Source organism: Maribellus sp. CM-23, assembly GCF_021354595.1.
In the GTDB taxonomy this organism is placed as follows: domain Bacteria; phylum Bacteroidota; class Bacteroidia; order Bacteroidales; family Prolixibacteraceae; genus Draconibacterium.
In genome coordinates, this window is sequence record NZ_JADWYJ010000008.1 from 1 (window position 1) to 57,671 (window position 57,671).

Below are 57,671 nucleotides of genomic sequence, written 5' to 3' on the forward strand. Positions count from 1 at the left end.
CTTCTTTGCTTATTTGCCCGGTTAAAACTTCAGCAACTACCCGTCGCTTGAAGCTTTCATCATAAACTATAAATCCTGACATAAATTTACTTTTTGTGTAAACCTATTTTAGGACAAGACACTTTGGCCCCTTATAGGGGCCTTTTTGTAAGTCCCCCTTCTTTGAGGGTGGATTCTTTAATTTTTAATTTTCACATACTTCTCGTAATTGATATATCATAGCCACAGTTTATAAAGTGACATTATATTCATGTAATACACAGGCTTAGATTTTTAATAACAACAATTCCTGAGAACTAACCCGGATTAAACATCAATAAAAGAAACATCACAGTTTGTAGATATCAAAATATTACTGAACTATTTCCTGCTCACATTGCAGTTATTCTCAATCTTAAATACTTAAGCTATACAAAACTAAACGATGACCTGTAACAATACGATTTAAATAAACCAATGATATAATTCCACTAATAGGATAAGGCTCGAATCCTGACATACAACTATGATTCAAATTTCATATGTTTGTTTGAGAAAATTATTTTGTTGAATAAAAAGAGAGCCTTTATCGAGAGCCCCCCACAAGTACATGATTTTAAGCGCCAACGAAAATACAAAATCATCCTTTACTCGCTACATCCCAACTACCAGATTAACTTTTCTTCTAATACCTTTAAATTAAATCCTTTTTTTAATTAAACGCAATCCTACAAATCACACTATTAGTGGCTAATTTATAAGAGACTAAATCGAGAACACGTTGATTTTTTTTCAAAATTTGCTATCTTTAATACAAACAAGTAAAGTTCTTAAAATGTGAACTAAACGGTGAACCAGAAATACAAAACCTCAGTAATAAACTGATACAAAGGCACTAATAAAGCCGGGTTACAATCCTGTCATCCCGACCAAATTGAAAGAACAAAAGCCTGTATATCTGATGATTTACAGGCTTTTTGTTTTCAAAAGGCTGAATATATGAGCTTCCTTTACATCAAGTCAGCTTATTCTCAATAAACGCCTCAAATTTTTTATACTTCTCATAATCACCGTAGAAGTGACAGAGGCAAACGGAATAGTGCAGCCAAACGCTGATAACCGAAAGGCTTTTCATGGCCGCAATGGTGAGCTGGAAATGGGCTCCGCTATATCAAGGACAAGCATTGCCGCTTTTATTGCAACATTGGTTGAAACCCTGGAACTTCGCATAAAGGAGAATCTGGGATTTTCGAAACCATAAATTAAATGCGATGATGCCAAATAAAAAAGCCTTTCACAAAGTGAAAGGCTTTTCCTGTTATAATGAATTATTAATTCCAGTACTCTTCAAATATCCTCACCATTTCGGGATACTGTTTGTCGGTGTCTCCAATATCTTCGCGCAGTTTCATCAGTTCATTCTTCATGTCAGAAATAACACTTAGGTAATTGGGATCATTGTAAGCATTATGCAGTTCATTCGGGTCTTTTTCAAGATCGTAAAATTCCCAGGCCGGTTGTGTAGTCTTAGTCTGTGCGCCTTTCATATCCAGCGGCTGACCGTAAAAGAAGGCCAGTTTGTATCTTTTGTTTCGGATGCCAAAATGTCCCGGACGGTTGGCTTCGTGCTGCCAGTATCGATAATACATTTGATAACGCCATCCTTCGGGTGTTTCGCCTTTCAGGTTATTCCGGAAACTTACTCCGTCCACAAAGTCAGTTTTATCGATACCTGCATAATCGGCAAGTAAGGCGGCAAAGTCAATATTCAGAATGATATCGTCGATTCTGGAGCCTCCCTTGATCTCTTTTGGATAGCGTATTACAAATGGCATGCGCAATGATTCTTCGAAAATCATGCGTTTGTCAAAAAAGCCGTGCTCGCCCAAAAAATATCCCTGGTCGGCGGTATAAATGACGATGGTATTATCGGCAATTCCTTCTTCTTCCAGGAAATTCAAAAGCTTACCGATATTGTCATCGATGGCTGCCCCGCTTCTGATCATGTCTTTTACCAGTTTCTGGTAAACTTTTTTACGTACTGCCGCACTATCCAAGCCATCCACAATAAAAGGCAGATCGGGATACTGCGCCCAGTAATTCGGGTTTTGGGTATTTTCCAGGAAACGTTTTCCCAGCCTATCAATCGACTGCCCAACAAAAGAGCGCCCGGTGGTTTCGGGGCCACAATCAAACAAGGTGGCCGGCTCGGGAACTTCCACGCTATCGAGCAAATCTTTAAAGCGGTCGGGGTAATCATACGGTTCGTGTGTTGCTTTAAAATGACACATCATCATGAACGGTTGTGATTTATCCCGGTTTTTGATCCAATCCATGGTGAGCCCGGCGATCACATCGGTCGAAAAGCCCTCGTATTCTGCTCCTCCGTCGTAGTTGTCCTGCCAGTTTTCTTTGTTCTTCAGGATGGGGTTCCAGTACCTTCCCTGGCCGGGTAAAACGTTGAAGTAATCGAACCCGGCAGGTTGTTTTTTCAGGTGCCACTTCCCTACAATAGCCGTTTGATAACCGTTATTTTTAAACACCTTGGCAATGTTCATACTGTCCGGTTCCAAAGCATCTTCCAACGTAAATATTCTATTGTGATGGCTGTATTGCCCTGTCAGAATTGCTCCGCGGCTGGGCGTGCATATAGAATTGGTACAAAAGCAGTTATCGAGCACACATCCTTCTTCGGCCAGGCGGCTGATGTTGGGAGTATGTACATAATCCTTTAAAATTCCACCATAAATGCCCCACGCCTGGGAGGTATGATCATCACTTAAAATAAACAGAATGTTGGGTTTTGGCTCCGGCTTTTGTTTGCACTGATGAAAGAACAAAGGGGCCATAAACAGTAAAACAAACAAACCTTTTGATACTCCTTTTCCTGATAAGCTCATCTTAAAAAACATTTTAGTTTCATTCATTAAATTCAAATCGTGCTTTTACGGAGTTGTGCAAAGATACACGTGCTTATTTTTTAAAACAAGCCTTCTTTGTGGTGCACTTACAAGATCGTTTGGGAAACGGTTCGTTAAACGTAAAATCTTCAGCCTAATTGGTGGCGGAAATATTTTTCAAAATTATTTCCATTTGTTCCTGACTTTCAAAATCTGATTTATTCACCCAACCTGCATTTACTTCTTCTCCCCGCATAAAACGGTTGTAGAAATCAACATCTGCTTTATAAGAATAGAGATAGCGGTCAAAAATGTCTCCCTTGCCCAGCATGCGGGGATCCTGCTGCTTTGTAAGTTCGGTTACTAGTTGGTTTTCTAGCTCCAGAATAAGCGGTTGAAGCGATGGCTCATTGATCAGGTTCACAATACAGTCCGGATCATTCTTTACGTTGTATATCTCACGTTCGGGCCTTTTCCCAAAACAGTAGTTCCAGAATTGATTGCTGCCGGCCTCTCTTCTGTCGGCCAGTATTTGGCTTTTTGTTGCACCTCCGTCGCAGTTGAGGTAACCGGTTTCCGGGTTTCCGGAGGGCCAGCGATCTGTTTTGTAATTGTGCAGAAACAAATAATCGCCTTTTCTGATTCCGCGAATGGGATATCCAACATCGTCGGGCCGGCCCACATCGTGCCGTTCTTTGCCAATTAGTACATAGTCGCGCTTTTGAGAATTACGTTTGTTATACAATAAATCGGTAAGACTTTCCCCCTGAATGGCTTGCATTTGAGAAGCCTCTTGCTCAATTCCTGCCACCTCCAGGAATGTTGGTGCAAAATCAATAAAACTTACAAAATCTTCGACTACCCGCCCCGGCTTTTTAATACCCTCTTTCCACATTACCGCCATAGGCAGATGGTTGGAATACTCATACGCCTGACCTTTTACCCGCGGAAAAGGCATTCCGTTATCTGAAGTTACCACAATCAGTGTATTGTCCAGCAGCCCTTGTTCTTCCAGAACGGCTAACATTTTACCTAGGTGTGTGTCAAAGTATTCGATCTCAAAAGCATAATCCAGCATATCGGTCCGGGTAGATTCTTTGTCGGGCCAAAAGGGAAAAACTTCATCTACGTCTTCCGGATTTTTGTTTCCCTTGGCAATTCCGCTTCCGTATTCGTAGCGCCGGTGTGGTTCCATGCCTCCGTACCAAAAACAGAAAGGCTGGTCACCGGGCTTCTCCTTCAGAAATTTTTCAAAATTGGCAGCATAATCGATGTTGGAAATTTGCGAGGTAGGCGGTGTACAACGTTCCGAGTTGTAAGCTTTACCAAGCAGTAAGCGGTTTTCTCCGGTTTCGGTTTTTGCGACCACCGGTGCCACTCCTTTGGCAGTATAGCCCACAAAGTAGCCGTTTTCTTCCAGTGTTTCGGCATAGGTTTTAAACTTTACCGGAAAGTAACTCCAGTGGTTACCGGCTTCTTCCAACTGCCACGAGTTGCGGCCTGTAACAATACACGACCGCGAAGGTGCGCACTTTGCATTGGGAGTATATGCGTTCGCGAACAATATGCCTTGCTGCGCTATCTTGTCAAAAGCCGGAGTGTTTACCCAGTCGCATCCGTAGGCGCCCATGTGTTTATAAGTTGCATCGTCGGCAATACAAAAAAGAATATTGGGACGTGTTTTTTCGGTTGTTTGTTTTTCAGTACAGGCAAACAGAAGCAAACTCATTGTTAACAGGAGCCACAGGCGATTTAGATTCATCGGTACGATTTGATTTAGTTTTTCCGGACTGCAAGTTAAAATTTATGTTGGTAAAAGCATCATCGCTTTCACATCGTTTGGTCCGCGATTATACTTTCCCGAATCGCTTAATGCTCTTTATGAAGTATGTGAATTGGGTACCGTTTAATACAGGTGGTTCAGAAATTTGACCAGCCCGAGTACATCTTCGCGTGTTGAAAACGGGTAAACTCCGTTCATTTTCACGGTATAAATATTATGGTATAAGATGCTTTCTTTTAGCGGACTTGTATTTTCAATCAGGGCAAGGGCCTCTTCGTATAGTTGTTCTCTTTTCTTCATTAAATACTTGGTTGGTTGCACTAATTCTCCATCCACTCTTTAAATTCGGCGGCTTTTAAACGACTGATCATTATGGGCTCGTCGAAAGGATGGATCAAACGCAAAATTAGTTTGCCTCCGAAGTGGTTCTCAAATTTCCGGATGGCATTAATGTGTACAATGGTACTTCGGTTGGTTCTGAAAAACTGAGCCGGGTCAAGTTCTTCTTCCAGCTTTTCGATGGTTAAATTAATGGCGTATTCTTTTCCTTTAAAAGTAACGGCATTTGTTATCCTGTTTTCAGTATAAAACCAGGCTATTTCTTCCACATCCAGCTTAAAATAAGAAGTAGCTCCGCTAATGAGGAAGCGCTTCCTGTATTTCCGTTCGCCCCTTATTATGGCTTCCAGCAGTTCTTTATAATCAGGTCTGCTTTCGGAGCTTTTGCGCTGAACGTTTAGAAGAGTTTCAAATTTGTCGATCGCCTGTTCCAGTTTTTCGAGTTTAATTGGTTTTAGCAAATAGTCGATGCTGTTAACCTGAAATGCCCTGAGTGCATATTCGTCGTAAGCAGTTGTAAATATAACCATACTATCCACCTGCACACTATCGAATACCGAAAAACTTATTCCATCCGTCAGCTGAATATCCATAAAAATCAGGTCGGGAGCAGGGTTGCTTTTTAGCCAGTCTACCGTTTCTTTAACACTGTCTAATCCTGCAAGAATGTTCCAGTCGGGCCGCAATGTTTCTACCATTCCTTTTAACAAACGGTAGTTATGTAATTCATCTTCCACTATAATCACTCTCATAATCACTGCCTTTTTATGTGTCCTTACAGTAAAGGAACCTTTACCTCGAATTTTTTCTCATCGCGGTGAACCTCTATTTGTTTTTCGGTCAACATCTTATACCTTCCGATCAGATTTCCCAAGCCTGTTTTAGTTGAATACGAAGTAGTTCGAAGATTCAAATTATTCGAAACTGACAAATACCCATCTTTGGCAAAAACAGTTATTTCCAGGGGTGTTTCCTTGCTTGTTATGTTGTGTTTTATGGCATTTTCGATCAGCAGTTGACCGGTCAAAGGAGCAATTTCGCGGTCCAGTTCTTCAACTGAAATGTTGTTGTGTTCGAGCATTAAGCCTTCGCCCAGCCGTTCTTTGTGCAAGGCAAAATAAGCCTTCATAAACTCAAGCTCATCTTTCAACTTTACCAGTTTCTTGTTTTTACTTTGAAGTACATACCTGTAAACATCGGTAAAATTCTCGGTAAAGTACACTGCAACTTCCGGGTCGTATATGATCAACGATTTTAAAACACTCAGGTTATTAAACAGAAAATGCGGGTTTAACTGGTCTTGCAACGAATTGTAATCCATCTCCAGTTTCTCTCTTTTCATTTTGGCAATGATTTCCTGCGAGTTGAGCCATTTTATACTTATCCGTGCCAGGGTAAGCGAGTTAGCCACCATTTGTATAAAGATCAAACCGGCAGCCATTCCAAGAATCACACCCGGGCGTGAATTTTCGCCTCCCAACTCGGGTTCGATAAAATACATGATAACCCGGTGTGCCAGAATCAAAAAAAGAAACCCGACACTGATCTGTAAAATAAAACGCAGTTTCATTTTTGTCGGAACCGGAAGAAAGCGTTCCAGGATATTGTCCAGAATAATTTGCAGCTCCACGGCCAGGTTAAAAGGAATAATTACAGCCACATAAATAACCGCCGGAATGCGCAGGTTTACGCCAGAAGGCCCATCAACAACATAAACAATAAAATGAAGTATCACAGTGGCGATCAAACTGATAACCGTGAACCTGATAATAACACTCGGAGCCGCATAGCTGGGCAAACGCAGCGCCAGATCTGGTTTTTCCTTCTTATTTTGGTGTGTATACTTCATTTAAATCGATCTATTTTTCCCCTTCTGCTTTGTAAAGATTGCCGGTAACATTTTGCCAGCGGGTTTTTAGTACTTCAAAATTGGCCACAGCCTGTGTCAAACGCGCTTTCGCTTCCGCCCATTTGGCCTGTGAACCCAGCAAATCGGTGGTGGTATTTAAACCAACGTCGAAACTGGCACGGGTTTCATCCAAACTTTCTTCGGCTTCTGTCACACTTTTCTCCGCAATCAGAATGGATTCGTAGGCCTCTTCAACCTGCACCTTAACTTGCATGACCTCAAGATTAATCAAATCATTTGTATGTTGCAAATCTGTTTCGGCCTGTTGCACTTTCAATTGGGCGGCTCTCATTTTCTTTTTCCCCTGCCCCCACTGGAAAATGGGGATAGATACCTGTGCCGCAAGCATGGGCTGAAAATCGACGTCTTCGTACAAATCCCGAAGCCAGTAGCTTGTGTATTGTGCACTCACTCCTACCGTTGGGAGATAATCGGCCCGTGTAATTTTAGCATCTAATTCACTCAGTTCCTTTTGCCTCTCCAGAATTTTTAGTTCGTTTCTGTTGTTCGCAGCCTGGTTTAATCCGTCGTTAAAGTTGATTAACTGAACGTTTCTCAGCTCCTCATAACTGATTTGAATATCCGCATCCAATGGCTGTCCCATCAACTGGTTCAGGTACATTTTGGCCACTTTCAACCCGTTTTTGGCCTTTAGCAAATTCAAGGCAGCCTCGTTTTTCTGAACGGTTACCTTAAGTTTTTCGCTGGCAGGCTGAAGTCCGACCTCGTACATAGCTTTCATCTGATCTTCCAGCTCGGTCAGCATTTTGATATATTCATCCGCAATTTTAATGTTCTCCTGAACGGTTGCCACTTGCCAAAAAGCATTGTCGGTTTCTTCCACAATTTCTGAATACTTCAGATTCAGTGCCAGTCCGGCTATTTCTACACCGGCATCAGCTTGTTGATTGGAATACCTGATTTTTCCTCCAGCATAAACCGGCTGGTTCAATGTAAAACTGCCGTTGATCATCGTAAGGCTTTTCATATCAATGCTAGTCCCGGGTTTCCATACATTGCTCGTTCCTGAAAAGTTGCCGTTTAACGCATCTTCCTCGCTGGCGGCAGTGGGTAGAAAGTAACCAGGCAAACTAATTGGATCCATATTCGGGCGATGCATCAGCGAAGAAGAAAACCCCAGCGATGGAAGATAGGCCGTTCTCGCCACTTCCTGGTTAACTTTGGCTTCCTTGTTCTGCAAAGCTGCCTTTTTTAGTTCTTTGTTGAATTCCACTGCCTGTTTCCGGCAATCTTCAAGCGTCATCACTTTTTGCCCCAAAGCATTGCCGAATACAAGCGTTGTTACCAATAATACAAATGTTCTTATAATGATTTTGACTGATCTCTTCATTTTCGTTTTCCTGTTAAATTGAATTTTTCACTACTCCCGGGCAGCCCGATTTTAGTCTAAACGTTGGCTGTAGCCGGCACTGTGTTTTTTCCGTCGACGTTGTACAATACGGTATATAAAACCGGTACCACAACAAGCGTAATAACTGAACCAACAGCCAGACCAAACATTATAACGATGGCCGTTGAACTAAACATTGAATCGGTGATTAGCGGCGCCATTCCCAAAATGGTTGTCAGAGAAGCCATCATTACCGGACGCAAGCGTGACAAGGCAGCATCAATGGTGGCAGTCAAACGATCCTTGCCTTCCTTGATGTTGCGGTTGATCTCATCCAGCAATACCACGGCATTTTTGATCATCATACCAATCAGACCAAGCGCCCCGATGATACCGGCAAATGTCAGGAAGGTACCTGTACTTACCAGCCCCAGAACAATTCCCACAAAAGCGAATGGTACGATCAGGAAAATAATGATGGGTTGTTTCAGGTTGTTGAACAAGCCAATTATAATGATCGCCATTAAGCCGATAGCCAGCGGCAGAAACATAAACAGCGCTTCGTTGGCTTCGCTTGAACTAGCAGTGGCTCCCTCCCATTTCATTTCGTATCCGTCAGGTAATTCAATGGCTTCCACTTTTTCCTGGAATTTAGCCTGCACTTCAGCCGCTGTGTGACCGTTAACAGCATCGCATTGTGCTTTTATCGAACGTTGGTTATCCAGGCGGTTTATAAGCTCGTAATCCCAGGTAACTTTTAAGGTGTCGGCAATTTGCGACAGCGGCACACTTGCCACACTGCGCTGCCCCCACACAGGAATATTCATCAACTGCTCTACATTGTCGCCCAGTTTGGTGTCGGTGCGCAGAACAATCGGAAGCATTCTTTCCCCTTCGTAAACAGCACCAATTGGCATTCCGTTGGTAGCAACCAGAATGGAATTTCCCATATCGGAACGTGTCAAGCCCAATGGCTGAGCTTTAACTACCGAATATTCAGGTACAATCTTTTTTGTTTGATTTTTCCAGTTATCGGTAACGTTGGTAGCAAAGGGGTCATCTAAGAATATCTTTTTTGCCTGGTTGGCCAGATCTTTCAGAACAGCAGGATCGGGTCCGGTAAACTGTGCTTCGATATCTGCATCGGCAAAAGCAGCTCCGTACTCCTGAACTTTGAAAAAGGCATCTGGGTAATTTTCAGCCAGGTATTTTTGAATCTCAGGAATAATCTCCGGTACCCGTTCCGTATCGTCAGTTTGAATGATGATGTCGCCGTAATTAGCCCCACCGGTTTCCATATGTCGCATCAGCAGGTAACGGGCCGGTGGCCGGCCTACCGAAGCGGTAACCGAATGTACGCCGTCCATTTCCAAAATATGTTGCTGAATCTTCTGCACATCCTTTTCCACCGCTTTTATGTCGGCTCCCTGGGGTAGATAGTATTCAATAAAAAATTGGTCGTATTCGATTTTCGACATAAAATCAACTTTCACAAAACGGAACGACCAGAATGCAAAAATCAAAATGGCAAACGATCCTAGCGCAAAGGGATATTTGTTCCGGATACCCCATTTCAGAAACCTGCCGAAAATCTGGTAGAATTTTGAATTGTAAGCTTCGGCATGTTCGCCTTTGGGCCGTGTTTTCCGATAGAAATACTTGGCGTTAAAGGGTGTTTGAATCATGGCAAATACCCAGCTCAGCGAAAGAGAAATGATTAACACCGAGAACAACGAGGCCAGGAATTCGCCGGCTGCGTTTGGCGACATTCGCAAGGGCAGAAAAGCCAGGATGGCCACAGCCGTTGCGCCCAACAGCGGCAAAGCCGTTTTTTTAGCTGTGTTTACAAAAGCTTTGCTCCGGTCCATTCCTGCTTTCAGGTCGACCAAAATACCGTCAGCCACCACAATCGCATTATCCACCAGCATCCCCATAGCAAGAATAATGGCGGCCAGGGTTACACGGTGCAACGGCAAACCGATGGTAAGCATCACAATCAATGTTCCGAGTATGGTAAACACCAGTCCGCTGGAAATCAGTAATCCTGAACGCAGCCCCATGGCAAACATCAGCACTACAATTACAATCCCCACCGACATGACCAGGTTCATCATAAAATCTTTTACCGCAGCATCTACACGATCAGGCTGGTAATACACCTGGTTGATTTCAATTCCGGCAGGAAGTTCTTTTTCAAGCTCGGCTAGTTTTTCATCCAACGACTTCCCCAGTTTTACAACGTTGATTCCACTTTCGTTTGACAACCCCAGCGTTAATCCCGGCTTATTGTTGTAGTACAAAGCTTCGTTTTCCGGTTCGAGGTACGATTTTTTTATGGTAGCGATGTCTCCCAAACGAAAATTTCCTCCGCCGGGAACCTGGATCAAAAGATTCTCAATTTCTTTCAGGCTGGAGATCTTCTGCCCCACTCCTACGCGGATAGATTCGGTACCTGCCACCACCGAGCCGGGGTTGATAATGGCCGTTTCGTTTTGAATAGCTGCGGCAATAAACATGGGGTTTACACTCAGTCCGGCCAGTTGTTCCGGAGAAAAAACGATATCGATGGTTTGCGTGTGCTCCCCAAAAATCTGCGAACGCCGTACGCCATTTACGCCCAGCAATTCACGTTCAATGTATTCCGTATAATTTACGAGTTCTTCATGGCTGTATCCATCGGCTGTTACCGCGTACAAAATTCCGTAAACATCGGCAAAGTCGTCGTTTACAATGGGCTCCATTGCTCCCGATGGCAACGAACCTTTTGCATCGTTCACCTTTCTGCGCAAATGGTCCCAAAGCTGTGGTAACTGGGGCGTTTTAACGGTTGGTTGAATATTAACGGTAATAAATGACAAGCCCGGACGTGATACCGAAGTTATGTCATCAATATTTTCCAGCTTCTGAATGGCTTTTTCCAGGACATCCGTCACTTCCAATTCTACTTCGTGTGCTGTTGCGCCGGGGTAAACGGTAATTACCGTGGCTGCTTTGATCGGAATCTCAGCGTCTTCCAGCTTCCCGATCTTGTTGTATGCTATTAAGCCGCCAACCAATACTGCGAACAGTATGGTTGAAATCATGGCTTTCTGATTTAAAAGCTTTTCAAACATTACAGCAACCCTCCAATATTCGTTACTGAAGGTGTTTTTAGCGGTTTTACCTTTTGCCCTTCAACCAGGTAGTGAACACCGGCAGTAACCACCTGCTCACCACTGTTTAAGCCCGAAGCAATATTTACCCGCCCTTGTGTGCCGTCCAAATCAATTTTTACGGAACGTTTTTCAACTTTGCTGTTTGCAGTGTTATAAATCCAAACGTAAGTGCTTGTATCTTCATGAAAGATGGCTGTTTGAGCCACCGATAACTGATTGGCATCCGTCTGGCAAAAAATGTGCACTTCAGCGGTCATTCCGGGAGCAACTTTCAGTTCATTTTTATTTTCAAACGAGAATTTTACTTCGTACAAACCATCCTGCATGGCTTTCTCGCTTACGCTCAATAACTGAACAGGAAGCTGCTGGATCCCGGCATTGGCCACATTTACATAACTCTTTTTATCACTTTTTACCCTGTTTAGCTGGCTTTCAGAAACAGAAACAACAACTTCGAGATGCGAGTTATCGATGATGGATACAATGGGAGTTCCGGCACCGACGGTTTGGTAGTTTTCCACAAACTTCTCGTAAATGTAACCGGAAAACGGAGCTTTTAACTCCGTATCCAGCAACTGGTTCTGGGCATTCTCAAAAGCTGTTTTTGTCATCAGGTAACCCGATTTGATCTTTTCAAAAGTGTTTTCCGGAATTTTCTTTTGTTCAATCAGTTGTTTGTAGCGCTGGTATTCTCCTTCAATCTGCTCAAACTGGGCTTTGGTGGTTGCCAGCTGAAGCTGATAATCGCGTTGGTCGATTTCGGCAATCACCTGCCCGGCGCGAACATAATCGCCTTGTTTTACATTTAATTTGGCAAGGGGACCACCCACCCGGAAAGAAAGTGCCGTAAGGCTTTTTTCCTTGATCTTTCCGTTGAGTGTCATGGCATTCTGAACAACACCATCACTAATTGTTTCTACTTTAACGTTTTTAATTGTTTCGGCTTGAGGCGCTTCTCCGGTTGAACTTTTACATCCTGCAAATGCAATAACTCCGGCCACCATAAAAAGAAAAAATCTTTTGAACTTCATTGTTTAATTCTTCTTTGTTTCTGTTTTTAATCGGTCAAAAGTAGCTTGTGCACTTTTTCATGATCCAAGAAAGTGTGCCAACTGCTAAAACTTATGCGCGAAATGCAAAACAGAATACCCGAATTTTCAGTAGCAGTGTGGTGGGCTATATAATGTTGATCTGCGATTGGCCCGGAAAGCCTTAAGAAAATATGATAGCAACTGAACCAGAGAACGGAAATATGGTTTAGAGTGGTCTAAATGAAATATAAGAAGTAGCATAATTGAAGCTCTTCTCACTGTGTGTTCGGCATCTTTTGTTTAGGTAACTTTTTACTGACTATTTCCCAAACTGGTAGGCAATGGAAATTTTTACTACCCGGTTTCTGGCAATGGTTCCATTTTCCTGGTTGGCCGCTATGTTGGCAAAGCCACAATCGTACGACAGGCTTAACTCCACTTCTTCAATCTGAATTCCGCCGGCAAAGGACCAGCCCCAGTCCAGTCTTTTTAAGTCATCACTTTTACTGCTGCCCCACGCTATGTCTTTTTTATCGCAAACACTTTCGCCTTGATATTGGGTTGTGGTTTGTGATTTTCCACTTACACCCATTCCCAGGTACGGACCTGTTGCTCCAAATATCTTTTTGTCATTCCCCCAGTTGTACCTGGTTTTTATCATTACGGGCATATCGATGTAATACAATTTCATGTCCGATGATACTTTGGATTCATCTTCATCCAAATCATATTTCAGCCCTTTGTTGGTCAGCAGAAGTTCTGGACTTAATGATAGAACATCATTTAGCGGAAACTCAAAGGTAAAACCAAAGTGGATCCCCGAATTTGCAGAAAAGTTATCGCTATACCGATTGTCATTGTCCTTCGAGAGCATGGTTGCGAGGTTCAGCCCGCCTTTTATTCCAAAGTTTTGAGCATGTATGAAATCACTTTGCAAAAATAATGTAACGAGAATCAGAAGTTTAAAAGCTTTGTTCATTTTGGTCTGAAATTTAGTTTTATCACTCTAATGGTTGTATTTCAATCGCACCTGTTTCTACGAAATGAAGACCTCAAAAGTTAACGAAATCTGTGGATTTCAGCAACAGAACGTAACAGAGTTTAACCCATTTCGAGAAACTCGATCACTCCTCGGCGAAGACTTTCGTGATAGCTTCAGGCAGCAGTGGCATCGCACCTTTTTGTGTGCATACATAGGCTGAAACTTCCACAGCCAGCTGATGAACTTTATCTACCGGCCATTTCTTTAAAAGTCCCATTGCTAAAGTAGCTGTAAACGAATCACCTGCTCCCACCGTGTCAGCAACAGTTACCTTTGGAGATTCCAACCAGCTTCTCTTTGAACTTGTCCGAATCAAACTTCCGGCTCCACCTTTTGTAAGGGCAATCATTTCAATTCTGAAATCATTCAATAAGCGATCAAGAATATGCGTCTCGTCTCCTTCTATTCCAAATATTTTTGCCACAACCGGAAGTTCATCTTCGTTTAATTTTAAGATGTCACATTTCTGAAGCGATAGGTTTATGACTTCTTTGGAATAAAATGTTTGCCGGAGATTGATGTCGAATATTTTCAGGCAACTTACCGGAAGTTCATCCAGTAAAGACTGAATGGTATGAAATGAAACAGAATCGCGTTGAGCCAGCGCCCCAAAACAAAATGCGGAAGCCTGATTCACCAGCTCATTACGTTGATTACACAAGGGAATTTTATCCCAGGCAACATCTGTTTGGATGGTATATTCGGGTACGCCGGAGGAATCAATCAGAACATCAACCCTGCCTGTGGGGTATTCTTCCAATTGCGAAATAAAACGGGTATCCATCCGTCTTTTATGCAAAAGATCAATTATTTCATTTCCCAATTGATCTTTTCCTACGGCACTGTACACAGTTCCCTGCCCTCCCAGTTGAGATGCATGCCAGGCAAAATTGGCCGGTGCGCCTCCCAGTTCTCTGCCACCGGGAAGCATGTCCCACAAAAGTTCTCCTGCTCCAATTACAATAGGCCTATTCATGTTTTTGGTTTAATGTTCGTATCATTTGTAAATATAGGTTCACTAAAAATAGTGATTTAAGCTTAGCAATTCTAATGTTGCTACCGTCTGATTGTTTCGTGGCTTTTCTATTATCAGTATCCAATTCTACTCGAAAAATATACACATCTGCAAACAATTCAAAAATAAGTGTTCAAATGACAATAATTCATTATATTTAGAAAATCAAATTAAATGCTTACAACATGATCAAACTTAAACCACTATTAATCACGATGCTGGTGGCCTGTATCAGCGCATCGTGGGGGCAAAGTAAACTTACCTTGCATCCCGAACAAAGTAACACAAAGATCAGCAAAGATATTTACGGACATTTTGCCGAGCACCTCGGACATTGTATTTATGGAGGAATTTACGTAGGCGAAGATTCCGAAATTTCAAACGTACGTGGCTTCCGCGACGATGTAATCGGTGCTTTGAAAGAGATGAAGATTCCGGTTTTACGATGGCCCGGAGGGTGTTTTGCCGATACTTATCATTGGAAAGATGGTATCGGACCGCGCGAAAACCGCCCGTCGATTGTAAACGTTAACTGGGGAAATGTTACTGAGGACAACAGTTTTGGAACACATGAATTTTTGGATTTTTGCGAACTGATCGATGCGGATGCTTACATTAATATAAATGTAGGATCTGGTACTGTGCAGGAAGCCAGCGAATGGGTTGAGTATGTTACTTCTTCGAACCTCAGCCCCATGACCGAACTTCGCAAAAAGAATGGTCGCGAAGAGCCCTGGAACGTAAAATACTGGGGAATTGGGAACGAAAACTGGGGCTGCGGAGGAAACATGAGCCCGGAATATTACGCCGATCTGTATAAACGATTTGCCACATTTACTCACGGCAATCTTTATAAAATTGCGTGTGGCCCGAGCGAAGGCGATTACAACTGGATGGATGTTGTGATGCAAAAAACAGCCCGCAACCGGGGTTTGATGCAGGGGATTTCGCTTCATAAATACACGATACAGACGCGCAACTGGGGAGATAAAGGAAATGCCACCGGTTTTGGAGAGAAAGAGTGGTTTGAAACACTTCATGAAACCCTGGATATGGAAACACTGGTAACCCGCCATTCAACCATTATGGACAAATACGATCCGGGCAAAAGAGTTGGCTTAATCGTGGATGAATGGGGGAACTGGTTTAACGTGGAAGAAGGCACGAATCCCGGCTTCCTCTATCAACAGAATTCTTTACGCGATGCCTTGGTTGCCGGAGTTAACCTCAATATTTTTAACAACCATGCCGACCGCGTGAAAATGGCCAATATTGCGCAAATGGTGAACGTATTGCAAGCCGTAATTCTTACCAAAGGTGATGAAATGGTATTGACGCCGACTTATTATGTATTTAAAATGTACAACGTGCACCAGGATGCGAATCTTGTGCCGGCCCATATCGAAACCGGGAAATACAGTTACGAAGGAAAATCGGTGCCCAAAGTACATGCTTCGTCATCAGTAAAAGACGGTGTGCTTTCGGTTACGCTCTGCAACCTCGATCCCAACAATTCGGAACAGGTTGAAATTGTAATCCCGGGAAATGAATATGCTTCAGCTACGGGGCAAATCGTTACTGCCGAACAGTTAAATGATTACAACGACTTTGGAAAAAACGAAAAAGTTTCGATCAAGGCGTTTTCGGTAGTCAAACCCAAAGGTGGAAAATTATCTGTAAACCTACCTTCAAAATCAGTTGTGCTGGTTCAACTCCAATAAGAGTAGTCGAAAATAAAACAGAAAAGGAAGCTCAAGGCTTCCTTTTTTTTTTGACACAAAAAAACCCGCAGGAAATTCCTACGGGTTCAATGTATTTCACCTAAGTAATAGTCTTCTTATTTTACTTTTTCTACGATTGCTTTGAACGCTTCGGGCTGATTCATTGCTAAATCGGCCAAAACCTTGCGGTTGATTTCAATATCGTTCTTTTTCAACAATCCCATGAATTGTGAATACGACATTCCTTCGAGGCGAGTAGCTGCGTTAATACGCTGAATCCACAATCCACGGAATGTTCTTTTTTTCGCTTTTCTGTCGCGGTATGCATACTGCTGACCTTTTTCCCAGGTGTTTTTTGCAACCGTCCACACATTTTTACGCGACCCGAAATAACCTCTAGTTTTTTTCAGTAATTTCTTTCTCCGGGCACGTGATGCTACATGATTTACACTTCTTGGCATACTTTTTACTTTTTTGATAATCGGCGCTCTCCGGTCCGTCAGCTGACAGACGGAAATACTTTAAAGCACAATCATCTGGTTTTTAACTTTTTTTACCTTTCTCGTTAAAAGGATAAGTGAAAGCAAGTCCGTCAGTTGACGGATTACTTCATGCACAACAAAAGTTTAACGTTGCTTTCGTTTGTCTTATCGATGGTTGTCCAATAAGTCAAATTACGCTTACGTTTTGTACTCTTTTTAGTCAGAATGTGACTTTTGTAGGCGTGCTTCCTTTTAATTTTACCACTTCCGGTGAGTCTAAAACGTTTTTTAGCTCCGGAATTCGTTTTCATTTTTGGCATAATTCCTACTAAATTAAAATGTTATCAAAGAACTATATATTCCGTGCACATCGGAAGATCCTCTGTGCACGAGAAATAATTCCGTTAAAAGAATTATTTCTTTTTAGGTGAAATAAACATTGTCATACGCTTGCCTTCCAGTTTCGGCATTTGTTCTACTGTTCCAAGCTCTTCGAGAGCAGTTGCCAATTTCAGCAACAAAATTTCTCCCTGTTCTTTAAACAGTATCGACCGACCTTTGAAGAATACAAACGCTTTTACTTTTGCACCTTCCTGAAGGAATTTCTCGGCATGACGCAATTTAAACAGGTAGTCATGCTCGTCGGTCTGAGGGCCAAAACGAATTTCTTTTACCACAATCTTGGTGGCTTTGGCCTTCATTTCTTTTTGTTTCTTCTTTTGCTGGTAAAGAAACTTAGAGTAATCAGTAATTTTACAAACGGGCGGATCGGCCTTTGGCGAAATTTCTACCAAATCCAATTCCATCTCATCAGCCAGTCTTAATGCATCACGTAACTGAAATATACCGGGGTTTTCAATGTTGTCCCCTACCAGACGTACTTGCGGAACACGGATCTTCTGGTTAATCCTGTGTTGTGGTTCTTCTTCTCTTCTCGGCTGAAAGTTTCTCGGGCCTCTTCTTTTAATAGCTATTTTACGTTCCTCCTAAAGTTAGTTATACAATCCTGATAATTGCTCTCTTACTTCGTTTGCTATAAATTCAGCAAATTCATTTATCGTCATCGTTCCTTTATCTCCTTCTCCCTGGCGGCGTACCGAAACTGTTTCTTCTTCGGCTTCTTTTTCGCCTACGATCAGCAAATAAGGGATCCTTTTTAATTCGTTGTCGCGTATCTTCCTACCAATCTTTTCGTTACGGTCGTCAACGACGGTGCGAATATCGGAAATATTTAGAACTTCTGAAACTTTTTTAGCATAATCGTTATACTTTTCACTGATTGGCAGAACAACTACCTGTTCTGGTGTCAGCCACAATGGAAACTTACCGGCAGTATGCTCAATAAGCACAGCCACAAAGCGTTCCATCGATCCAAACGGTGCGCGGTGGATCATTACCGGGCGGTGACGTTTGTCGTCTGCTCCGATATATTCCAGCTCAAAACGTTCGGGCAGGTTGTAATCTACCTGAACAGTTCCCAGCTGCCAGCTCCTTCCCAACGCATCTTTGATCATGAAATCAAGCTTTGGACCGTAGAAAGCAGCTTCTCCCAATTCGGTTACGGTATTTAATCCTTTTTCTTCGCAAGCTTCAATAATGGCCTGTTCTGCTTTGTCCCAGTTCTCCGGCGACCCGATGTATTTTTCCGGTTTCTCCGGATCACGCAGTGAAATCTGAGCCGTATAATTTTCAAAACTCAAAGCCTTGAAAATGATAAAAATAATATCGATTACCTTTTTGAACTCATCTTTTACCTGGTCGGGGCGACAGAAAAGGTGGGCGTCATCCTGAGTAAAGCCGCGCACACGCGTCAATCCGTGTAATTCACCACTCATTTCGTAGCGGTACACGGTACCAAATTCTGCCATACGTACCGGAAGATCCTTGTACGAACGTGGCCAGGCTTTGTATATCTCGCAGTGGTGCGGACAGTTCATCGGTTTCAGCAAATACTCTTCGCCTTCGGCCGGAGTTGTGATTGGCTGAAACGAATCTTTCCCGTATTTCTGGAAATGCCCGGAAGTTTTGTACAGCTTCACATCGCCAATATGGGGAGTGATTACCTGTTCGTAACCATATTTCTTCTGCACCTTTTTCAGGAAGGTTTCCAGTTGCTCGCGTAACTGGGCGCCTTTCGGAAGCCACAACGGAAGCCCCTGCCCTACATTCTCAGAGAAAGTGAACAGTTGCATTTCTTTTCCGATTTTGCGGTGGTCACGTTTTTTGGCTTCTTCCATCATCACCAGATACTCATCCAGCATTTTCTGTTTCGGAAAAGTAACCCCGTAAATACGGGTCAGCATTTTATTGTGCTCGTTGCCGCGCCAGTAGGCACCGGCAATCGCGGTTAACTTAATGGCTTTTATATAGCTGGTATTCGGGAGATGCGGCCCACGGCAAAGATCCGTGAAATTACCCTGATTGTACAAGGTAATGGTTCCGTCTTCCAGTTCGCTGATCAGTTCCTGTTTTAGCTCGTCGTCTTTTTCGGTGAACAGGTTCATCGCATCGTTCTTCGAAATATCAGAACGAACAATGTCATTTTTCTGACGGGCCAGTTCCAGCATTTTCTTTTCGATCTTCTCCAGGTCTTTATCCGAAATCGTCTTTCCTTCCGGCAGATCAACATCGTAGTAAAAACCGGTATCAACGGTTGGGCCTATCCCAAACTTGGTTCCCGGATAAAATGATTCGATCGCCTCAGCCATCAGGTGAGCCGACGAATGCCAGAACGTATCTTTTCCTTCCCGGTCATCCCACGTGTGCAGTTTTATTTTAGCATCGTGATCAATTTTTCTGGTGAGGTCCCAAACCACACCGTCAACTGAAACCGACAATACGTCTTTTGCCAGCCTCGGTGAAATGGATTCTGCTACTTCCATTCCGGTAACTGCCGCATCAAATTCGCGCACACTGTTGTCCGGTAGTGTTATTTTAATCATTTTATGTTTGTTTTCGGTTCTCACAAGATGTTCGTTCTTCCAATTACCACAGCCACGCTGCTTTCAGAACAGACAAGGATAAGAACAGTTTTAACTTACTAATGCTCCTTAAAAAAGTGGGGCAAAGATAATGAATCCTTTAATATTTCAACCTTTCAAAGGATTTGTAACGAAGAATTTTAACCCAAATTTTCAACACCTTTCTATTGATATCTTCACTGCCCGATATCATTCGTATTCACTGATTCACATTTTTCACTCTCAATACACTGTTTTATTACAGATTACCACTGTAGGCTGCATAAAAAACAGAAATTCCACAGAAAAACGACAATTTTAATATCAGAATAATACTTGCGAGAGAAAATTATTGCGTTATTTGTGCTTCTGAAAATTACATGCGAGTTTAAAGTTTCTGTTCAAAAGACATAACTGGCTCTATTAAATGAAGTTTTCAGAAGTATATTTTAGGTGAAATCCAGATTAATTTCATAACTCGACCGACTTTGGTACAAATGCCGTCCGGATGAATTTTCGGGTGGCATTTTGTTTTTGGGTGTTTATTCCAACCCAGAAATGTTAATTTTCCCGTTGGTCTTTTGGCTTCATTAACATTTGTTATTTTTGTCCGAAGTCATAAATATTAATGCAAAACAAGATGAAACAATTTCTGTTTATTGCGCTTCTGTTTGGGATGTCGTTTAGCCTTCAAGCACAAGAAGCTCAAAAAATTACACTCGAAGATGTTTTGATAAAAGGAACTTTTCGTGCCTCGTCGGTTTACGGACTTCGCTCCATGAACGACGGAATTCATTATACAACCATGGAAGGAAATACCAAAGTGGTGAAATACAGTTACCAAACCGGAAAAGAAGTGGAGGTTCTTTTTGATGTCAAAAGTGTAAAAGATGCTCCGATTGGTTCATTTAGCAACTATGAATTCAGTAAGGACGAAACCCAGATACTTTTTACCACCGATATAAGACCGATCTACCGCCATTCTTTTACGGCCGAATATTATATCTGGAACTCGGTAACCAAAGAACTTACGGCGCTTTCGGATAAAGGTGCGCAACAGGCTGCTACTTTTTCGCCCGACGGCAACCGGGTGGCATATGTGCGCGATAATAACATCTTTATTAAAAATCTGAAATTCGGTAGCACAACACAGGCTACCTTCGACGGGAAGAAAAACGAGATCATCAATGGCTTACCCGATTGGGTGTACGAAGAAGAATTTGGCGATTTTAGTTCGCTCACCGGTTTTAACAAAGCGATATGGTGGTCGCCCAACAGCGAGTTTCTGTCGTTTATTCGTTTCGACGAACGCGAAGTTCCGGAGTTCTCAATGCCCATGTACGCAGGTGCTACACCTGAATATGCAGCTTTCAAACTGTACCCCGGTGAAGCTAGCTGGAAATATCCTAAAGCAGGAGAAAAGAACTCGGAAGTTCAGGTGTTGAGTTACGAAATACGAACCAAGAAAACGATCCCTGTTAATACCGGCACCGATACTGATATCTACATTCCGCGCCTGAAATGGTCGCCTGCAAACGACCTGGTGGTAATGCGCCTTAACCGCCTTCAAAACCAACTCGACGTACTTTATGCCAATCCTTATACCGGCGAAGCGCGCGAAGTGCTGACCGAAAAAAACAAACGCTATGTGGATGAAGATTTCCTGGATGCATTTACTTTTTTAGACAACGGGAACTTTGTAGTTCTGAGCGAACGTAATGGTTGGTCGCACCTGTATTTGTACGACAGCCAGGGCATTGAACTGGCGCAGTTAACCGATGGCGAGTTTGACGTAACCAAGTTTTACGGCTACGATGCGGCCAAAAAAGTGTATTATTACCAGGCAGCCGCTGAATCGCCCCTTCGCCGTGAAGTGTACTTTATCAGCCAGGATAAAAAACTACAAGGCAAAACTTCTAAAATGGAAGGCACCAACGATGCCGTTTTCAGCAAGAATTTTAACTATTACATCAATTATTTCAGCAGCAACACAGTGCCCGATTACATTACGCTTCACGAAAACAAAAAGGGTGAAATTGTGCGCACATTGCAAGACAACACGGTACTGAAAAATACCTTGAAGGCCATGAATGTTCCGCAAAAAGAGTTTTTCAAGTTTAAAACTTCGGAAGGTGTTGAGCTGAACGGATACATGATCAAGCCACTTGATTTTGATGCCTCTAAAAAATACCCGGTATTTATGACACAGTACAGCGGCCCCAACTCGCAAAGTGTAAGCGATTCGTGGGGCGGTGTTGGCTGGAACCACTACCTTGCACAGGAAGGTTTTCTGGTGGTGTGTGTCGATCCGAGAGGAACAGCCGCCCGTGGTGAAGATTTCAGAAAAGTTACTTATCTGCAGCTTGGGAAATACGAATCGGACGACCAGGTGGAAGCCGCCCGTTATCTGACAACACTCCCCCATGTGGATGCGTCGAACATTGCCATTTACGGGTGGAGCTACGGTGGCTTTATGACTTTGCTTTCGCTTGAAAAAGGCGGCGATCTGTTTAAGGCAGGTATCGCGGTTGCTCCGGTTACCAACTGGCGGTTTTACGACACGGTTTATACTGAACGTTTCATGCGTACACCCCAGTTAAACCCGGGAGGATACGACGATAATTCGCCATTGAATCATGCGGAAGATATTAAAGGAAGACTGCTGATTATTCACGGGACAGCTGATGATAATGTGCATGCTCAAAACACTTACGAAATGACCGAGAAGCTGGTACAAGCCGGTATTCAGTTCGACATGGCCCTGTATACCAATCGTGATCATGGCATCCGTGGAGGAAACACAACAATGCACCTCTACACGAAAATGACGAACTTTTTGAAAGACCATTTGCAATAAAGCAACATCCGAACTGCTCAACTTTTTTTGAAAAGCTGTACTTTCACGCAAAATAGTGTGAACATAAAAAAACAGACATGAAAAAGTTGGGCAGTTATTTTTTTCAGGGAGTGCTGCTGGTAGCACCGGTAGCCATCATTATCTATATTCTTTACACTGTTTTTGTAACGGTTGACGGTTGGCTGGCCAGCAACTTAAAACCCGTAATTGGCGTCCATATTCCGGGCCTCGGAATTGTTATTTTGGTTGTGTCGCTTACTATCTTAGGGTTTATCGGACAAACCGCACTTGTAGCGCCCATAAAACATCTGGGAGGAAGTTTTATCAAACGAATCCCCTTACTGAACCTTCTTTATACTTCGCTAAAGGATCTGTTTTCAGCTTTTGTTGGCAACGAAAAAAAATTCAATGTTCCCGTAAAAGTCCACTTCAATAAAGAAAACAACCTCTGGAAACTGGGTTTTATTACCAAAGATTCGCTTGAAGAATTCGAGCTGAAAGACATGACTGCCGTTTATTTTCCGCACTCCTATAACTTTTCCGGCGAACTATACCTGGTTCCTGCCGATCGCGTGGAGAAGCTTTCCATGTCTCCGGCCGAAGTAATGAAATTTGTAGTCTCAGGAGGAGTTACACGTATTGCGCAACAGGATCAATAGACAAAAGTGATGAAATCGCTAAAGTTAATTCAATCTTCATCCATCTTTATTCAATCTGACATCCATCTTTTCTGACTTATCCTGATTTTGGATAACCAAAATCCAGCTTCTGGAAACTTCCCAAAAGCTTGAAATAATATTCATTTTATGTTGTTTTGACGCGTTCAGAATTTCAGAAAATCACTAACTTATAACTGTGATTCGCTATAAATAAACAAAAAATGAACAAACCAAGCTTAACAAAAAGCAGATTAACCTTTGCTTTTATGATTGCATTCGCGTTTTTCGGATGCAGACAGACGGGCACGAAACAAATGCCACCCGTTAATGTAGAAGTAGTAAACGTAAAACAACAAAACATTGTAGAGAAAGTAGATTTTGTTGGAGAGGTATCCGGCTACCAGGATATTTCGATCCGGGCCCGCGTGCCGGGATATTTAGAAAGTGTACATTTCAAAGAGGGATTTCCGGTAAAAAAAGGGCAGCTCCTTTACACGGTCGACAAGCAAGTCTACGAGGCAGAAGTTGCCGCCAAACAAAGCCTGCTTGCCGAAGCAAGGTCACAGTTTGCCAAAGCAAAGAGTGACTTCGACCGTTACAAGCCATTAGCAGAATCAAACGCTGTAAGCAAGGCCGATCTGGATGCTGCCAAACTTCAATACGATGCAGCTACATCGATGGTTGAAGCCGCCGAAGCAAATCTTGAAATCGCTAAAATTAACCTCAGCTATACTCAGATAAAGTCCCCCATCGATGGAATTATTGGAAAATCACTGGCCGATGTGGGAGAATTGGTCGGTCAGTATCCCATCGTTGTATTGAATACAGTATCCAAAATGGACGAGATCTTCGTTGAATTCTTTTTACCTGAAAACCAATACCTGAGGGTAATTAAAATGGCCGATAACAGCAAGGAGATTTTTGACGAATCGCGTTATTTCAGAGAAGATCTGGAACTTGTTTTGGCCGATGGCAGCATACACGATTACAAAGGTTCGGTAACATTTATCGACCGGGGGGTAAATAGCAACACCGGAACGATCCTCGTGCAAACGCATTTCAAAAATCCTGACAGGATCGTTCGTCCGGGACAATATGCGAAGGTTCGTATTCCGATTGAACATAAAAACGCCTTGCTCATTCCTCAAAAATGCATAAAAGAACTTCAGGGGCAATATTCGGTTTTTGTGGTAAACCCTGAAAACAAGGTGGAAACACGCCAAATCACTCCCGGTAACAAGATTGGGGATCTTTGGCTGATAAAGGATGGCTTGCAGGCGGGAGACCGGATAATAAGTGAAGGACTCCAAAAGGTTAAAAACGATATGGTCGTAAACCCTACCGTAGTTGAGTTCAACAGTCAATACCACGAACAGTAAAATCGAAGTTATGTCGGAAAGTAAAGGCAACCTTTTTGTTCACAGGCCCATTGTAGCCATGGTAATCGCAATTGTAATCGTGATTGTTGGCTTTGTTATGCTCAACGGCCTTCCTATAGAACAGTATCCCAACCTCACGCCTCCCATTGTGCAGGTTCGGGGCTCTTATACCGGCGCCAATGCGCTAACGGTGGAAGAATCGATGGCCACACCGCTCGAACAGCAAATCAACGGCGTCGACAACATGATCTACATGAAATCGACCAATGCCAACGATGGATCCATGAATATTCAGATTTCGTTTGAAGTGGGAACTGATCCGGATATGAACACCGTTCTGACGCAGAACCGTGTTTCGGCCGCTACCGCCAAACTGCCTGAGTCGGTGAAAAAAATGGGCGTAACCACGGCAAAATCATTATCGAATGTTCTGATGCTGATCACCCTAACCTCTGATGGGCGGTACGACCAGGATTTTCTGGGTAACTATGCCCTTATCAATATCAAAGACCAGCTGGCACGTATTCGTGGAATCGGACGCGTAAATGTTATCGGGGCATCCGATTATTCCATGCGTATTTGGGTAAAACCCGACCGGCTGGCTGCCATTGGAATCACGATTCCCGAAATCCTGGCTGCCATTAATCAACAAAATGCAGTCGTTCCGGGTGGAAAATTCGGAGCAGAACCTGCTCCTCCGGGAACTGAATTCACCTATACAGTGCGCATGCCCGAACGCTTTAATTCGCCCGAGGAATTCGGAGACATTGTAGTCAGAACAGAATCCGATGGTTCACAGGTTAAACTCAGAGATATTGCCGAAGTTAAGCTGGGTGTGGAAACCTATAGCACGTTCAACCGCTTAAACGGAAAAAAATCCTCCATCATCGCACTTTATCAGGCTCCGGGCTCCAATGCAGTAGAGTTGGCTTCCCGGGTCAGAGATGAAATTGAAAATCTATCAGGCAGTTTCCCGGAAGGAATAAGATACGATGTATCGCTCGATTCAACTGCTGCCATCAGCGCGGGTATCAGCGATATTGTGGAAACACTTATCATTGCGTTGATTCTTGTGGTTCTGGTGGTATTTCTTTTTATCCAGGACTGGCGCGCCACCTTGATCCCGACCATCGCTATTCCGGTTTCGCTGGTGGGGGCATTTATCTTTTTCCCTTTGCTCGGGTTCTCCATCAATGTGCTGTCACTGCTTGGCCTGGTGCTCGCCATCGGCATTGTGGTTGACGATGCCATTGTGGTGGTTGAGGCAGTTCAGGTTAACATCGAATCCGGGATGAACGCCAAAGAAGCGACCCTTGATGCCATGCGAAAAGTAACCGCTCCGGTAATTGCAACTACCCTTGTGTTGGTAGCGGTATTTATTCCGGTAGCCGGAATGGCAGGCATTACAGGACGTTTGTACCAGCAGTTTGCCATTACCATTGTGGTGTCAGTATTGGTGTCATCGGTTAATGCTTTGACACTGAGTCCGGCGCTTGCTTCTCTTCTTTTGAAAGAACCCAAGCCTTACAAAGGCCCGCTTGGCTGGTTTTTTGGCAAGTTCAACAAATGGATGGGGAAATCGACCGAAAGCTACATGACTTTGACAGGCATTTTAAGCCGCAAAATAAAGCGTGGAGTTATTTTTATTGTTCTGCTAACCATATTGGCCGGACTGTTTGGCAAGCTTGTCCCCGGTGGCTTTATTCCCGAAGAAGACATGGGCTATTTCTTTGTGAACATGCAGCTGCCCGATGCCGCCTCTTTGCAGCGATCGGATGTGGTGGCGAAACAGATTGAAGGAATTTTGGCTGAATATCCTGAAATTGAATTCGTAACCACCGCTACAGGTTTTAGTCTGTTGTCGGGGGCGATGGCCACCAATACTGGCTTTATGTTTATAAATCTGATCGACTGGGATGAACGCGAAAAGACAGTGAAAGACCTGATGCAGGAAATCAATATCAAATTAGCCACCCAAATTAAGGGAGCACAGGCATTTGCCATCGGACCGCCAGCCATCCCGGGACTTGGAAACGGTTCAGGCTTTAGTTTTGTGCTACAGGATCGTGCCGGCAACACCCCCGATTACCTGGCTCAAAATGCCAATAGATTTATTCAGGCAGCCAGTGCCCGGGAGGAAATTGCTAGTGCGTTTACTACTTTTCAGGCCAATGTTCCGCAGCGGTATTTAGATATCGATAAGGAAAAAGCCTTGAAAATGGGTATTTCTCTCAACGATTTGTATACTACAGTTGGGGCTTTTATGGGCGGTGCATACGTAAACGATTTTACGCGCTTTGGGCGGCAGTACAAAACCTATATTCAGGCTGAAAACCAATACCGTTTATCCGAAAAAGACATAAACAGTTTCTTTATCCGGAACAACAGCGGAGATATGATTCCGCTGGCAACACTTGCAACTGTTGAACCTGTTACGGGGCCTGAATACACCAACCGTTTTAACTTGTACCGGGCCGTGGAAATAACCGGAACACCTGCCGCAGGCTATACATCAACACAAGCCATGGATGCTCTGGAAGAAGTGGCGGCAGAAGTTCTGCCGGAAGACATGGGTTACCAATGGAATGCCATGTCGTACCAGGAGAAAAAAGCCTCCGGTTCTCTCGGAATTATTATGGCTTTTTCGCTCTTGTTTGTATTTCTGATTTTGGCGGCACAGTACGAAAGCTGGTCGTTGCCTTTCAGTATCTTACTCGGAACACCTTTTGCCATTTTCGGAGCGCTGTTTGCACTTTGGAGTGCCCGCTTTCTGAGCACTTCGTTCGAGAATAACATCTTTGCCCAGGTAAGTTTTGTGATGTTGATCGGGATGGCGGCCAAAAATGCTATTCTGATCGTGGAATTTGCCAAAGAGGAATTTGACAAAGGAAAATCGTTGTACGATGCCGCTATCGAAGCTGCCCGCTCGCGCTTTCGCCCTATTTTAATGACAGCTTTCTCCTTTATTCTGGGTATTCTACCGTTGATTGTAGCCTCTGGATCGGGAGCAGAAGCGCGTAAAGTGATGGGAATGGCCCTGATGGGAGGAATGGTGATTGCCACTTTCCTGGGGGTTTTTCTTTACCCGATGCTTTTCATCTTTATTGGCAAACTGGCCGGCTACGAAAAGAAACGCGAGAAGAAGCTACAATTGGCTGCGGAAAAGAAACAATAAATCAACTAATCTGAAAATGATGACAGCAAGCATATTTCAAAAATCGGGCACTATTATTCTATCCCTTGTGATAATGACGGGATGCATGGTAGGTCCGAATTTTCAAAAGTCGGAAATCAAAAGTCCGGAAAACTTCCGTGCACAAACGGAAGTCACCGATACAACTGCGCTTCCCGACTGGCAAAGCATATATACCGACAAAGCCCTGGCAGATCTTATCGATTCAGCCTTGCTCAACAACCTGGATGCGCAAATGGCGCTTTCGCGGGTAAATGAATCGCGTGCGTACCTGGGTATGGCGAGGGCCGACCTCTACCCTTCCCTTATGCTCGGAGGAAACACAATGTATGGCAACACATTGGGCGCTTTCCCTACGGGAAATACAAATGCGTCGTTAACGGCAACCGCCAATATCAACTGGGAAATTGCCTTCTGGGGAAAGTACCGGCGTGCCAACGAAGCTGCTCTGGCTGAGTTAACCGCCAGCGAATACGGGCTGAAAGCCATACAGCTTAGCCTGGTGGCCGGTGTAGCCGAAAGTTATTATAGCCTGCTCGACTATAAAAAACGGCTGGTAATTGCCCAGCGAACATTGGCAACTCGAACCGAGTTTTTGCGAATAATTCAGGAACGTTTTGATAAAGGAATTGTGCCGGAAATTGACCTGAATCAGGCACAAATACAGGAAGCCTATGCCGCATCATCGATTCCGGTGTACAAACGATCCATTGCATTCACTGAAAATGCCTTAAGTGTTTTACTCGGAAAAGCTCCGCAAACGCTGGACAATGTATCAGAACTCGACAAGCTGACACCGCCGGAAAATATTCCCGTTGGAATGCCCTCTCAATTGCTTGAGAGAAGACCCGACATTCTGGAAGCAGAACAGCAGCTGAAAGCTCAGAATGCACGGATTGGCGTTGCACAGGCGTTACGTTTTCCGTCCATCAGCTTAACAGGTTTATTCGGGCTGGCCAGCGCCGACCTTGAATCGTTCAATGCCGGTGACGCCGTGATGGGATCAGTAGGTGCAGGTATTTTGGGGCCCATTTTTCAGTTTGGTAAAAACAAGCGGAGAGTTGAAGCCGAGAAAGAACGAACAGAGCAAATGCGTTTGAACTACGAAAAAACGGTGCTTTCTGCCTTTCGCGAAGCGGAGGATGCACTGGTAACCATACAAACATTACTGGAAGAAAAGCAATTGGTGGAAAAGCAACTGAGTGCTTCCGACAATGCAGCGAAACTATCAAAGCAACGCTACGACGGCGGCATAACCAGTTACCTGGAAGTATTGGAAGCCGAACGTACTTTGTTTGAAATTGAACTTTACTATTCTGAACTTCAGAAAAGAGTTCTGACTGCTTATTCTGACCTGTACAAAACGCTCGGTGGCGGTTGGGGTGATGATTTGTAACTCTCCCACCGATCGATAAAACAAATGCAGCACAATCAGGAATATCCTTTTTATGCTGCATTTGTTTTTATTGATATTCCGGAAAACTACTGAAACAAATATTTTTGATAAAAGTCCACCTTCTTTTCGTCTCCAAAACGCGCGTAGATATTTACAAAATAACTTGCATATTCTTTCCCCGGCTTTTGTGCCCACAGCTTTTCCAGGTACGGAAGTGCTTTTTTGAAGTCGGCGGTTACCTGGTCAAGTTCTTTTAGTAATAGCGCATATTGTTTACGGGTTTTGTTTCGCTCGTATTTTTCAATTTCCACCTCGTAACGCTCCTGCCCTGCCCAGTAATATTTCGTTGCCAACCAGTCAAGCGCTTCCGGCTGATCCGGATTCAGACTTAAAAGAGCGGTCGCAACCGAATCGCATATCGCATTATTTTCCAGCTTTTTATTTACTTCCAGATAAGTGCCCAGATTATTTTCAGTCTGCTTTGAAGCCTCGTTCATTTTTCCCCAGAGTTCGTTTGCCTTTTCCCACGAACTTATTTCAGCATACAACTGAAAAAGGCGTTCATTAACCGTCGCGTTGTCGCTGCCAAATTTTTCAGAATAGCTTTCCAGTGCGGATAACTCTTTGGAAAGATTGCCCTCTGAACGGTAAATTTCGGACAAGGTTTGATACATTTCAGCATCAGCAAAATTTTTGTACCGGGCCTGATCAAACCAGCTTTTGGCTGTTTCCGAATCGCCAGCTTTGAAAGCCAGTTTTGCAGCCTTCGCAAAGTCAGCACCCGCGATCTGTTCCAATGGTGTGGATTCAATAAATGACTTCCACTGCGCCAATGCAGCAACAAAGTTTCCGGCTGTTTCGTAGGTTTCCGCTTCGGTTTTTGCGTTGGTCAACACATTGGGAGCACCGCAGCCATAAATCAATAAGATGAAAAGCAGCCCCGGTAGTAGTTTGTTTAATCTCATAGTTGTTTTTTATTGCGGCGCAAAACTAAGCATTTCGCAAAAGAATCGAAAAGAGCTATGGATTATTACCCTGAAAGTTGCCAACGTTGGAATTTTTACCTGCCTCGATTTATGAGATCTGACGGAAGTACGCATCAATTTTTGTAGCCAAATCAAAGTCTTTTTCGCTTAAACCACCGGCTGAATGCGTCGTTAAGGCAATGTTTACCCGGTTATAACTGTTGTCCCAATTCGGATGATGATCAGCTTTTTCGGCCAGTAAAGCCACTGCTGTTATAAACGAAAAAGCTGCCGTAAAATCTTTCAGCCGAAACGAACGCTTTATAAACTGGCCTTCCAGTTGCCAGGTAGAATCGAGCTGTTGCAAATTTTCCCTGATTTGTTGATCACTTAATGTTTTCATGTCCGCTGTTTTTCTATTTATACTAGTAAAACAGACAACACTTCAACATGTTCTGTTCCAATGGTCCAGATCATTGCAGCGCCCTAATAACTCAATACCTGTCCGGCTTCCAGCAGCTTTTTATCTAAACTTTCGTAATCAATATTCTGAAGATCCTGCTTCTTATTCAAAGCCATGTCGGCCATTATCGCTGCACTTTGCCCGAGGATCATAAAAACAGGCTCCATGCGAATCGATCCGTATGCAATGTGCGAACTGGAAACCGCAACGGGTACCAATAGATTGGTGCATTCATTTTGCTGTGGCAAAACAGAGCCCATCGAAATCTGGTACGGATGCTTTGGATGAACGCCAATATCGCCCTCATTTTGCACATAACCTTCGGGTGTGATGTAGCGTTGCGTATTGTGAGAATCCATGGTGTACGAGCCCATTCCAATGGGATCCAAAACCGGATTTTTACCCAGTACTTCGTTCTCCGTCATTACAAATTTGCCTCTCATTCTGCGTGCTTCCCGCACATAAATCTGGTGTGGCCAGTTTCCGTTATCGGCAAATTCATCCTTTGCCAGCCCCCATTGCTGCATTTCTTCCCGGATTTCTGCCGGAACCCGCGAATCGTTGGCGTAGAAATACAAAAGTCCTTTTTGATAGTTTTCATGCTCCCGGATAATTTCTGCCCTGCGTTCGTAACTCGCTTCGGGGTAATCGTAATTCATCCCGATGTTGTCGAAGCTAAAAGGACCGTGGTTATTTACATCAGTTTTATGGTTTGGAATGGGATCAAATTTTTGGAACGTTTCCCGCCAACCGCTGTCCAGCACCCGCACCAGCAGCTCGTATTGCGTTGAATCGTAGTTCGCAGGACGTTCAACAGGAATACGGTTTTCGGGTGTTTTTGTCAGGCACATGCGAAAACAGTAGGCCTGCAAACGTTGATCTGCATCTCCTTTATTTCCGGGAAAATCGGTGGAGATCAGCGGTAAAACACCGCTTTCCGGATCACCGGGAATAACATACGGACTGATCTTCAGGTTTCCGAAATGATGACCGTGGTGTAAAACTCCCACCTGTACACCGTTCCATTCTTCGTTGTATTTTTTGTTCGACTCCCGGCCAACTGTGTAGCTTATGCCCGCAGCAGCCATTAAATCTCCCTCGTAAGTGGCATCCATAAATATTTTCGCCTTAAACGTTGCTCCGTTAAGTGTGCGAATTGAGGTGATTTTCGCCTTATCTTTAGTCACGCCGTTTTGGCGGTCGAGCCAGTGGTCGCGAAAAACACGGATATTGTTTTCGCTGATAAAATCCTCAAAAACCTTTTCAGCCACGTGCGGTTCAAAAATCCACATGGTGCGTTTATCGCCATCCATTGCCGGAGTTCCCTGCCCCTTGTTGCCATAGCTGTCTTTTGTTTGCCACTTCCAGGCTTCATCCTGCTGGTAGTAATCGTAAACACGCTGGTAAAATTCGCGCGCCAAACCACCGATAACTTCTTTATTCCCGGTATCGGTAAAACCCAGTCCGCTGGAACTTAATCCTCCCAAATGCTTGTCGGGGCATACAATAATCACCGATTTATTTGACCGGGCCAGTTGCACGGCAGCAGTAACAGCCGCCGACGTTCCGCCGTAAATCACGACATCGGCTTCATGCGAGTCTTGTTTCGCTGAATTACGACATGCGGAGACTAGAATTAAAAAGCTAAAAATAAGATAGGTTACGTGGTTTAGTTTCATGATAATAGTAAGTTGATTACAGGTTATTTTATGGTTTATTCAAATCATTCTTGCATTTTATATGCCTTCATTAAACGGCTAATTGCTTGGGCTTACAACGACATCGGCTGAAGGAAATTAAACAGAATTCCCATCAGCAAGGCAATTCCGAAACTTAACAACGTACCGATCAACACGTATTCGGTGAGTTTTCTGTCTTTGGCTTCTTTCAGATCGCCAAAACGAAAAATCGACTTGGCAGCAAGTAAAAAGCCGATTGCTTCCCACTTTCCGGCAATAACAAAAGCAAACACAAACAAACGCTCGAGGATTCCGATAAAATTACCGGCACTCACCAGCGAGTCCGTATTGTTGCTGCCGGTGTCGGGTGTCCATTTTGAAATAATAATCCGGATCAATACGGATACAGGTTGCGTTAAAGCATACAAACATGTGATAAGCAGTAGGAAATTCTGGTTCCCGAGAATACTAAATACATTGAGCGAAACAGACTGGCTCCAGGCCCAAATCAATACAATCGCAGAAATGTGGATGATTTGATCGGCAAAAAACCAGGTGCGCTTGCTGCTTGGTTTCTGAAAATACAATTTCAGAATATCGGTTGTAAAATGCAGAAACGTCAGCAAAACCGCCCACATAATAAAATCAGCCTGCCATACAAGCAAGCAGATCAAGGCAAAGTGGATGCCCACGTGCGCATATAATTGCCAGGCGCGCCATTTTTTTTGTTCTTTGGCAACTACCCATGCATTGGGTTGCAAAATAAAATCCCCCAACAAATGTGCGAATATGAGTTTTAGTAAAATCATAGGATGTACTTTTCAACTTTCAATTATTCAACAATTTGTAGCCCTTACTTTAATCCTTCTACCCGATTTTTGTACCAGTTCAGCAAATCAAGTATTTCATCGAAGTTAGCTCTTTTCAGCCGGTTGCTGATGGCATTTTGTCTGATTCCGAGCATATCGCCAAGTTGTGCCTGCGATTTTTCCGGGTGCCCGAGCGCCAGGTGAACCATTTCTGCTGAGTTAACCGTCCATGCATCCATGGAAACAAGTGCCAGCCGGAGCATGAGATTCATGTCGCGATTAAACGTTTCAAAGGGGGACGCAAATGCCAGGTTCTGCTTTGCTTTCGCGAGTTTTTCAAACGCTTCCCCCGAGTAAACAAAGGCACTTCCGTTAGATTCGGTGATGCGGGTTGCACTGTGGGTCTTCTCTCCGATTCCGATCGACATGCGCACATCTCCTTTCCGGATGCTTTTGATCGCGGCTTTGATTTTTACTGCCGTTTTCAGCGCCTGCCCGGGATCTGCGATTTCCACCTGAAAACTATCACCCCGGTAAATCTCCCAGCTTGCAGGCTGGCTGCCGATTTCGTTCAGCTCGTGTTTTAATTTTGTGAGCCACTCTTCAGCAACCAGTTTTTTTGATTGGATAATATCGCCGGTAATTACACTGATCATGCGTTTAATTTTTCTAAAATTATCACTTTATTTAATGATAAACAACAACATCATTTAATTAAGTGATTTTTGAAAATATCATCTATTAAAAAGATATAAATGAAAAACGTTAAAAAGTAACCGTTTTATCGGCCCACTCTACCAAAGCAACACAGTCGGTCATGGTTGAAATCGGGCAGGCTTCGGTACTCTCGAGTTGTCGCGATGTCAAACAGGTGCCGCAGGCCAGTATTTCACCGCCCACACTGATAAAAGCTTTCAACTGCTCATCAACGTTATAAATTTCGTGAATCAGCCCTTCGCATTCCACCGCTTCTCCCATCAAAAAAACTTTTACATCGTGTCCTTTTTTCCGGGCAGTTACCGCAAAGCGAAATGCATTCCATGCTTTTTCGTACTCTTTTGTTTCAATGATAATTCCAAGTTTCATTTGTTTAAAATTGTTTATCTAATTTGCATTCAATGAAACTCCATGATCTCAATATTGTTTTTCATGAAGCATTTCTACAAATTAATCGTGAGTTTCCAATGGGTGTAAGATACTTTATCTTCTTCTGAATTCTTTTACCTCCAGTTTCTTTTCTTTCTCAAATCCCGGACCTGCTATTTTTACGACGTATTCTCCGGCTTCCACGAATTCTTTGTCATGGTTCTGAAGATTCCAGTTCACGTAGTTCAAACCTTTTCCGGCGTTTTGACTTTCATTAAAAATAACTTTTCCTTCAGTGTCACTTACAATAGTCGTCACAGGTTCTCCTTTCTTCAAGTAAAACGGAATTTTTAAACCGGGAGCATTTCTCCAATACCGTCGTCCCCGGGGAGTATAAACTTCCGGAATTTCAAGAATTTTTGCCGCAACATCTTCCGTAGCAGCTTTTGCTACCTCTCGCATAATTCGGACATCGAGCGCCCACATACCACGCCCGTGCGTGGCAATCACGGCAATATCATCGCGTTGATGAATGTTGATATCGTGCACATAAGTGGTAGGCAAATCCCCCACAAGCGTTTGCCAGCTTTTCCCCCGGTCGGAAGAGACAAACACGCCATAATCAGTTCCTACATACAATATATTTTCATTCTTTGGATCCTCGCGGATCACATTCACCGGGCCATAAGGAAGGTTGTTTTGAATGTTTTCCCACGTTTTCCCGTAGTCTTCCGATTTCCAAAGATAAGCTGCAAAATCGTCGTCGCGCTTTCCGTTTTGAGTCATATAAACACGGCCGGGAGCATAACGCGAAGCCTCCATGTGCGACACCCACTTACGGAATGGCAAACCTTTGTTGATCTCCTCCCAATTTTCACCGCTGTTTAAAGTCATCCAAACCCGCCCATCATCGGTGCCGGCATACAACACTCCAAATTTCAGCGGCGATTCACTGATCGTAAAAATGGTTTGATACGGAATATCTCCCTTTTTATCCGGATCGTTGTAAGTGAGATCCGGACTGATCCGCTCCCAGGTTTCTCCTTCATCCATGGAGCGATGCACAAACTGGGTTCCGTGGTAAATAATGCCGGTGTTATGGGACGAAAGAACAAAAGGTGCCAGCCATTGTCCTCTCAACTTATCGACTCCCTCCGGCACCGGCGGCATAATTTCTTTTGATTCGCCGGTACTGAGCACACTGCGGGTGATGGTTCCGTAAAACCCGGAAGAATACAGAATATCGGGATTCTTCGGGTTCACCACGTGAATGCTTCCCTCTCCTCCGGGAGTACTTTCAAACTCCACAGCCGGAATCCGGTCGCGGCCACGACGCAGGTCCACCACTCCACGGTAACTAAAATGATCCTGAATAGAACCGTAAACATGAAAAGGATTCGAGTTGTCCATACCTACGTTGTAAAACTGAACCAGGGGCAGATTATCATAGAAGGTGCGAAAGTTCTCTCCGTCGTATGAAATGGCAACGCCGCCATCGTTCACATTTACCAGGTAGTTGGTATTATCCGGATCGATCCACAAACCATGGTGATCCATGTGCATATTCCCGATACGCCGGTAGGTTTTCCCGCCATCTTCCGAAACATTCAGGAACAAGCCCATCGCATACACTTTGTCCGGATTTACAGGATCGACACGTACCTGTCCGAATACCCATCCGTAAGTCCCCGACATACCTTCCATGTATTCGCTTTGCTCGCTTACCTGGCGCCAGTTTTCACCGGCGTCATCCGAACGGTAAACTGTTGCTCCCTTAATTCGCCCGCTGCTTGGCCGTCCGTAGGCATCTTCTTCCTGGTTGAGCGAATGATCTTCAGCAAGTTTCTCGTAATTATCAACAAAAGCATACAGTGTATTGGGCTGTGCCCGACAAAGATCTATCCCGATTCGTCCGCGCTGATTTGGCTGCGGCAACCCGGTATTTATTTCCTTCCAGTTTTTGCCCCCATCCGTTGTTTTGTACAACCCGGTATTTTTATAATCCGCTTCGGTGCGCGGATCGTTCCATTTTTTGCGGATTCGCTGCCACATGCTTGCATAAATTGTGTTCGGATCATTCGGGTCCATCACAAGATCGTAAGCGCCTGTCATTTCATCAACATATAGAATTTTCTTCCAGCTTGTACCTCCGTCAGTTGTTTTGTAAACACCCCGTTCCTTGTCATTGGTCCACTCATTTCCTCCGGCAGCCACATAAACAACCTCCGAATTATTCGGATCAACCAAAATACGGGCAATGGTATTGGTATTTGTCAAGCCTTTGTGTGCCCAGGTTTTGCCTCCGTCCTTCGAAACATAAATTCCGGCACCGGCATTCGAACTTCTGAAAATATTGGCTTCTCCGGTTCCGGCCCAGATCGTTTCCTGATTTTGCGGATCAAGAGCAATGTCGCCAAAGGCTGTTGACATACCGTGCTCAAATACCGGAATCCAGGTTACTCCTTCGTTTTCTGTTTTCCAAATTCCACCTGATGCTCCGGCCACATAAATGGTGTAGCTTTTTCCCTTTGGCTGTACAACTTCCACATCGGTCATACGTCCGCTAATGTTGGTGGGGCCAATAAATTGCCACGAAAGTTGCCGGTAATCTGAAGCCTCTTTCATCTTCAAAAACTCACCGTACCATTTCTCCCGCTCTTTGGCAGGTGTTTTTTCAATTATCTGTTGAGCCGTTAATTGGCCCGACAGAAAAAGCAAGCACAAGAGGATAGGTAAAAGTTGCCTGATCATAAGTTTGGTTTTAAAGATGTGCTTTAAAGCTAATCATTCCATTCATTGTTCGCAAAACAATAATGGCTTCGGTGAAAACATGTTAGTTACGTTTTCATACAGCATAATAGCACCACCAATAATTTTGATGTGAAATGACATGACCAGGATAGTAGCAGCCGCTCTATCTTTTGTGTTCACTTTATCTGAAAGTCGTTATGCCTTATTCAAGGTACAGTTCTTTACCCGTTAAAGTAAGGTTTGCCGATACTGAATTGGAATTTCTTACATTCGGTTGTCCCCCGCCTACAAGCAAAGTAAAATCACCGGGTTCGATCACACGCTTGTCCTCCTTACCAATAATCGAAAACTGACGCGGATCAAGTTCAAACTCTACCGTTTTTGATTCGCCTGCTTTTAAGGCTATTCGTTGAAATGCTTCTAATTGGTATTGAGGACGCGGCGTACTTGCGACCAGGTCTTTTAAGTACAGTTGAACTACTTCTTCGCCATCGCTGTCTCCTGTATTGGAGACCACAACACTAACCTTTATTTTTTCGCCGGTTTTGGCTTTTTTAGGCACTTTCAGCGAAGAATATCCGAAACTGGTGTAACTCAGCCCAAAGCCAAATGGGAACAGTGGTTCACCCTCAAAATACTTGTACGTGCGTCCTTTCATATCGTAATCTTCGAAAGGCGGCAACTGTTCTACCGATTTATAGTAGGTAACCGGCAAGCGCCCGGCGGGGTTATAATCGCCAAACAACACATCGGCCACGGCTGTTCCCCCTTCCTGCCCCGGGTATCCGGCAGTCAGGATGGCATCCAGGTTGTCGTTGGCCCAGTTAACTGCTAGAGCGCTTCCATTCAACAACACAAGAACAACCGGTTTTCCGGTGGCTTTTACCGCCTCCATTAACTCGCGCTGTGTTTCCGGCAGCATGAGATGCGTCCGGTCGCCACCTTCAAAACCATCCACTTTTATGGGCATCTCTTCGCCTTCGAGACGTTGTGACAAGCCCAGCACCAAAACAACTGCATCGGCTTTCCGGGCGGTGGCCACCGCTTCCTTAAGCATGTTATCGTTGGGCATGGTCCACATTAGTTTGGCATCGCCATCACCGTGCCAGTTTTTGTATTCATAAACAAACTTGTATTTCTTTCCGGCCTCAAGTTTAACAGCCTTCTCGTGGTGAAATGCGTGATGCTCTGTGTTGTGTTGCAGAATCTTTTCTCCTTCCAGCCAAATATCGAGCGTGGGCATGCCCCAGCAACCAATGTTGTAGCTCCCGCTAAGCGGAGGAACCAGGTACCCGGTCCAGCGAATGCTGAAATCATCATCGTTTAACTGCGGAGCGGGAGCACCGTTTTCCCAGTAGAAATCAATATTTGTATCTACGCGCGTAAAAGCAGGTTCGCCTTCCAGTTGGGCATTGGCAAAATATTCCCCTGCAACTCCCGGTTTGCCATCGGGGGTTTCAAGGTACACTCCCGGAATTACGTGTAAGTTACTTACTCCTTTTGCCAGATGACTTCCTTCAGCATACAGGATTTCGGTATCCGGAAGCTTTTCCTGCAAACCTTTCAAAACCGTAACCGGATGTCTGGCTATTCCGTTGTAGTTCCCGACCAGTGACTCCCAATTATCGGCGTTCGGGCCAATTACCGCTAGTGTTTTTATGTCCTTCGAAAGCGGCAAAACCTGCTCCTTGTTCTTTAGCAACACAATACTTTTCCGGGCTGCTTCGAGGGCAAGATCCGCATTCTCTTTTGACGTATTCACCGAAAACGGAATCCGGGCATAAGCCACATCTTCATCCGGATCAAACATCCCGAGCCTGAAACGAGCTATAAATAAACGTTTCACGGCCACATCGATTTCGTCTTCGGTAATCAATCCTCTCTTTACAGCTTCAGGCAAATGAGCATAGGCTACGCCGCAATTCAGATCGGTGCCGGCCTTTACCGCCGCCGCAGAAGCTTCTGCCGCATCTTTTGAAAAGGTTTGAAACATATAAAAATCAGAAATGGCCCAGCAGTCGGAAACTACGTATCCCTGAAATCCCCATTCATTGCGGAGTATGTGAAAAAGATCGGGACTGGCACAACACGGATAACCTTTAAACTGGTTGTAAGCCCCCATTACTGAATATACATCTGCCTCTTTTACCAGCGTCCGGAAAGCAGGCAAATAAGTCTCTCTGAGGTCCCGCTCGCTAACCACTGCATTAAATTCATGCCGCAATGGCTCCGGACCGGAATGTACCGCATAATGCTTGGCCGTAGCTACCACTTTAAGGTATTTCGGATCATCTCCCTGCAAGCCTTTTACAAAGGCAGCTCCCAAAACACCTGTCAGGTAAGGATCTTCACCATAGGTTTCATGGCCTCTTCCCCAGCGCGGGTCACGAAAAATATTGATGTTTGGTGACCAGAAAGTCAAGCCCTGGTACATGCCCCGCTTGCCATCTCTTACAAACTGATGATGTTTTGCCCGGGCTTCATCCGAAATGGCTGTGGCCGTCCGGTACATCAGATCTTTGTCCCACGATGCAGCAATAGTAATCGACTGCGGAAAAACCGTTGCATAACCGGCACGGGCCACTCCGTGCAAACACTCGTTCCACCAGTTGTATGCGGGAACCTGTAAACGATCCACCGCCTTTGAATTATAAAGCAACTGATCTACTTTTTCTTCCAAAGTCATTTGCGAAACAAGAATATCCACCCGCTCATCAACGGGCAAGCTAGGGTCGAGAAAATCGAAATTTTCATTCTGCGCCAAAAGAACGCTGCTGTAAATCAGCAATATTACCGGGAGAAATAGTTTTTTATTCATAGTAGCTTACGTCTTACTGTTCTGTCCTGTTCTGGCAAAAATAATGATTTGGAAATGAAAACACAGAAGTTTACTTTTATTTTGAATGATTTTACTACTCTTGCCGAATGGAAAATAAAAACATATTAGAAAGCTACAGAAAGCAACGGGATCAGATAGATGCTCTTGCTGATAAACTCGCTGAAAAACACCAAAAACACATGATGTGCAAAGCCGGCTGCGATCTGTGTTGCATGGATTACAGCATTTTTCCGGTTGAATTTTATTCCATCCGCGAACGGCTGAAAGAGAAAGAATACCAACACAATGTTCCTGCGACCAAAGACGAGAATAGCTGTGTTTTTTTGAAAGATCACAAATGCGCCATTTACGACGAAAGACCGGTTATCTGCCGCACCCATGGGCTTCCCTTACTTTATATGAACGAAGACGGCGACTGGGAGTTATCGGCCTGTGAATTGAATTTTACGGAGTTTGATATGGATGAGTTCTCGGAAGAAAATACCTTTCCGCAGGATACTTTTAACAGCAAACTATTTATGCTGAACAAGGAATTCATTGCTCATTTTAAAGAAAAAAAATACAACGAATTTGACCTGATTCCGGTAAAAGAGTTATTGAAATATATCACTTAAAAATTACGCATATGAAACGGTCGATCCTTTTCTTATTCGCACTTACTTTCTTTTCAGGAGTATTTGCACAAAACGAGACAGAAATGAAAGACAATTCAAACAAGCTGGCGGTGCTTTGGACCAGTGGAGATCCTGAAGTGGCGGAAAAAATGGCCTTTATGTACACCTTAAATGCCAAAAAGCAAGGTTGGTTTGACGAGGTGGTGCTAATCATTTGGGGGCCATCGGCAAAACTGGCTGCAGAGAACACCATGATTCAGGAGTATATAAAAAAGATGCAGGATGCCGGTGTTAAAACAGAAGCTTGTTTGTACTGTGCCAAAATGTACGGTGTGGATAAAAAACTAGCTGATTTGGGTGTGGATGTAAAAGGCATGGGAATTCCCTTGTCAGATTATCTCAAACAAGGATGGAAGACATTAAGTCTTTAAAAAGAGGAATAAGAGGAAACAAAAAAGCATCCAAAATCATGGATGCTTTCTATCTTGTGTTTTAATACTCGTCTTCGTTAAAGAAGAAATCGTCTTTGCTGGGGTAATCCGGCCAGATGTCTTCGATACTTTCGTACATTTCACCTTCATCTTCAATTTCCTGAAGGTTCTCAATCACTTCCAACGGAGCGCCTGAGCGAATGGCGTAGTCGATCAATTCGTCTTTTGTGGCCGGCCAAGGCGCATCTTCGAGTTTCGAAGCCAGTTCCAGAGTCCAGTACATGTGTCTTAATTTTATGAAGTTAAACTCGTTTTTAAAATTTTCGCGAATATAACAAAAAATCAATACGAACAAACTTTCACTAAAAAAAAATATCAATACTTCCAGGGAGTTTCGTCCACACCTTTTTTATGCCCCAGGTAACGCGCCAGCACAAAAAGAAAGTCAGAGAGGCGGTTAACATATTTTACCAACTCGGGCTGCACCGCGTCTTGTTCTGAGAATTCAACAATACGGCGCTCGGCCCTTCGACACACGGTACGCGCCACATGACACTGAGCTACTGACAGTTCACCTCCGGGAAGAATAAAGTTGCGCAACTCGGGAAGCTCTTCCTCGTACCGGTCGATTGCCTTTTCAAGTACCTCAATGTCTTCTTTTTGCACCACCAACCCCGAGGTAAATTCATCCCCCTTTTCGTCGGATGCCAACCGCGAACCTATGTTGAAAAGTTTATTTTGGATTTGTATCAGTAACTCAACTATTTCCTGCGGAATGTCCATCGAACGGATCATACCCAAGTGTGAATTTAACTCATCAATTGTTCCGTAAGCTTCCAAACGAGGTGCATATTTCTTTACGCGGGTCCCTCCTACCAGGCCGGTTGTACCGTCGTCGCCGGTTTTTGTATAGATCTTAAATTCTCTTGTCATAATTCTGAATTTGTCAGCAAGTAAATAAAAAATCCCGGTAATCAATGCTACCGGGATTTACAACACATACTCACTTTTCTATTTTAATTGCACTTACTTTCAATAAATAGGATTTTCGTTGATTGTATCCGATTCAATTTCACCGTCTTTTAACCGAATGATCCTGTGCGCATGTTTGGCAATGTCTTCTTCGTGTGTTACCATTACCAGCGTATTTCCTTTGCGGTGAATATCGGCAAACAGCTTCATAATTTCTTCTGATATCTTGGAGTCGAGGTTACCCGTTGGTTCGTCGGCCAAAAGCAATGCGGGTTTATTGATCAACGCGCGTGCAATGGCTACCCTTTGCCGCTGCCCACCCGACAATTCGTTGGGGCGGTGTTCCATGCGGTCTTCCAAACCTACTTCAGTCAGGGTTTTCTCTGCCATTTGTTTGCGCTCGGCCTTTTTAATCCCGGCATACACCAACGGCAGCATAACATTCTCGAGGGCTGTATTACGGGGTAACAAATTAAAAACCTGGAACACGAAACCGATTTCAGAATTTCTGATTTCAGCCAGGCTGTCGTCAGTAAGGCGGCTTACGTCTTTTCCGTTTAACACGTACTTACCACTGCTTGGCGTATCCAGGCATCCCAGAATATTCATAAGCGTTGACTTTCCCGAACCGGAAGCGCCCATAATGGCGACATATTCTCCTTTGTAAATGTCGAGGGATACAGAACGCAGCGCACGTACAACCTGGGTTCCTACCCGGTAGTTCTTGACGATATTCTCGATCTCGATGATTTTTTCCTTCATTCGTGTGGTTTTCTATATTGGTAGTTATTTTTGAATGCGCATTACATTTAACAAAAATCAAGCCATAAAGATATCCCTTTCTTTTCAGAAAAGTCCATGAAAACATAACTTTTAACAAGCGATTTAAGCCGTTTATCCTCAGCAGCATGAGAAAAACTGGTACTCTTTATGAATATTTTGTTTAGTATTTCAACATTTCAGATTCCGGTATAATAAGCTGAATAATTATCTTTGTTTTTATGCCGGATTTTCTAGATCAGGAAATAAAATTCTTACCCGGAGTCGGGCCGCAAAGAGCCGAGATTCTGAAAAAGGAACTGAAAATTACCACTTTCAGAGACCTGATCTATTATTACCCGTACAAATACATCGACCGTACCAGGTTCTACAAAATCTCCGAGATACATTCGCAGATGCCTTACATTCAGGTAAAAGGAGTAATTCGTGCGATGGAAACCGTCGGAACTGGCAATAAACAACGCCTAAACGCCAGATTTTACGATGAAACCGGGAGTATTGAACTGACCTGGTTCAGGGCAATAAAATGGCAAAAGGAAAACCTGAAGCTTAACAAAGAGTACATTGTATTTGGCAAACCGACCGAGTTTGGAGGTAAAATAAGCGTGGTTCATCCCGAGTTGGAAACCGAGGAAGAAAAACTGCTGCAACCATCGGGACTTTTTCAGGGGTATTACAATACCACCGAAAACATGAAAAAGAAATATCTGAACTCCAAGACCATTCATAAAATGCAGTTGACACTGTTGAATGTTGTGAAGGGCAAAATACCCGAGACTTTACCCAAAGAACTGGTCGCGCGCTTAAAACTGATGTCCCTGGAAGAAGCCCTGACCAACATTCACAAACCAGAAACAACAGTGGAACTGAAGAAAGCGACTTTCCGCCTGAAGTTTGAAGAGCTTTTCTTCATTCAGTTGAAAATACTTGCCTTAAAACACAACCGGAACCAAAAATTCAAGGGATTTCGGTTTGAACATGTTGGCTACAATTTCAATAAGTTTTACAGCGATTTTCTCCCTTTTCAACTAACCAATGCGCAGAAGAAAGTAATCAAGGAAATACGCAGGGACGTAAACCAGCATACGCAAATGAACCGCTTGCTGCAGGGCGATGTGGGAAGCGGAAAAACGCTGGTGGCACTAATGACAATGCTTCTGGCGATGGACAACGGTTTTCAGAGTTGTCTGATGGCACCCACTGAAATCCTGGCCCAGCAGCATTTCCAGTCTATTTCCAGGTTTTTGAATGGGATGAATATTAAAGTGGGGCTGCTCACCGGCTCTACCAAGGTGAGCGAACGAAGAGAAATACATGAAGCTCTTCAATCGGGTGAAATGCAGATCATTATTGGAACGCACGCACTAATTGAGGACACGGTGATGTTTGACAAACTGGGGTTGGTGGTAATTGACGAGCAACATCGTTTTGGCGTAGCGCAACGTGCCAAACTGTGGCAAAAAAACGAACTGATTCCGCCACACATTTTGGTGATGACTGCCACCCCTATTCCACGAACGCTCGCCATGACCGTTTACGGCGATTTGGATGTTTCGGTGATTGATGAACTACCTCCGGGCAGAAAACCGATCCAGACCATGCACTTCTACGAAAACAGGCGAAAACAGGTCAACAATTTTCTGAAACAGCAGATTGATAAAGACACACAGGTTTACATTGTTTATCCGCTGATTTCGGAATCGGAAAAAATGGATTTAAAAAATCTGGAGGAAGGTTATCGCCATATTTCAGAAAGCTTCCCGGAGTTTAAGATCAGCATGGTTCACGGTAAGATGAAACCTGCGGTGAAGGAGAATGCCATGCAGCATTTTAAAAACGCCGAATCGCAGATTATGGTGGCCACCACTGTTATTGAAGTAGGTGTTGATGTACCCAATGCGTCGGTGATGGTGATTGAAAGCGCCGAACGTTTTGGACTTTCGCAATTGCACCAGTTACGCGGACGGGTTGGCCGAGGCGCTGAGCAATCGTATTGTATTCTGATGTCGTCGTATAAATTGAGCAACGAAAGCCGCAAACGACTGGAAACCATGGTACGCACCAACGATGGATTCGAAATTGCAGAAGTGGATATGAAACTTCGTGGCCCCGGCGATTTGGAAGGAACGGCTCAGAGCGGAATGGGATTCGACCTGAAAATTGCCAATCTTGGAAAAGACGGAGAAATTCTTCAGATGGCGCGCAACGTCGCCAACGACATTCTGGATGACGATCCGTTTCTGCAAAAAGAAAACAACCGTTTACTGCTGCAAAGTTTACTATCCAACAAAGAAACAGAGTTCGACTGGAGCTCGATCAGCTAAAATTTCATGAACTTTCAATGATGATGGTGATGATGGTCGTGTGTATGGCTTTCTTTCATTCCCAGCAGCACCATTCCCGAATCCTTTAACAATCCGATGGACCACTTTATAATAACCGCCGAGCTGATAACGGCAGCGATAGTATCAATAAAGGGAATATCCCAAATCATGGCAGCGAGCAATCCCAGAATAGCCGACAAACTGGTAAGGGCGTCGGCAATTACGTGCAAGTAAGCGGCCCGTATATTGTGATCGGAATCTTCGTGATCGTGATGCAGCAGAAAAGCACTGACAATATTTACCACCAGACCAATCACCGCCACCAGAATTGCCTCGCGGTAAACAATATCGGCCGGTTCAATAAAACGCCTGACCGCTTCGTACAAAATAACAACAGCGAACAATAGCAAAATCAGGCCACTGCTGTATCCTGAAAGCGAAAGAATTTTCCCGGATTCGCCGTTAAATTTTCGGCTGTTTTGGGCCTTTCTTACAAGTACATAGGCCAACCAACTCAACCCGATTGCTAGCACATGCGACCCCATGTGAATTCCATCGGCCAGCAAAGCCATCGATTTGGTACTTAATCCAAATGCAATTTCTACCACCATCGTTGCCATGGTAAGCAGTACTACCCAAAGTGTTTTCTTTTCGTATTTATGAACATCCATACTTTCTCATTTTCCGAACCGAACGCCCTGCATTACGCTCTAATAAAGCGGTCAATTCTGCCACATCTTTTGCTAACTAACAATTGGATTTTAAAATTGCTCACCAATTTTTCGTTTGATTTTATTTGTCTGCAAGAAAAGGCGGGATTCCAACTCATGATATCCCGCCTTCAATATGAATAAATCACCAGCTCTATTTCTACTTTTCGATGGGTTGTAACTTTTCTTCGAGTTGCGGCAAGGCTTGTTTGAAGAAGCTTTCCCGCAGCGAATCCATTTGCTGAAACATTTTATCTACGTCAAAAAAGTCCTTTCCAAAACGATCATGAAAATAATTGTCACTAAAGAAATCACGGCATAACAACGAATCACTAAACATCGGATTCATCAGTCCTTCGCCCCAAACCGACGGCATTTTTTCATTGAAAAACGATTTGAACGACTGCATCAGGCTATCTGCATCCACCTGCACCGAATCGCCTTCCGAGTTGGTATACGACCACGTATAAGTGGAGTCGTACGCAATTACATTACCGTTTTCATCCACCTCTTTGTTCACTGTCCAGTGTTCTTCGGGCTTGTTTTTTGTGTCCTTTTTTCCTGCCAAATTTTCAATGCCCTTTCCTGATTGATCCTGAGCCTGGCACCCCAGGGTAAAAAGGGCAACTACCATTGAAACAACCAGTGTTTTCATTTTTCGTTCCTCCTTTATTTTTTGTTAAGTATTTTCAAGAAAATTACCGGGCAACAAGGCGCAAATCCTGTACCATGGCGCTGTTAAAAGAGTTTAACAATAAGGGTCTTTTGCAAAGTTTAACACTACGGAAAAAATGTAACACTTATTTAGATTTATGACCAGAATCAAGCTGAATATCTGTCAGTTATTTCAGTAATTACAATTTATTTACAGCCTCAAAAAACAGTTGTTGAATTTTCCGGGTTACAGGGCCCGGTTCACCGTTGCCAATCCGAACATCGTCAACTTCCACAACCGGCAGAATTTCGCTGCCCGTTCCACAAATAAAAACTTCATCCATTTCTTTCAACTCCGCTTCCGCAAACAGCTTCTCCTCTACTGAAAGTTGGTTTTCGGCACAAAGCTCCAACACCACTTTGCGTGTAATGCTGGGTAAAATCAGGTTCGAAAGCGGCCGGGTAATTAAAACTCCGTTTTTTACGGTGAACAGACCTGAATGGGTTGCTTCCGTAACATAGCCATCGCGCACCAGGATGCTCTCGCCTGCCCCCTTTTTTACGGCTTCGTTGTACAGCATCGTATTGGGCAAAAGCGACACCGATTTAATATCGCATCTCTTCCACCGGATGTCTTCCTGAACGATCACTTTTATCCCTTTGCCCAGTTTCTCTTCGGCCGAAGGCAACGGAAAGGCAAAAGCATATATCGTAGGTTTTATTTCAGTCGGGAAATGATGTACCCGCGGATGTGCTCCCCGGCTGATTTGCCAGTAAACGCCGGCATGTGTATTTAACAGGTTGTTTTTCTCAAGCAGGGTCAAAGAAATAGTTTCCAGTTCCGATACTCGTTCGTATTCAATATCAATCTCCTTCAGGCTCCGTTTTAGCCTCTGAAGATGATCTTCGAGCCGGAAAGGCTTTCCATAGTAAAATTTGGTTACTTCGTAAATTCCATCAGCAAAAATAAACCCGCGGTCGTCGGGCGAAATGCAGGCTTCTGCCCGCTCAACATATGCCCCGTTAAGAAAAACTATTTCATTCATTTTATCACACTTTCAAAGCTCCCGAAAGTAGGACTATTCCATAAAAAAGAAAAGGAACTCTTTCGAATTCCTTTCTTTATTTTTTCAACTTGCGCAACTCATTCCAAATTGTTTTGGAATAAATGCCAAGATTTATTTCAACCAATTACTAGTAACGGTTTCTTGGACGGAAACCACCGCCACCTCTGCGGTCGCCACCACCACGAGGATTATTTTCGCGTGGTTTAGACTCGTTCACTTTGATGTTTCTTCCGCCAACTTCGGCGTTGTTCAATTCTTCGATAGCTTTTTTAGCACTATCATCGTCGTCCATTTCAACAAAACCGAAACCTTTGCTACGGCCAGTCAGTTTGTCCATTACAATTTTTGCAGAAGTTACTTCTCCATACTCCTCAAAAATCTCAACTAAATTTTCTTCGCCCAGGTTAAAGGGCAGATTACCAACGTAAATGTTCATTTTATACTGTTTTAAAGTGAATATTAGTTTTTCTACCAGCAGTAAACCATTCAAAATGGATTACCCCCTTGAGGTTACTTAAATACAGTACAAATGAAAATTGAAAGCAATAGAAATAACTTCGGGAAAACACAAGAAAGATGAACTGACCGGTTTGAAATAATCAATAAATAAAGACCAACTTTGTTAATTATCAGAGACATACTAAATTGGCTCCGACGCTATTAACATGCCAAAGGTAACGGAATCTTTGAAACAACAAGGATTTTTACGCATTTTCTTTCAAAATACTCCATTAAAAATATGTTCAGGAGCTGACCAAATCGCGAATTACGGCACTGGCAATAAAGCATCCAAACATAGGAGGCATGTACGAAATAGTCCCCACTGTTGACTTTTTATTGCGGCTTTCTTCAAGTTTCACAGCATTCTCGTCTATTTCTTCGGAGGAGAACACCACTTTTAGCCCTTTCTTCACTCCCAGCCTCGAAAGTCGCTTCCGCATCATCTTGGCCAGTTTACAATTGTAGGACTTGGAAATATCGGTAAGCTCAATTTTTGAAGGGTCGGTTTTTCCTCCCGCTCCCATTGAACTGACTACATTCAACCCCATTTGCAGCGCATGATACACCAGGAAAACTTTGGGTGAAAGCGTATCGATGGCATCAACCACATAATCGAAAGGCTGGCTTTTAAGCAGCTCGATGGTTCGTTCGTCGCGAATAAAATCATTGACGACCGTTAGTTCAATCTCAGGATTTATGTCTTTGAAACGTTGTGCCAGTATCTCGGCTTTAGGCAATCCCTTTGTACTAATCAGCGCCGGAAGTTGGCGGTTTCGGTTGCTTTCTTCTACCACATCGCCGTCTACAATGGTCATTTTTCCAATTCCGGCGCGGCACAATTGCTCAGCGGCATAAGCTCCCACGCCTCCCAGTCCAACCACCAAAACGTTTGCCTGTTTCAATTTCTCCAGCTTTTCCTTTCCGAAAAGCAATTCAGTTCTTTCTAACCAACTCATTTAGTAATTCAATAACGTCCGGACAAGGTTTTTTCAATGCGGTTGAAATTTTTCCAGACGGCTGTTTTTAATTCTTCCACCGGGATTTGTTTGAGTGCGGCAGCTCGGTTGTAGATTTGTTCCACTTCACCATCCATTTCGTCGGTCTCCAAAAAAATCCGGTTCAGCGGTAAATACTGAAACGACTCGATGGCTTTTGCATTATCCCTAAACAAAATATCTCCGAACGAAAACATAAAATCCATTTCAGCCAGTTGCTTTGTCATTTCCAATCCAGCCGTGTATCCGTGTAGAATCCAGGTCATGGAAGGTTTCATTTTTTTGCGTAAGGCAATCACTTCGTTGTAGGCTTTTACACAATGAATGATCAAGGGGTACTGGTATTCTTCGGCAATAAAAGCCTGCGCCTCAAAAACGCGGCTTTGCTCGGCGAAGTCTTTTCCGCACGACTTATCCAGACCAGCTTCGCCCACAAAAATCACATGATCGAATTCAAGTGCTTCTTCCATCAACTGCAAAGCTTCGTTGTTTTCTTCCGCTGTGCCTATGTGCCATGGATGGAGCCCCACCGAATAAAAATTACGGCCCGAGAAAGCCGCAAAACCATCTCCCGGGTAAATGTTTTGTACCGTAATTGTATCCGTTTCGTAATGACTCGGATGGGTATGAATATCAATATAAGGAACCGGTGTCATTGTGTACCAAAAGCAAGTTACTATGCCATTTCCAGAATTTTTGCCACCACGTTGTTTGCACCGTCTGCAATCTGACTGATTGTAGCATCCAGCATGTAGCAAGGCGTTGTCACCACTTTGTATTTGTTGTCCACCACAATCTCTCCGTGAGTAGTTGCCACATGTGTTGCACCCAGTTTTTCAATGGCCGCAGCAGTTCCGGCATCCTGCCCGATAGTTACTTCCACATCGCCCAAAACTTTGGTAATTAAAGCAGGTGAAATACAAAGTGCCCCCACCGGCTTTTCTGCCACTACGGTAGATCGGATGGCGCTTTCAACATCCGGATTAACCGAACAATCGGGGCCATCGAATGCAAAAGTGCACAGGTTCTTCGCCGCTCCAAAACCACCAGGAAAAACAATGGCATCGAAGTCTGAAGCTTTGTATTCAGAAAGAGGCTTAATATTCCCCCGGGCAATACGGGCAGCTTCCACCAACACATTCCGCGACTCCGGCATTTCTTCCCCGGTAAGGTGATTCACGACATGAGCCTGCTTTACATCCGGGGCAAAGCACTGATATTCGGCACCTTGCTGCGAAATGGCCAACATCGTTAAAGTGGCTTCGTGAATTTCGGCGCCGTCATATACACCACATCCGGCCAAAACAACCGCTATTTTTTTCATGATTGTAATTCTTTGATAGGATTTTATTTTCAATCAAAATTACAGTTAAATACTGAATTTTTGAAATGAAAAGGCCCTGATCCCTCAACGCCTTTTATTGTAAAATCCTTTCAACTAACTGATTTCATCCAGGTTATACGGAGTTTCCTGGTATACGTAATAATTCAACCAGTTTGAAAATAACAGGTTAGCAGTGGATTGCCAGCGCATCAACGGTTTTTCTTCCGGGTTATCATCTGGGTAATAATTCACCGGAACTTCAATCGGAAGTTTCTTTGCCTTGTCGCGATGATACTCTCCATCGAGCGTATTTCGGGCATATTCGGCATGCCCGGTTATAAACAACTGCCGCCCGTTTTTGGCCTTCAGAATGGTAACACCGGCCTCTTCAGAAGAGGCAATGATTTTTAGCTCATCCACTTTTTCAATGTCTTCTGCCCTGATTTCAGTATGACGGGAATGAGGCACAAAAAACACATCGTCGAAACCTCTGAAAATCGGCAGATTCTCTTCGATATGGGTATGTTTGAATACTCCGAACTTCTTTTTGCCGAGCGGATATTTTGGGATGCCGTAGTGATGATACAACCCGGCCTGGGCGGCCCAGCAAATAAACAAGGTAGAGGTTACATTTTTCTCTGCCCAGTCCATAATTACTTTCATCTCTTCCCAATATTTTACCTCTTCAAAAGGAAGCTGCTCTACCGGCGCACCGGTAATGATCATGCCATCGTATTTCTTTTGTCTGAGTTCATCAAACGTCCGGTAAAAGGCCTTCATGTGCTCCAGTGAAGTATTTTTGGGAGTATGCCCCTTGATCTTCAAAAAATCGATCTGAATCTGTAACGGAGAGTTCGACAACAATCGCAGCAGATCGGTTTCTGTGGTTATTTTCAAAGGCATAAGATTCAGGATCACAATTTTCAAAGGTCTGATATCCTGATGAGAAGCACGTGACTCATTCATCACAAAAATATTCTCCTCTTGCAGTATTTTTATGGCCGGTAGTTTATCCGGAATATTCAACGGCATCTTTTTTCGATTTTTGGATTACGGTATTGAGTAATGAGAATGAACTTTGATTCAAAATTCATTTCTCACTACTCATTACTATTTACTCTCTACTTTATTTTTACTGTACTTTCTCCAAGGCCTGTTCAAAATCGGCGATAATATCGTCGATATGTTCCAGACCAACGCTAACCCGTAACAATGTCGGGTACACTCCCGCAGCAATCTGTGCTTCTTCCGACAGCTGCTGATGTGTGGTCGCCGCCGGCTGAATGATCAAGGTTTTGGTATCTCCCACGTTTGCCAGGTGACTTACCATTTGCAAGCCTTCCACCACTTGGTTGGCATGGCTTTTATCACCTTTCACATTGAACGAAAGAACGCCACCGGCTCCCTTCGGAAGGTATTTTTTCGCATTCTCGTAAGAATGGTTACCTTCCAGTCCGGGATAGTTTACGCTTTCCACTTTCGGATGATTTTGCAGCCATTTAGCAAGCGCCAGTGTATTTTCAACATGGCGGTCCATCCTTAGCGAAAGTGTTTCCAACCCCTGAATCAATAGGAACGAGTTAAACGGACTTAATGCCGGTCCCCAGTCGCGCAAGCCTTCAACACGCGCCTTGATAATAAAGGCTATGTTTCCGAACGGGCCGTCAAAGTTAAACACATCCCAGTATTTCAATCCATGATATCCCTCAGATGGCTCGGTAAATCCGGGAAATTTTCCATTTCCCCAGTTGTAAGTACCCGCATCAACGATTACACCACCAATGCTGTTACCGTGTCCTCCTATCCATTTGGTGGCTGATTCAACCACGATATCGGCTCCGAAATCAATCGGGCGGCAAAGATAGCCCCCTCCGGCAAAAGTATTGTCTACAATAAACGGAAGATCGTATTTTTTAGCTACAGCGGAGATGGCTTCAAAATCAGGAATACTGAAACCCGGGTTGCCAATGGTTTCCAGGTAAATTGCCTTTGTTTTTTCGTCGATCAGCGCCTCAAACGATGCAGGTTCCAAATCGGCTGTTAAGCGAGCCTCTACACCCAGTTTTTTGAATGAAACTTTAAACTGGTTGTATGATCCCCCATACAAATAAGGCGAAGAAACAAAGTTGTCTCCCTGGTCGAGTATATTGTTTAATGCGATAAACTGCGCGGCGTGTCCCGATGCTACCGACAAGGCAGCCACTCCCCCTTCCAACGCAGCCATGCGTTGTTCAAACACGTCGTTTGTCGGGTTCATGATGCGCGAATAAATGTTTCCGAATTCTTTCAGTCCAAATAAATTGGCAGCATGCTCCGCATTGTTAAACACATACGAAGTGGTCTGATAAATAGGTACTGCCCTTGAATTGGTTGTTGGGTCAGGTTGTTGACCGGCGTGTTGCTGGAGGGTTTCAAAATTGAGTTTTCTTGTTGTCATTTTAATTTCTTTTTGGGTTAATAGCTTTTAGTTTAACAATCTTTGGCGCTTCTTTCTTTTTCAAAACCTCAATAAATTGATTTAACCAAAGAATGCACTGTAAATTTCCCGAACGCTTTTTTCCTTGTCTGATTTACTAACTACCAGGTAACTAACCAAATCGGAAGCTCCTGACCCGCTGATCACCACGTTTATATGGTTGTTGGCAACGGCTGTAAAAATTTTTGCAGACACACCGTAAGCATGTTGCATTCCGTGTCCAACGATCCCGATCAGGGAAAGATCTTTCAGCACCGAAATATCGGTTACCGACGAAAATCCCATTCCCTTAACCAACGAAAGTGCCTTGTCACCATTTTCTTCGCTTAAAATAAAGTTGATGGATGTTTGCGAAGTAATTACCGACTTAATGTTTATACCGGCTTTGTTCAGCTGGGTGGTTACCCGCGCCAAAATGCCGGGTTTTAAACCAACGCCGGGGCCATCGAGTTTAAGCAGTGAAATATCATCGGTACAGGCAACACTTTTTACAATCTGATCTTCAATAAAAGTTTCCGTATTGATGACGGTTTCGACCACTCCATCTGAAGAAGCCGAACTTAACACCTCGATCGGAATGTGTGTACTTTCCAAAGGTTCTACGGTTCGCGGATGGAATGAATAATGATCAAAATAAGCCAGTTCGCTGGCTTCGGAATAGGTTAAACGCTTAATAACTTCCGGATTACTGATGATTGCCGGATCGGCACGCTGAAAATCAAAATCCAGATCCCACAACTCGAGGCGTTCAACGCCCAAAGAGCGTGTCAGAAACGCGGCGGTATAATCGGCCGATGTTTTTCCGGTACGCGCAATTTTATTGTTTTCAGTAATTCCGTAGGTTCCGGGAATAATGAAACTTCCGGCAGGCAACGACTTTAAATAATCGTTGTTAGCCGCCAAAAACGAGGCACTTCCATAATCAGCAGTTGTTTGCAAGCCAATTTGTTCGGGCAAAAGAACCTGCGATTCCGGCCAAATGGTTTTAACGATTTCAACCGTAAGTTTTTCAGAAAAACTCAGCACCTGATCTTTCAGCGCCCTCGAATAATCACCTATCAGGGCAATTCCTTTCAACAAGCCGCTGGCCTGTTCCGCCAGCTGATGGTAATCATCGCTTGCTTCTTTGCTGGTAATATTCCGGTGCACCGAAAGTAACTGCGTCAATAATACATCATGCTCAGGCTCTTTTTGCAATACCGTTGCCATGTTACCGCTCAAAATAGCTGACAGTTCAGGAACTGCTGAAACAACGATAAACTTTCGCCCCACAAAATGTTTGAGATACTGTGCTAAATGCCCCATCGACTCAGGGTTGCCTAGATGGCCTCCGCCCAATCGAATAACCTTATCCGACATACGAATTTAAGTATTTAAGTAAAAAATTTATTTGCTTTTAAACGCTCAGGATATGAATGCCTTCAATCAACGGAAACCATCGAATGAAGGCTAGCGCATAAACATAGAAACCGACGACATGAGCATGGCGCCACAGTAGTTTACTGTAACCATCGAAACGCTATTTCCGAAATCCATTTTCATTCCTGTCGATTTTGTTTGCCCCAAATATACAGTGATTTTTCTATCCGGCAACCCTATTTAAAATGATTTCAGATAAATTTCACATTAAGCTTCTTTTTTCATTTTTCGCCAAACAGAAATCCTGAAGTCGGTTTTATTTCTATTTTTTAAGATCACGACCATCAAAAGTTGCAAATCTCAAAACATTTGTATTTTTGTTCGTATGGAAACTACTGACATTCTTATCAAAATTCGCAAGATCGTCCGTTCCATCGATATTGAGTCGAAGAAGATCCAAAAGGAGTACGGAGTAAGCATTCCCCAGGTGCTTTGTTTGAGTTATTTGCACCAGTCGCCGAATTACCGGTCGACACAAGGTGAAATCAGAAAGTTTCTGAACCTGAACCCAAGCACCGTTAGCGGAATCATCGACCGGCTGGAGAAGAAAGGTTACCTGGCGCGTCTGCCCAAGTTAGGTGACAAAAGAGTGGTAAACATTGTACTCACTTCTTCGGGCGACAAACTTTTAACACGTATTCCGGAATTGCTCCACATGCAGCTTTCAGAAAAACTTGAATTACTGAACGACGACGAATTACAGGTGGTTGAATCCGGGTTGAATACCCTTATTCGCATTCTGGATATCGAAACGCTGGAAGCCTCTCCCATGCTCACCCTGGAAGATGAACTGGAAGATCAGTAATGAGCTTTTAGCTCTTATACCAAAATTACCTCAGACTGAGCCTTATAATTCCATTTCTTTGCGTTTATGCTTCGTTATAAAAACTCAACAGAACTTTGGCTATGCTTCCTTTTTATGCCTTGCCTAAACACAAATATTCTGAAATTTCGTAAGGCTCACCTTGAAGTAAATTTGGTATTATTGAATGGCCTCAAGAATTTTCTCGTCTTCAGTAAGCTCCCCTTTTGCCAGGTTAATGGCGGTTTCAATCAAAGCCAAATGCGAATAAGCCTGCGGAAAATTACCCAGCAGTCGCTTGGTTTTAAAATCAATGTCCTCGCTGAACAGCCCCACATGGTTGCTGTACGACAGAAGTTGTTCGAACATTGCCTTCGCACGCTTCTTTTCACCAATGGCATTCAGTGCATTGATCTGCCAGAAAGTGCAAATGGTAAAAGAAGAACTTGGCAAGCCAAAGTCATCCCGATTTCGGTAACGATACATCAGGCCATCCACACACAATTCTTTTTCGGTAGCTTTTACGGTTTGCACATAACGCGCATCGCGGGCATCGATAAACCCATAAGATTCCATTAAAAGTGTAGCTGCATCCAGATCGTCAGAACCATAAAACTGCGTAAAGGCTCCCATTTCTTCGTTCCAGGCTTTCTCCAAAATTTCGTTCCGGATGGTATCGGCCAGCGGCTCCCACAGTTTCACATATTTGTCTTTATGTATAAAGCCGGCAATTTTGATGGCCCGATCGATGGCCACCCAACACAGCACTTTTGAAAAAGTGAAGTGTTTTTCGTCGGTACGGATTTCCCAAATTCCCTTATCCGGCTTCTGCCAGTTGTTCTCCACAATCCGAACAATGCTTCTGACAATGGTCCAAAGCGCCTCACTGTCTTCCAGTGAAATTTTGAAATCAGTAAATTGCTGGTAAATCACATCCACCAGAATACCGTAAATGTCGTTCTGTTTTTGCAGATAAGCTGCGTTCCCAACCCTTACCGGCGACGATCCCAAGTAGCCGCTCAAGTGGTCCAGCGTTTCTTCTGTCAACACCTTTTCGCGGTTAATTCCGTACATTATCTGGATCTTTTCATCCTTGTCGGGGATAATGTCGATAATAAAACGCATAAAGCGCTTTACCGTGTTTAAATGCCCCAGGCTCGACATTACTTTTATCACCATCGAAGCATCGCGTATCCAGCAAAAGCGGTAATCCCAGTTTCGCTCTTCACCAATGGTTTCAGGCAGCGAAGTGGTTACTGCAGCTAAAACGGCGCCTGTTTTATCGTAACTAAGCAGTTTCAGCACCAATGCACTCCTGATTATTTCGTGGTTGTATTTTGCATACGAAGTAAGCTTGTTGGCCCATTCGAGCCAATACACCTTTGTTTTTTGCAGTTTTAAGTATTGCCTGTCAAGTGTTTGCGAAAGCAGTTTCTGATCGTACGACATTAACGCAAAACCATCCTGTTTCAGGTAAATGGTATTTTGCTGAAGAATATCCTGCTTGTTAAAATCAGTGTACAAATACATCGAATCATAATCGCCCTCGGTGGTATAGCATTTTATGTATTCGTCTTCATCTTCGAGCCGAATGTGAAAACGGGCATACTCAACCCGCGGGTCATATTTTAGCCGAAAAGCCGGGTTTCCCGAAATATATTTAAAGTAACGTATGATTTCCGCCGGATTATAGTAGCCGGAACCATTTAAATAACGAGGCATAAAATCAAACACCTCAAAACAATCGTTCCCGCTTTTAAAAAGAGTAGAAACGATATTGGTTGTTCGCACGTACGATTGCTGAACTTGGTAACTGTCATCCACCAAAATTTCAAAACTTCCTCCCCTGTTTTCATCCAGAATTTTTGCAAAAACTGAAGGCGAGTTAAAATCCGGCAGACAACACCAGTCAATCGATCCTTTATCTGAAATTAATGCGGCACTTTTGCAATTCCCGATTATCGCATAATTCAGGTTATCCATTCTTTACCTTTTTTGAATTGCCCCCATACAGGGCTCGTTTAACAATTTTTTCCTAATTCTTTCGGGGGATTTTATTGTTCGTGTTAGTGTATGATCTCGGTTAAGAAATTACGTACTTCCCTGTAATTGGTGAGATAATACTTCGCGATCGAATTTTCACTTCCCACTTTAATGGTGTGCGCAGTCTCCGGTAATTCCCTGAAAAGAAATTCATCGGTCCAGTCATCGCCAATGGCCATACAAAAGTCAGCGGGGTATTCGTGCAAAAATTCGGATGCAGCAATGCCTTTGTTTATTCCGGAAACTTTAATTTCAATCACCTTCTTACCTTCCAGTATTTCCAGGTCCTGGTTGTAGATCATATTAGAAACATCGTGTCGCAGCTCCAGTGCCCGAAGTACTCCCAGGTCAATATCGGCTTTCCGGTAATGCCAGGTCAGCGAATACGTTTTTTCTTCGATCAAACTTCCGGGCGTTCGGTCAACATACGACTCCAGAACAGGCAAAATACTTTCTTTCCACTCCGAGTTAATAGGTTTTCTCTCTTTCCAGCCCTCTCCCACCTTTTTAATCCAGGCGCCGTGTTCCGCAATTAAGGTGTAGTTGTGATTTCCAAACCAGTTGTTAAACGTTTCGCGATCGCGACCGCTTACCAGCACCAAGCGGGTATTTTCTACTTTTGCCAGGTTGTCGAGTATTGTATACAATTCAGGATCGGGCCCGGCTGCCTGCGGATTATCGTAAAAACGCTGCAATGTTCCGTCGTAATCCAGAAACACGACCTTCGATTCTCCCTTTTTAAAATCCTTGTATATTTTATTTTTAATAGATACCGATACTTTTCGGGCATGGTAATCCGATTGTTTATCCACTGTG

Annotated in this window: 48 protein-coding genes (1 of these 48 running past the window's edge); 11 read left to right on the forward strand and 37 right to left on the reverse strand. The window is 43.7% G+C overall.

Going from position 1 to position 57,671, the window contains the following annotated elements:
• The first annotated feature begins 1,057 nt into the window (after positions 1-1,057).
• Complete coding sequence (locus INQ51_RS20970) at positions 1,058-1,240, forward strand: hypothetical protein (protein WP_233379947.1); 183 nt, start codon at positions 1,058-1,060, stop codon at positions 1,238-1,240.
• Between the two features lie 70 nt (positions 1,241-1,310).
• Here the strand turns inward: INQ51_RS20970 and INQ51_RS20975 are convergent, their stop codons facing one another.
• From INQ51_RS20975 to INQ51_RS21020, 10 genes are all read right to left on the reverse strand, one after another.
• Positions 1,311-2,879 (reverse strand): sulfatase, encoded by a 1,569-nt coding sequence (locus tag INQ51_RS20975; protein WP_233379948.1) that lies wholly within the window; start codon positions 2,877-2,879, stop codon positions 1,311-1,313.
• A 154-nt stretch (positions 2,880-3,033) separates the two neighbouring features.
• Positions 3,034-4,641: a sulfatase gene (locus INQ51_RS20980; protein WP_233379949.1), complete on the reverse strand. Its 1,608-nt coding sequence runs from the start codon at positions 4,639-4,641 to the stop codon at positions 3,034-3,036.
• Between the two features lie 144 nt (positions 4,642-4,785).
• A complete protein-coding gene (locus tag INQ51_RS20985; protein WP_233379950.1) occupies positions 4,786-4,962 on the reverse strand; it encodes a hypothetical protein in 177 nt (58 codons plus the stop codon).
• A gap of 20 nt (positions 4,963-4,982) precedes the next feature.
• On the reverse strand, positions 4,983-5,753 hold the full coding sequence (locus INQ51_RS20990) for a LytR/AlgR family response regulator transcription factor (protein ID WP_233379951.1): 771 nt from the start codon (positions 5,751-5,753) through the stop codon (positions 4,983-4,985).
• Positions 5,754-5,776: 23 nt separating this feature from the next.
• Positions 5,777-6,850, reverse strand: a complete 1,074-nt coding sequence (locus INQ51_RS20995; RefSeq protein ID WP_233379952.1) for a sensor histidine kinase — start codon at positions 6,848-6,850, stop codon at positions 5,777-5,779.
• Between the two features lie 10 nt (positions 6,851-6,860).
• Entirely contained in the window at positions 6,861-8,261 is a 1,401-nt protein-coding gene (locus tag INQ51_RS21000; protein WP_233379953.1) for a TolC family protein, read from the reverse strand.
• Positions 8,262-8,317: 56 nt separating this feature from the next.
• Complete coding sequence (locus tag INQ51_RS21005; protein ID WP_262909972.1) at positions 8,318-11,374, reverse strand: efflux RND transporter permease subunit; 3,057 nt, start codon at positions 11,372-11,374, stop codon at positions 8,318-8,320.
• Positions 11,374-12,447, reverse strand: coding sequence for an efflux RND transporter periplasmic adaptor subunit (locus INQ51_RS21010; protein ID WP_233379955.1), 1,074 nt, complete (start codon positions 12,445-12,447; stop codon positions 11,374-11,376). Before INQ51_RS21010 ends, INQ51_RS21005 begins: the two co-directional genes overlap by 1 nt.
• A gap of 319 nt (positions 12,448-12,766) precedes the next feature.
• On the reverse strand, positions 12,767-13,426 hold the full coding sequence (locus INQ51_RS21015; protein WP_233379956.1) for a porin family protein: 660 nt from the start codon (positions 13,424-13,426) through the stop codon (positions 12,767-12,769).
• 145 nt (positions 13,427-13,571) lie between these two features.
• Positions 13,572-14,465 carry a carbohydrate kinase family protein gene (locus INQ51_RS21020; protein ID WP_233379957.1) on the reverse strand — a complete coding sequence of 298 codons (894 nt, stop codon included), beginning with the start codon at positions 14,463-14,465 and terminating at the stop codon, positions 13,572-13,574.
• 224 nt (positions 14,466-14,689) lie between these two features.
• On the opposite strand from INQ51_RS21020, the gene INQ51_RS21025 reads away from it, so the two are divergent.
• A complete protein-coding gene (locus tag INQ51_RS21025; protein WP_233379958.1) occupies positions 14,690-16,225 on the forward strand; it encodes an alpha-N-arabinofuranosidase in 1,536 nt (511 codons plus the stop codon).
• A 116-nt stretch (positions 16,226-16,341) separates the two neighbouring features.
• Here INQ51_RS21025 and rplT read toward each other — a convergent pair whose 3' ends face one another.
• The 4 genes from rplT to thrS all read right to left on the reverse strand — a co-directional run bounded on the left by rplT (position 16,342) and on the right by thrS (position 19,649).
• Entirely contained in the window at positions 16,342-16,686 is a 345-nt protein-coding gene (rplT, locus tag INQ51_RS21030) for a 50S ribosomal protein L20 (RefSeq protein WP_119438652.1), read from the reverse strand.
• Positions 16,687-16,829: 143 nt separating this feature from the next.
• Positions 16,830-17,027 carry a 50S ribosomal protein L35 gene (gene rpmI / locus INQ51_RS21035; protein WP_038562273.1) on the reverse strand — a complete coding sequence of 66 codons (198 nt, stop codon included), beginning with the start codon at positions 17,025-17,027 and terminating at the stop codon, positions 16,830-16,832.
• Positions 17,028-17,120: 93 nt separating this feature from the next.
• Positions 17,121-17,681: a translation initiation factor IF-3 gene (infC, locus tag INQ51_RS21040; RefSeq protein ID WP_317207978.1), complete on the reverse strand. Its 561-nt coding sequence runs from the start codon at positions 17,679-17,681 to the stop codon at positions 17,121-17,123.
• A gap of 18 nt (positions 17,682-17,699) precedes the next feature.
• Complete coding sequence (thrS, locus tag INQ51_RS21045) at positions 17,700-19,649, reverse strand: threonine--tRNA ligase (protein ID WP_233379959.1); 1,950 nt, start codon at positions 19,647-19,649, stop codon at positions 17,700-17,702.
• A gap of 658 nt (positions 19,650-20,307) precedes the next feature.
• On the opposite strand from thrS, the gene INQ51_RS21050 reads away from it, so the two are divergent.
• From INQ51_RS21050 to INQ51_RS21070, 5 genes are all read left to right on the forward strand, one after another.
• Positions 20,308-22,524 (forward strand): S9 family peptidase, encoded by a 2,217-nt coding sequence (locus INQ51_RS21050; protein WP_233379960.1) that lies wholly within the window; start codon positions 20,308-20,310, stop codon positions 22,522-22,524.
• A gap of 77 nt (positions 22,525-22,601) precedes the next feature.
• Positions 22,602-23,183, forward strand: coding sequence for a DUF502 domain-containing protein (locus INQ51_RS21055; protein ID WP_233379961.1), 582 nt, complete (start codon positions 22,602-22,604; stop codon positions 23,181-23,183).
• 266 nt (positions 23,184-23,449) lie between these two features.
• Complete coding sequence (locus INQ51_RS21060; protein WP_233379962.1) at positions 23,450-24,562, forward strand: efflux RND transporter periplasmic adaptor subunit; 1,113 nt, start codon at positions 23,450-23,452, stop codon at positions 24,560-24,562.
• 10 nt (positions 24,563-24,572) lie between these two features.
• Complete coding sequence (locus tag INQ51_RS21065; protein WP_233379963.1) at positions 24,573-27,737, forward strand: efflux RND transporter permease subunit; 3,165 nt, start codon at positions 24,573-24,575, stop codon at positions 27,735-27,737.
• A 16-nt stretch (positions 27,738-27,753) separates the two neighbouring features.
• Positions 27,754-29,151: an efflux transporter outer membrane subunit gene (locus INQ51_RS21070; RefSeq protein ID WP_233379964.1), complete on the forward strand. Its 1,398-nt coding sequence runs from the start codon at positions 27,754-27,756 to the stop codon at positions 29,149-29,151.
• Positions 29,152-29,237: 86 nt separating this feature from the next.
• Here INQ51_RS21070 and INQ51_RS21075 read toward each other — a convergent pair whose 3' ends face one another.
• From INQ51_RS21075 to INQ51_RS21110, 8 genes are all read right to left on the reverse strand, one after another.
• The gene (locus INQ51_RS21075; RefSeq protein ID WP_233379965.1) at positions 29,238-30,116 is read right to left on the reverse strand and encodes a tetratricopeptide repeat protein; all 879 of its coding nucleotides are present in this window, start codon (positions 30,114-30,116) and stop codon (positions 29,238-29,240) included.
• Between the two features lie 109 nt (positions 30,117-30,225).
• Positions 30,226-30,519: a 4a-hydroxytetrahydrobiopterin dehydratase gene (locus tag INQ51_RS21080; protein ID WP_233379966.1), complete on the reverse strand. Its 294-nt coding sequence runs from the start codon at positions 30,517-30,519 to the stop codon at positions 30,226-30,228.
• Between the two features lie 83 nt (positions 30,520-30,602).
• Positions 30,603-32,258: an FAD-dependent oxidoreductase gene (locus INQ51_RS21085; protein WP_233379967.1), complete on the reverse strand. Its 1,656-nt coding sequence runs from the start codon at positions 32,256-32,258 to the stop codon at positions 30,603-30,605.
• A gap of 92 nt (positions 32,259-32,350) precedes the next feature.
• Positions 32,351-33,067: a DUF3307 domain-containing protein gene (locus tag INQ51_RS21090; protein ID WP_233379968.1), complete on the reverse strand. Its 717-nt coding sequence runs from the start codon at positions 33,065-33,067 to the stop codon at positions 32,351-32,353.
• A 44-nt stretch (positions 33,068-33,111) separates the two neighbouring features.
• The gene (locus tag INQ51_RS21095) at positions 33,112-33,723 is read right to left on the reverse strand and encodes a SatD family protein (protein ID WP_233379969.1); all 612 of its coding nucleotides are present in this window, start codon (positions 33,721-33,723) and stop codon (positions 33,112-33,114) included.
• A gap of 109 nt (positions 33,724-33,832) precedes the next feature.
• Entirely contained in the window at positions 33,833-34,153 is a 321-nt protein-coding gene (locus tag INQ51_RS21100) for a DsrE/DsrF/TusD sulfur relay family protein (protein ID WP_233379970.1), read from the reverse strand.
• A gap of 114 nt (positions 34,154-34,267) precedes the next feature.
• Complete coding sequence (locus tag INQ51_RS21105; protein ID WP_233379971.1) at positions 34,268-36,904, reverse strand: VPS10 domain-containing protein; 2,637 nt, start codon at positions 36,902-36,904, stop codon at positions 34,268-34,270.
• 202 nt (positions 36,905-37,106) lie between these two features.
• A complete protein-coding gene (locus tag INQ51_RS21110) occupies positions 37,107-39,722 on the reverse strand; it encodes a glycoside hydrolase family 3 protein (protein WP_233379972.1) in 2,616 nt (871 codons plus the stop codon).
• A gap of 107 nt (positions 39,723-39,829) precedes the next feature.
• On the opposite strand from INQ51_RS21110, the gene INQ51_RS21115 reads away from it, so the two are divergent.
• On the forward strand, positions 39,830-40,357 hold the full coding sequence (locus INQ51_RS21115) for a YkgJ family cysteine cluster protein (protein ID WP_233379973.1): 528 nt from the start codon (positions 39,830-39,832) through the stop codon (positions 40,355-40,357).
• Positions 40,358-40,368: 11 nt separating this feature from the next.
• A complete protein-coding gene (locus INQ51_RS21120) occupies positions 40,369-40,788 on the forward strand; it encodes a DsrE family protein (protein ID WP_233379974.1) in 420 nt (139 codons plus the stop codon).
• A gap of 61 nt (positions 40,789-40,849) precedes the next feature.
• On the opposite strand, the gene INQ51_RS21125 is transcribed toward INQ51_RS21120, so the two are convergent.
• The 3 genes from INQ51_RS21125 to INQ51_RS21135 all read right to left on the reverse strand — a co-directional run bounded on the left by INQ51_RS21125 (position 40,850) and on the right by INQ51_RS21135 (position 42,522).
• The gene (locus INQ51_RS21125; RefSeq protein ID WP_038562297.1) at positions 40,850-41,071 is read right to left on the reverse strand and encodes a DUF2795 domain-containing protein; all 222 of its coding nucleotides are present in this window, start codon (positions 41,069-41,071) and stop codon (positions 40,850-40,852) included.
• A 92-nt stretch (positions 41,072-41,163) separates the two neighbouring features.
• Positions 41,164-41,721, reverse strand: a complete 558-nt coding sequence (locus tag INQ51_RS21130) for a cob(I)yrinic acid a,c-diamide adenosyltransferase (protein WP_233379975.1) — start codon at positions 41,719-41,721, stop codon at positions 41,164-41,166.
• 99 nt (positions 41,722-41,820) lie between these two features.
• Positions 41,821-42,522: an ABC transporter ATP-binding protein gene (locus INQ51_RS21135; protein WP_262909973.1), complete on the reverse strand. Its 702-nt coding sequence runs from the start codon at positions 42,520-42,522 to the stop codon at positions 41,821-41,823.
• 239 nt (positions 42,523-42,761) lie between these two features.
• Between INQ51_RS21135 and recG the strand changes: the two genes are divergently transcribed.
• Entirely contained in the window at positions 42,762-44,864 is a 2,103-nt protein-coding gene (recG, locus tag INQ51_RS21140) for an ATP-dependent DNA helicase RecG (RefSeq protein ID WP_233379976.1), read from the forward strand.
• A gap of 14 nt (positions 44,865-44,878) precedes the next feature.
• Here recG and INQ51_RS21145 read toward each other — a convergent pair whose 3' ends face one another.
• The 10 genes from INQ51_RS21145 to INQ51_RS21190 all read right to left on the reverse strand — a co-directional run bounded on the left by INQ51_RS21145 (position 44,879) and on the right by INQ51_RS21190 (position 53,950).
• Complete coding sequence (locus INQ51_RS21145) at positions 44,879-45,535, reverse strand: cation diffusion facilitator family transporter (RefSeq protein WP_233379977.1); 657 nt, start codon at positions 45,533-45,535, stop codon at positions 44,879-44,881.
• A gap of 199 nt (positions 45,536-45,734) precedes the next feature.
• Positions 45,735-46,229 (reverse strand): hypothetical protein, encoded by a 495-nt coding sequence (locus INQ51_RS21150; RefSeq protein ID WP_233379978.1) that lies wholly within the window; start codon positions 46,227-46,229, stop codon positions 45,735-45,737.
• A gap of 199 nt (positions 46,230-46,428) precedes the next feature.
• A complete protein-coding gene (gene dat / locus INQ51_RS21155) occupies positions 46,429-47,274 on the reverse strand; it encodes a D-amino-acid transaminase (protein ID WP_233379979.1) in 846 nt (281 codons plus the stop codon).
• Between the two features lie 148 nt (positions 47,275-47,422).
• The gene (locus INQ51_RS21160; RefSeq protein ID WP_233379980.1) at positions 47,423-47,731 is read right to left on the reverse strand and encodes an RNA recognition motif domain-containing protein; all 309 of its coding nucleotides are present in this window, start codon (positions 47,729-47,731) and stop codon (positions 47,423-47,425) included.
• Positions 47,732-48,038: 307 nt separating this feature from the next.
• Positions 48,039-48,752, reverse strand: a complete 714-nt coding sequence (locus INQ51_RS21165; RefSeq protein WP_233379981.1) for a ThiF family adenylyltransferase — start codon at positions 48,750-48,752, stop codon at positions 48,039-48,041.
• An 8-nt stretch (positions 48,753-48,760) separates the two neighbouring features.
• On the reverse strand, positions 48,761-49,447 hold the full coding sequence (locus tag INQ51_RS21170; RefSeq protein WP_233379982.1) for a TatD family hydrolase: 687 nt from the start codon (positions 49,445-49,447) through the stop codon (positions 48,761-48,763).
• A gap of 20 nt (positions 49,448-49,467) precedes the next feature.
• Positions 49,468-50,115 carry an isoprenoid biosynthesis glyoxalase ElbB gene (gene elbB / locus INQ51_RS21175; RefSeq protein ID WP_233379983.1) on the reverse strand — a complete coding sequence of 216 codons (648 nt, stop codon included), beginning with the start codon at positions 50,113-50,115 and terminating at the stop codon, positions 49,468-49,470.
• Positions 50,116-50,229: 114 nt separating this feature from the next.
• Entirely contained in the window at positions 50,230-51,147 is a 918-nt protein-coding gene (gene metA / locus INQ51_RS21180) for a homoserine O-succinyltransferase (protein WP_233379984.1), read from the reverse strand.
• Positions 51,148-51,247: 100 nt separating this feature from the next.
• Positions 51,248-52,552 (reverse strand): O-acetylhomoserine aminocarboxypropyltransferase/cysteine synthase family protein, encoded by a 1,305-nt coding sequence (locus tag INQ51_RS21185; RefSeq protein ID WP_233379985.1) that lies wholly within the window; start codon positions 52,550-52,552, stop codon positions 51,248-51,250.
• An 81-nt stretch (positions 52,553-52,633) separates the two neighbouring features.
• A complete protein-coding gene (locus INQ51_RS21190) occupies positions 52,634-53,950 on the reverse strand; it encodes an ACT domain-containing protein (RefSeq protein WP_233379986.1) in 1,317 nt (438 codons plus the stop codon).
• A 385-nt stretch (positions 53,951-54,335) separates the two neighbouring features.
• Between INQ51_RS21190 and INQ51_RS21195 the strand changes: the two genes are divergently transcribed.
• Positions 54,336-54,815, forward strand: coding sequence for a MarR family winged helix-turn-helix transcriptional regulator (locus tag INQ51_RS21195; RefSeq protein ID WP_233379987.1), 480 nt, complete (start codon positions 54,336-54,338; stop codon positions 54,813-54,815).
• A 177-nt stretch (positions 54,816-54,992) separates the two neighbouring features.
• Here the strand turns inward: INQ51_RS21195 and INQ51_RS21200 are convergent, their stop codons facing one another.
• Together INQ51_RS21200 and INQ51_RS21205 are read right to left on the reverse strand one after the other, a co-directional pair.
• The gene (locus INQ51_RS21200) at positions 54,993-56,795 is read right to left on the reverse strand and encodes a glycoside hydrolase family 15 protein (protein WP_233379988.1); all 1,803 of its coding nucleotides are present in this window, start codon (positions 56,793-56,795) and stop codon (positions 54,993-54,995) included.
• 83 nt (positions 56,796-56,878) lie between these two features.
• On the reverse strand, positions 56,879-57,671 hold the final stretch of the coding sequence (locus INQ51_RS21205; protein WP_233379989.1) for a bifunctional alpha,alpha-trehalose-phosphate synthase (UDP-forming)/trehalose-phosphatase. It continues 1,409 nt past the right edge of the window; only the last 793 of its 2,202 coding nucleotides appear in the window; the start codon falls outside the window, past its right edge; its stop codon occupies positions 56,879-56,881.

Bases quoted from the DNA above. Each gene is read 5' to 3' on its own strand.
- INQ51_RS20975 (WP_233379948.1), bottom strand. From the start codon at position 2,879: ATGAGCTTATCAGGAAAAGGAGTATCAAAAGGTTTGTTTGTTTTACTG.
- INQ51_RS20980 (WP_233379949.1), bottom strand. From the start codon at position 4,641: ATGAATCTAAATCGCCTGTGGCTCCTGTTAACAATGAGTTTGCTTCTG.
- INQ51_RS20985 (WP_233379950.1), bottom strand. From the start codon at position 4,962: ATGAAGAAAAGAGAACAACTATACGAAGAGGCCCTTGCCCTGATTGAA.
- INQ51_RS20990 (WP_233379951.1), bottom strand. From the start codon at position 5,753: ATGAGAGTGATTATAGTGGAAGATGAATTACATAACTACCGTTTGTTA.
- INQ51_RS20995 (WP_233379952.1), bottom strand. From the start codon at position 6,850: ATGAAGTATACACACCAAAATAAGAAGGAAAAACCAGATCTGGCGCTG.
- INQ51_RS21000 (WP_233379953.1), bottom strand. From the start codon at position 8,261: ATGAAGAGATCAGTCAAAATCATTATAAGAACATTTGTATTATTGGTA.
- INQ51_RS21005 (WP_262909972.1), bottom strand. From the start codon at position 11,374: ATGTTTGAAAAGCTTTTAAATCAGAAAGCCATGATTTCAACCATACTG.
- INQ51_RS21010 (WP_233379955.1), bottom strand. From the start codon at position 12,447: ATGAAGTTCAAAAGATTTTTTCTTTTTATGGTGGCCGGAGTTATTGCA.
- INQ51_RS21015 (WP_233379956.1), bottom strand. From the start codon at position 13,426: ATGAACAAAGCTTTTAAACTTCTGATTCTCGTTACATTATTTTTGCAA.
- INQ51_RS21020 (WP_233379957.1), bottom strand. From the start codon at position 14,465: ATGAATAGGCCTATTGTAATTGGAGCAGGAGAACTTTTGTGGGACATG.
- INQ51_RS21025 (WP_233379958.1), top strand. From the start codon at position 14,690: ATGATCAAACTTAAACCACTATTAATCACGATGCTGGTGGCCTGTATC.
- rplT (WP_119438652.1), bottom strand. From the start codon at position 16,686: ATGCCAAGAAGTGTAAATCATGTAGCATCACGTGCCCGGAGAAAGAAA.
- rpmI (WP_038562273.1), bottom strand. From the start codon at position 17,027: ATGCCAAAAATGAAAACGAATTCCGGAGCTAAAAAACGTTTTAGACTC.
- thrS (WP_233379959.1), bottom strand. From the start codon at position 19,649: ATGATTAAAATAACACTACCGGACAACAGTGTGCGCGAATTTGATGCG.
- INQ51_RS21050 (WP_233379960.1), top strand. From the start codon at position 20,308: ATGAAACAATTTCTGTTTATTGCGCTTCTGTTTGGGATGTCGTTTAGC.
- INQ51_RS21055 (WP_233379961.1), top strand. From the start codon at position 22,602: ATGAAAAAGTTGGGCAGTTATTTTTTTCAGGGAGTGCTGCTGGTAGCA.
- INQ51_RS21060 (WP_233379962.1), top strand. From the start codon at position 23,450: ATGATTGCATTCGCGTTTTTCGGATGCAGACAGACGGGCACGAAACAA.
- INQ51_RS21065 (WP_233379963.1), top strand. From the start codon at position 24,573: ATGTCGGAAAGTAAAGGCAACCTTTTTGTTCACAGGCCCATTGTAGCC.
- INQ51_RS21070 (WP_233379964.1), top strand. From the start codon at position 27,754: ATGATGACAGCAAGCATATTTCAAAAATCGGGCACTATTATTCTATCC.
- INQ51_RS21075 (WP_233379965.1), bottom strand. From the start codon at position 30,116: ATGAGATTAAACAAACTACTACCGGGGCTGCTTTTCATCTTATTGATT.
- INQ51_RS21080 (WP_233379966.1), bottom strand. From the start codon at position 30,519: ATGAAAACATTAAGTGATCAACAAATCAGGGAAAATTTGCAACAGCTC.
- INQ51_RS21085 (WP_233379967.1), bottom strand. From the start codon at position 32,258: ATGAAACTAAACCACGTAACCTATCTTATTTTTAGCTTTTTAATTCTA.
- INQ51_RS21090 (WP_233379968.1), bottom strand. From the start codon at position 33,067: ATGATTTTACTAAAACTCATATTCGCACATTTGTTGGGGGATTTTATT.
- INQ51_RS21095 (WP_233379969.1), bottom strand. From the start codon at position 33,723: ATGATCAGTGTAATTACCGGCGATATTATCCAATCAAAAAAACTGGTT.
- INQ51_RS21100 (WP_233379970.1), bottom strand. From the start codon at position 34,153: ATGAAACTTGGAATTATCATTGAAACAAAAGAGTACGAAAAAGCATGG.
- INQ51_RS21105 (WP_233379971.1), bottom strand. From the start codon at position 36,904: ATGATCAGGCAACTTTTACCTATCCTCTTGTGCTTGCTTTTTCTGTCG.
- INQ51_RS21110 (WP_233379972.1), bottom strand. From the start codon at position 39,722: ATGAATAAAAAACTATTTCTCCCGGTAATATTGCTGATTTACAGCAGC.
- INQ51_RS21115 (WP_233379973.1), top strand. From the start codon at position 39,830: ATGGAAAATAAAAACATATTAGAAAGCTACAGAAAGCAACGGGATCAG.
- INQ51_RS21120 (WP_233379974.1), top strand. From the start codon at position 40,369: ATGAAACGGTCGATCCTTTTCTTATTCGCACTTACTTTCTTTTCAGGA.
- INQ51_RS21125 (WP_038562297.1), bottom strand. From the start codon at position 41,071: ATGTACTGGACTCTGGAACTGGCTTCGAAACTCGAAGATGCGCCTTGG.
- INQ51_RS21130 (WP_233379975.1), bottom strand. From the start codon at position 41,721: ATGACAAGAGAATTTAAGATCTATACAAAAACCGGCGACGACGGTACA.
- INQ51_RS21135 (WP_262909973.1), bottom strand. From the start codon at position 42,522: ATGAAGGAAAAAATCATCGAGATCGAGAATATCGTCAAGAACTACCGG.
- recG (WP_233379976.1), top strand. From the start codon at position 42,762: ATGCCGGATTTTCTAGATCAGGAAATAAAATTCTTACCCGGAGTCGGG.
- INQ51_RS21145 (WP_233379977.1), bottom strand. From the start codon at position 45,535: ATGGATGTTCATAAATACGAAAAGAAAACACTTTGGGTAGTACTGCTT.
- INQ51_RS21150 (WP_233379978.1), bottom strand. From the start codon at position 46,229: ATGAAAACACTGGTTGTTTCAATGGTAGTTGCCCTTTTTACCCTGGGG.
- dat (WP_233379979.1), bottom strand. From the start codon at position 47,274: ATGAATGAAATAGTTTTTCTTAACGGGGCATATGTTGAGCGGGCAGAA.
- INQ51_RS21160 (WP_233379980.1), bottom strand. From the start codon at position 47,731: ATGAACATTTACGTTGGTAATCTGCCCTTTAACCTGGGCGAAGAAAAT.
- INQ51_RS21165 (WP_233379981.1), bottom strand. From the start codon at position 48,752: ATGAGTTGGTTAGAAAGAACTGAATTGCTTTTCGGAAAGGAAAAGCTG.
- INQ51_RS21170 (WP_233379982.1), bottom strand. From the start codon at position 49,447: ATGACACCGGTTCCTTATATTGATATTCATACCCATCCGAGTCATTAC.
- elbB (WP_233379983.1), bottom strand. From the start codon at position 50,115: ATGAAAAAAATAGCGGTTGTTTTGGCCGGATGTGGTGTATATGACGGC.
- metA (WP_233379984.1), bottom strand. From the start codon at position 51,147: ATGCCGTTGAATATTCCGGATAAACTACCGGCCATAAAAATACTGCAA.
- INQ51_RS21185 (WP_233379985.1), bottom strand. From the start codon at position 52,552: ATGACAACAAGAAAACTCAATTTTGAAACCCTCCAGCAACACGCCGGT.
- INQ51_RS21190 (WP_233379986.1), bottom strand. From the start codon at position 53,950: ATGTCGGATAAGGTTATTCGATTGGGCGGAGGCCATCTAGGCAACCCT.
- INQ51_RS21195 (WP_233379987.1), top strand. From the start codon at position 54,336: ATGGAAACTACTGACATTCTTATCAAAATTCGCAAGATCGTCCGTTCC.
- INQ51_RS21200 (WP_233379988.1), bottom strand. From the start codon at position 56,795: ATGGATAACCTGAATTATGCGATAATCGGGAATTGCAAAAGTGCCGCA.